Below are 55,380 nucleotides of genomic sequence, written 5' to 3' on the forward strand. Positions count from 1 at the left end.
GGACATTCCAGTAGATCAATCATCGTTTCCTCCTCGGTTGGGATGAAACGAAAGCGCTTTCGTGTTGTAGTTTTTACCATCCGATCCATTATTAAGAAAATCGTTTGATCATATAGAAACTATCGGTGAAATGAATTTCGCGACCTTTGATCTCAATCTTGTACGTGTGCTCGACGCCTTGTTGCGGGAAGGGTCGACCGTGAAGGCCGGTGAGAAACTTGGAATGTCCCAGTCAGCGGTTTCCGGCGCACTCTCAAGACTGCGTCATGCGCTCGATGATCAGCTGTTCGTCCGTCATGGCCAAGGTTTGCGCCCGACGGATTATGCAAGAGGTTTAGCCATGCCTCTTCGTGAGACGCTCGACAGGATGGAGGCGTTGTTCAGTGGCACCTCTTTTGATCCCGGTAGCGCCAGCCTCACTTTCAAGTTAGCAGGAAGCGATTTCTTTGCGGAGATGCTGATGCCGCGGCTGGCGCGCGAGATTCACCAACGTGCTCCGGGTATTCGGGTGCAATTGGTCGACCTCGTCCCAAACAGCTACATCGATTCTCTTGAGCGGTATGAAGCCGACATGGCTCTCATTCCTGATGCAGAATTTCCAGACTGGATCGACCGACGTGCGCAATTCCGGTCGTCCTTCACAACTATCGCCCGAAAAGGAAACGCAGCGATCGAAGCAGCCGGAATAAAATCTGGCGCAACCTTGCCGATCGATCTTTTTTGCGATCTCGGGCACATCCTCTTCTCGCCTGAAGGAAAAACAAAAGCCATGGGTGATGCGGCACTGGCCAAGATCGGACGAACTCGGAAGGTGGTCATGACGGTTCCTGTTTTCTTCGGCGTCTGCCGAGCTGTGAGCGAGAGTGATCACATCGCACTCGTCCCTCGACAATTGGCAGAGCGCTTGGCGGATCTTTTCGGGCTCTCCCTCTATAACGCGCCCATGCCGCTTCCGCCGGCCCTCATCGTCGGCGTGTGGCACAAGCGGGCGACAGGGAACCCCGCCCATCATTGGATTCGGAACCTGATCGCCGAGATATTGCTGCCACTTAATGTCGGCGAGCAGCCCCTGCCAAATGAACTGCGCTGACGGTGCTTTTTCGCGTCGATCGGCAAGTACAGTCGGTTTCGAGGAGGCGCAGCGGAAGTCAACAGCTTCGCCGCAGATCAGTTCTCTTCCATCGGAACTCTCAAGACCTTCAATCACGAACGAGGGCTGTCTGGTTCTGCAGCCATGGGCTAGGTTACCCTAGGACTAGGGCGATTGTTTCTTGTAGTTCTTTTATTGAAAAGGGTTTTCCGATGAGCGGCTGGTCCGCGAAGTCGTCGGATAACCCACTCTGCCCATAACCGGTGCTGAATAAGAACGGTATGCCGCGCTCGCGCAGTATTTCTGCAACGGGAAAGCTTGGATGACCAGCCAGGTTGACGTCTAATATCGCCAGATCGACCGTCGCGGTGGCGGCAAGCCCTCGTGCTTCGGCTAGCCGAGCTGCGGACGCTACGATCTCGCAGCCGAGATCTTGAAGCATGTCCTCGATCATGAGAGCCACGAGCCCCTCGTCCTCTACGACGAGGACCTTGAGTCCGAAATAGTTGCTCATGCCTTAACCGCCTCGACAGGGACGATTATACGGCAAGTAACACCAGCGGGCTCAAAGGCGAGGTCAAACTCACCTGCTAGATCTCGCTCAATACAACGCTCCATCAGGCGGCTGCCGATGCCGCGACGCGTCGGAGCGCTCACCGGCGGCCCACCGACTTCCAGCCAGTCGAGGACCAGCTTCGCCCCCTCTCCCTCGAGATGCCATTTGACTGATAGCATGCCCATTTCCGATGACAGCGCCCCATATTTGATGGCATTGGTGGCAAGTTCGTTGAGGGTCATCGTCAGGCTCAGCGCGGTGCGTGGATCGAGAACGACTGAGGGGCCGTTAATCTTGATCTGACCCGCAGCCTTACTGGCCATTGGGGTCATTACTTCCTGTGCAAGCAAATCCAGAGGCGCGTCCTTCCAATGATGCCTGGTCAACAGATCGTGGGCCCGGGACAGCGCAAGCAGCCTTGCCTCGAACCGCTCCCCGAAATCCTGCAAGCCGTCGGCATGTCGTGCCGTTTGCCCCGCCAGCGATTGTACGGTGGCGAGCGTGTTCTTCACCCGATGATTGAGCTCGTCAATGAGGATCTTCTGCTCGTTCTCGGCCTTTTTGCGCTCGCTGATGTCGACCAGCATGTTTATCGCGCCAACCAGATTACCATCGGCATCATGAAGGGGCGTGGGGTAGGGAATGAAGGGAACGCGACTGCCATCGGGCCGCTCGGCGATCGCCTCCGCGCCTCGAACTGGACGATCTTCTCTCAGTGCCACGGCCATCGGGCACTGGTCGTGCGGCAAGGGACTGCCGTCCAGATTATAGAGGCGCCAGGTGACGCACCACATATCGCCGGGTTGAGGCGTGCGGCCGGACATCTCCACGGCTGCCTTGTTGTAGAAGGTGATGCGGCCTGTCGCATCGGTTGTATAAACGGCCGCCGGCAGCGCCTCAAGCAGATCACGCATGTGCTGCTCACGTGCGCGTATCTGGTCCTCCATTTGCTTGGCCGCGGTTACATCCTGCAGAACGCGCACGCCATACCGAAAGCCGCCGGCCCCATCCCTCACCGACGAACTATGAACGTCAAGGTAGACCATAGTGCCATCGGGCCTGATCGCACGTTTCCGGATGAAATAGGTGTCCAGATCTCCCTGGAGCTGTCGCGTGTACTGAGCCGCATCTTCCTGCCGATCCTCCTCCTCGGTGTAATCGTAGAAGGTCATGCCCAGCAGCTCTTCACGGGAGCGTCCCAGCATCCCGCATAGCGCGTCGTTGACGCGAAGGAGGCGTCCTTGCGCATCCGCCTCGGCAATGCCGATTGTGGCCGCCTCATAGGTGGCCGCCAATCGTTCCTCGCTTTCGCGACGTGCGGTCTCGGATTCGAAAAGCTCGGTCACATCGGTCGTGAAGCAGCACGTGTTGACGAACTGCCCATCTTGGAAACGGCTGTTGGACGTAATCAGCACATGTTTGATGGAGCCGTCCTTGGCGCGCAGCCGTGCGGGGTACCGATCGAGCTTGTCGCCGCAGGAAAGCTTGTGAAGGATGTCGCCAATAACAGGCGCGTCGGCGTGAAACTCCGCTATGTGGCGGCCGACATATTCTTCGGACGCGTATCCCAGGAGGGCCAGTTCCGCCTTGTTCGCATGCTGAATAATACCGTCGCCAGTGACGATGTGGAGGCCGATGGCGCTGTTTTCGAAAAAGTCATCGAGATCAGAGCCTTTTCGGCGCACTTCCTCTTCTGCTGCCTTGCTCGCGGAAATGTCCTGGAAGCAGTTTATTGCTCCCTGAACCCTGCCGTCGTGATCTTTCAACACACGAATGTTCACGAGCGCGACGAAGCGCGAGCCATTCGGCCTCTCAATGATTACTTCGGCGTTGCGAGCTGGGGTGCCGTTGAAAACGGCCGTTGCCATCGGGCAGACTTCGTGTGGAAGCGGCGCGCCGTCGGGAAGAAAAAGGCGATGGGAGCCGCAGAAACGCTCAGGAGCTTCCTCGAGCGACGGTGCGCGCCCCCAAAGTTCTGCCGCCTCCGCGTTGTAGCGGACGAGCCAGCCTTCACGGTCGCAAAGATAGACTGCCCCCGGTATCGCATCAAGAACGCTCGGCGCTGCCGCGACCAACGCGTCATATTCGCTCAGTTTCCTCGTGGCAGCGGGAAATTCCTGGACATTCGACATCAGCGATCCTGCACCTGCTACTCTTTGGTGACCCACGCACCGGATCTTCCGCTCAAGGCGCAGATCAGATAACCCACTGAAACGACCGAGGCGGCTATTCGTTCCTTGCAATGCAGCACGATTCCAGAGGTGATCCGGAGCGCGTTGTCCTGGTAGCTGTTGGTGCAGGTCCAGTCCGGGAACACCGGAGCCGCTCCGATCAGGGGCCTCTCCGAGCATTTGGGCAGGCGATCCCAGCCAGGTTTCGACAGCGGGCCAGATGGACAGGTCAGCGATGCTATTTGCGCGCGTAGTACCGTTCCAAGAGGTCGATCATGCTCAACTTGCTCCGCGCTTTGGAGAACATGCAACAAGGCGTCGTGTTGCTTGATGCAGACCTACAGGTTTTGGTGTTCAACACCCAAGCGGCGGAATTGCTGCGGGCTCCAAAGGGCGCGATCGAAGCCGGTATCAGCGCGGCGAGAATGGCCGCTACACCAACAGTTTCGATAGGGCTATCTGGTGGCTTCCTTCCGGGAGTGGAGGTCGCGCGCAGGACCAGCCGCGTTTTCCCGCCGGTCACAGTGAACGCTGCATGTTCGAATACGGTCAAGAGCACAGATCGGCACGGCTGAAGTATCCCTGCTAGGCAGGAGCGATTTGCTCTTCATCCTGCATTCAGGGTCGATGTGGGAAACTGAAGCATCTTCTTGGGGGTGTTTGCCATGACCAAGGATTATTTAGCTGCGAACAACATACCATTGCAGAACGAGGATATTTTGATCTGCAAAAGAGTCTTCGATCATATCTGCGCCACGGGCACATAACGGGCGGCGAAGCCTGCGACGAACTCGCAACCCGGATCATCTATTTCTATCAGCATGGCGTCACGAACGAAGCCAGCTTAGAACCTACTCGCGAGGGTTGCCGGCAAATAGAGGCGGTCGTAACTGTTCGACATGCCCGCAGTCATTCCGTGTAGCGGAGGAACGATATCTTATCGGCAGCGTTTTGCGAGGATACTCAAGATCCTGGGAGGATAACATGAAGATACTGGTCATCTCTGCGGCATCATTGTTTCTGTCACTTGGCGGGGCGGCGGTCGCGCAGACTACGACGGTCGTCGTTCCTGGCGAGGTCAAGACCTATGTCCAAAAACAGGAAACGCCATCCGTCACCTTTGAAGGTGACGTCGCAGTCGGCACGGCGCTTCCTGACACGGTCGAGATCCACGCAATCCCCGATCAACCTGATTACGGTTATGTAGTCGTCAACAAAAAACGTGTGCTCGTCAATCCGAAGACCCGCACCGTGATTGAGGTCATCCAATAAATTGAAAGGATCGCGGGCCTGTTTTTAAGGCCCGCGATTCCTCTATTATTCCACCCACGTCCCCATCAGCTAGCGTTCGCTCGGGGGGCAAGAGTTGAGTTCAGCCTGGCATCCACCGCAGCCAGCCGCCTCAGATGGCGCCGTAACCGCGGGGTCTCCTTTGGGCCTTCGAGACACGAAGGAGCAATTCGATCGTCAAATTTCGCCCTCTTCATTCGGGGTCGATCTCACCGTTTGCTGCGGCAAGCGGAGCCATTGCGTGGGGTTCGGCAGATGCGTTCTCAAAAGATCAGCCGGGCGATCATCGGGCATGATCGAAGATGGCGAGAACCTGGTCTTTCCCATTCGGGTCCCGACTTTGCTGCCACCGAGATTTCGTATGGGCGCTGACTGGTCGCGCCTCGGCATGTGAACTGCCTTACCAGCCATAGCTGAAGGTGGCGCCACTGCCGTTATCCCCATCCTGCACCACATCCGTTTCAGTATTTCGTCCATACTGGAAAATGCCATAGGCATTGTTGTTGCCGTTCTGCCGCAAGGTCCCGGAATGACCATTGCCCCGTTGCCGGATGAAGCCGAGGTTGCCGCGGCCACCCTGAGCGATACCGGCCGCGTTACCCCGGCCCAGCTGCCGGATGTCGGCATCTTTCAGGCCGCGGTAGAGCGAATAGACACGCAGCCCGGTTGAGAAAAGACCCGCATCCTCGGTGTTGTCTGGTGCGAGGTTGAACGAGATTCGGCCGCCGGCATAGGCTGGCACAGACAAGGCTACTTGCGCCAGGCTCCCAGCAAGAAGAGTGACGGTAAGGATCTTAAACACGTTGCGGGTCATTCTGATCTCCATTTCCGGCTGCCTGAGCCGATGATCAACTTTCGCCTCTGGCAGCTGAACCCAGTCGGAACTGCCCGTTCAGTTGTCGTTCAGTCGTTTCGACCTGAAAGCAAAAGGACGCCGGAAACCGGCGCCCTTTAGGAAAATTGCAGCCTGTGGAGGCCGATTAATCACCGCCGATCTGTTTCGTGCAGCTGAGACTTCTATCCGGAATGACGACGTCCAGTGTGGCCTTGTATTTGGCTCCTTTGGCGTCGAGCGCGACCGAACTAAGGATTGCCGCATGTCCCTCGACGGCATCAAAATCGCCACTCTGGTTGATCGAGGAGCTTCCGCCGTCTCCCACTTTTTCGACATGGAAGGTGTAAGTCCCGCCGACATGCTTGTCGGCGTGGACGAGCGCGTCCAGTCTCACCATACCAGCCCCAGGGGTTGCTTTGATTTCGCAAAGCTGCGCCCCGCCAGATTGGTTGGCAGTCGTCATGGCGGAAACCGCGCCGACGGGAAGCAGGACCAGCGCGAGAATCGTCATCGCGCGGCGCGGATGTTTGATGCTATTTGGCATGGTCGTTTCCCTTGATGGTCTGCTGTTGCGATCTTGACCTGTTTCACGGCAACCTGCAGTCGCCTAGGGGCAGGCCTGGACGAAGGCCGCGACATTGCCGTTACCGCCCTGGCTGACATTGGCGCTGCAGCCGTGGCCGACCTGGACGCCGGCCGCGATGTTGCCATTACCGTCCTGGGTAAGGATGGTCGTATGGCTGGAGCCGAATTGGCCAATGCCCGCTACGTTGCGGTCGCCGCGCTGATAGGTGGCGCCATAGTTGTCGTTGCCTTCCTGACCGACAGCTGAAAGATTATGGCGGCCATACTGACGGCCGAGAACCCGGTTATAACCACCGTTCTGGTAGGTTCTGATCCGGTTTCCGTATCCTTCTTGCGCCCCACCGGCAGAGTTCGACCAGCCATATTGTTCGATACGAACATCATTGGCCATGGCGGGGGCTGCGACGGCAATGCCGATGAGAGCGACGAGTGCGGTTGCAATGATAGACGTGCGGATCATGAATATGTCTCCTCAGGCGGATAAGACCGCGGTTGAACGTCTTTCTTCTAGGCGCTTCCTTTGGAACGGAAGCTGAAGGCACCGTTCAGTCGGGGTTCATTCGCGGAGATCGGCGCAACCGGGCGGGCTGTACGTGCCTGGCCAGGAAGTTTTGACGATATGTGTTCCGGGGTCGTCCGTCACAGACAAAATAACGCAGACGACCTATACGATTTCGGCTCTCTCAGAGCGCGACGACTTGGCAGACGCACCAGCCCAAGACGTTGATGCCGGCCCATCGCGAAAGAACAGACTTGTCTTCATTTTCGCTTCAGTTACGCCTAATCCAGCGCTCATAAAGAATGGCTAAATATCGATACAAGCTCGCCAGCCGTCACTGGCGAAAGCACATACGCTTGGCCCCGACTGGGGGCTCACAGGAACTGCATCGCATGTTGATTGGAAGAAACCGCTATGCCTTCTCTTCTTGGGACAACAGGGCTGAGGTGTAAAAAAACGACTTGGACATTCGTTGCCGTTGTGCTGGTTTTGGCCGGTATCGCTTCCGTAAATCCAGCCGAAGCGCAAGCTTCCCCTGAAAAGAGAATAGGCTTCGTCGTTGGCAACGCCGCCTATAAGGCAGGCGCCTTGCCGACGCCGGCCAACGATGCCGGGCTGATATTCCTGGGGTCCCAATCGGCCTTGAGCCAGGATGCAAAATCCTCCGATAACCAGTGGATCATAACCCTTGGCGGATCCGTCGAATACGGTCCTTCCTATGAAGGATCGAAGCACCTTTCTTTCAGTGGTATGCCGTCTTTCGATTTTCGACGGTTCGGCGAAGCGCCTGAATACAGCGCGCCGGACGATAATATCGACTACGGTCTGTTCGATATCGGCGGCGTCGAAATCGGCTCTGTCGTCGGCCTGAGAGGAGGGCGGTCGGCATTCGACGAATCCGAACTGCAGGGTTTGCATTCGGTCCAGTGGAATCTGGACGCCGGCGTCTTTGCGCAATACTGGCCGATAGAGGATCGCCTGCGTGTGCGGGCGGAAACACGGCAGGCGTTGTGGGGCGGCGACGGTTTGCTTGCCGATCTCTATCTCGATTGGTTCCAGCCGGTCGGCGATCGCTGGCTACTGTCTGCGGGTCCGCGGATGTCTCTGGCAAACGGCGCCTATATGCGCAACAATTTCGCAGTTTCCGCCGAGGAAGCTGCCAATAGCGGTCGCGTCGAGGCGTTCGACGCGAATGGCGGTCTCAAATCCATCGGTTTCATGGTGGCTGCCACCTATACGCTCTCACCGGCCTGGAGCGTGCAGATCTACGACAAATATAGCCGCCTGGTTGGCGATGCCGCCGACAGCCCGGTCACCTCAAGACTTGGCTCAGCCGACCAGAACGTCATTGGCATCACACTCAACCGCTCCTTCCAGATCGGCTTCTGAGCTTTGCGCCGCCGCTTTCTCATGCTGGCCGATATAGTCCCGCGTCACGGGAATGACGTCGTTGCGCTTGCTTAGCTGGATCTGGAAAACCACCAGATCTTCGTAGCGGAATGCGGCTTCGGCGCTTGCAAGGTAGAATTCCCACATGCGGCAGAAGCGTTCGTCGTAAAGTGCGGCAGCCTCTTGCCATTGCGCCAGGAAGCGCTGCCGCCAATATGCCAGCGTCCAGGCATAGTGCAGGCGGAGGACCTCGATATCGGCAACCGCAAGACCCGCTTTTTCAATTTCGGGAAGGATTTCCGACAGTGCAGGAATGTAGCCGCCGGGAAAGATATATTTGTCGAGCCAAGGCGTGGTGAAGCCGGGTGTCGCCGAGCAGCCGATGGTGTGCAAAACCATGAGGCCATCATCTTCCAGCAGGTCCGCACATTTCTCGAAGAAGGCGCGGTAGGATGCGAGGCCGACATGCTCGAACATGCCGACCGACACGATCCGGTCGAACCGTCCGCTCAGGCTGCGATAGTCCTGAAGGGCAAACTGGATACCCGCCTCCATTCGCCCGTGTTCGGCAAGCCGCCTCAGGGCATAGCCATGCTGCTCTTCCGACAGGGTGATGCCGAGCACATGCCCGCGCGGCACATGCCTGGCCATATGCAGGGCCAGCCCACCCCAGCCGCAACCGATATCGAGCACACTCTTGCCGGGCTCAAGCTGCAATTTCGCGGCGAGATGCCGCTTCTTGGCGCGCTGCGCCGCATCGAGCGATTGGTCGGACCTCTCGAAATAGGCGCAGGAATATTGCCGGTCCGCGTCGAGGAAGAGCTCGTAGAGCCGGCCATCCAGATCGTAATGGTGGGCGACATTGGCTTTGGAACGCGCCGGCAGATTGCGATGGCGGAAGGTGCGCAACCGGGTGCGGGCGCCATCGATCAGCCGGGCGACGACGGGATGTCTGGCGTTCTGCGCCTCGCGCAACATCATTGCCAGGAAGTCGTAAAGCGAACCATGTTCGACGAGAAATCGGCGGTCCATGTAGAGTTCGCCGAGCCGCATATCGGCATCGATCAGGAAGGCCCATTGCGCAGCCAGATCGGCAAAGCGCACATGCACCCGTTCACCGGATGCGTCACCAAAGGAGAGCAGGCTGCCATTGGACGTGGTAACGTCGAGGGAACCGTGGGTGACGATGCGAGAAAGTGCCCGCGCCATGATCCAGTTGGTGAAAGCCGCGGCCACGGCGCCGATCCTCTCGAAGATGAAGCGTTGTGCTTGCGCCATCACCGATCCTTGACAGGATGCGCGTGGGGCAGCGCGTGCCCGCTGCGTGGGTCATTGACCGGGTGCGTCGCCTCCGATGCGCCGGCGATCAGCCAGACGCCGGCAAGGATCAGGCCGCTGCCGACGATCTGGAGTGCGACGACCGGCTCGCCGAACATCGACCAGCCGCTCGCAATGATCAGGACATAGCTGATACCCGAGAGCGGAAAGGCCCGGCTGAGGTCGAGTTCGGCCAGAATGGTCATCCAGACGAAGAAGCAGGCAACCTCGACGACGAGGGCCGCCAGGATCCAGTGCGAGGCGAGTGCGTCGTGCGCCAGGGTCGCTCCGTCCGCACCGGTCAACTGCACGGCGCCGAGCTTCATGAAAATCTGAAACAGCGTGTTGAGGACCGGCACGGCAAGCCATGTCAGGCGCATCGATGTCATCACTTGGCCTGCTCCGCGGAAAAAAGTGGGGAGATAAGCCGCAGCAATGTCTGCAGCACGGGATTTCGGTGGCGGAAAAACATGGTGTTGGCCGTTAGTTGGCTGCCGAGCCGTACCTTGTTTTCATAATATGCCTGGCCGCTCTGGTAACGGCTGAGACCGCTATCGAGGCAATAACGCAGATTGGTGAACCAGCTCAGGAAATAGAGATTGTACGGCCGTCCCTGTTCGCCATCCATGCAGAAGAACTTGTCGATCGCGACGCGATCATCGTGAACGATGAGATTAGCAGCCAGCGGCTCGTCCCCGACATAGTAAAGGACGCAGAACGAACGGCCGCGCATATGGGTCAGGATCCCCTCGAAATAGGCGGGCGTCAGCTCTTCGAACTGCCATTCGCTGCGATTGCGCGTATCGTGGTAGAGCGCCATGATACGTGCCAGCACGTCACCCACATCCGTTCTGATTTCGACCCTGACGGCGTCGAAGGACTTCATCTTGCGCCGCATGTCCTTGCGCGTGCCCGCAGACAGCCGGGCCATGTACTCGTCGATCGTCTGAAAATCGATATCGAGCCAGGCGGATGGCAGGCCGCCGATTGCGGCATAGCGCCGTTCTGAAAACACGGCACCGAATTCCACGGCGACCGGCGCGGGAATATCCTTGATCCCCATCAGCGAGCAGCCTTCCTGAGCCGCAAGACTTTCGAAGGCGTCGAGCAGTTCGCCGAGCAGTGCTTCACGACGTTCCTCCGGCACCTCGGCATGAAAGCCTATGACGCCGTTTTCGGTGCACGGCGAGCCGAGGCAGGCAAGCCGCAGCACCAGGAAGCCTGAAACGTGCCGTCGCACGCGGCGGATCAACCGGCGCGGCAAACCCTCTTCCAGTGTCGTGTCCAGCGGATAGGGGCACAGGAACGCCGGCACGGCGGCGCTGATCCTTCCGTTCTCGACGATCGTAATGTAGCGCCAATCGAATTCGCCGATGCCGGCGTCTTCGATCGCCAGCAGGCAATCATAATCTTCGACCTGGCCGCGGTAGCAGGCATTCCATGCTTCGCGGCCGATGGCTCGGATCGTGTCGTAGACCTGTGCGACCGGCTCGCCGTTTTCGGCGGGAAATTGTCTATAAGCGAGCTTCAGCATGGCCTGCCTCAAAGAAATTGGCCGTGAATTCGGCCACCAGTCGATGCTGGCGGTCGAGATGGATCATGTGGTAGCTGTCCTTGATCCACTTGAGTTCATGCGGCCCGCCGATGTGATCGGATATGTAAAGCGCATGCCGGGGATTGCTGAGATCGTCCTCTTCGGCGTGGAGGATCAGGGTTGGCGTCCGGATCTCAGGCAGGGTACCCCGAAGCGCCTTGCCCAATCGATACATTTCGACGATGCCGCGGCCGGGGAATTTTTCGAGCATGCCTTCGCCCGCCATGTCCTCGACCAGGCGGCGCATGCGATCATCCTTGATGCCGAGCGATTGGTTTTCCCTGAAGTTGAGACGGTCGAGAAACGGCACCCGTGACAGCCAGCCGATATGCGGCGACAGCATCGTATAATGTCGCGGAACGTCCCAGCCGTCATAGTGGAAGCAGGGCGAATAGATCGCCACCGCCTTGATCAGGTCCGGCCGGTGCTTGGCAGCCAGCAATGACAGCTTGCCGCCGACGCAGATGCCGGCGGCAAAAACCGCTTGCGTGTGTTCTGCCAGGAATTCGGATCCGCGCACGACGCTTGCCAGCCAGTCTTCCCACTGCGTGCGGCGCAGCGTCCTGATGTCTTCGCCATGACCGGCCAGCAACGGAGCGTGAACGCTGTAGCCGCGCCGGTTGAGCTGGCGCGCTAAGAGCTTCATTTCGGCCGGCGCGCCCGTCAAGCCGTGGATCAGCAGCACACCTTTGCCGTTCGTTCCCGGCAGGAAGAAGCTCAACTGCTCAGATCTCATGCCGAAGCTCCAGCTCGCGGTTTTCCGGGGCCATGAAGCCGAACGCATGGCAGGTGCTGATCACGTGCGTGCCGGCCCTTTTCTGCTCGTCCTTGATCTGTTCGTGCAGGGCCGAGAGTTTCGTCCAGTGGGTGCGCGGCCGGTAATGATGTTCGGCATGATAGCCATTGCCGAACCACAGCCAGTTGTAGAAGGACTTGTGGCTGCTCACGCCCCAGGCAATCGGTTCGTCCGGGTCACCATGAAGATGCTCGTAATAGCCGTTGAGCGACGACAGGCAGTTGCCGGCATAATAGAAGGGCACGAAGAACAGGACGGCCTTCCAGTCGTAGATCAGCGCAATTGCCGCCAGGCCGAGAAAGGCCAGCAGTTCGAAACGGCCCCATGCGGCGTCGAAAGGACGGTTCTTGGCGATGGCCTTGTGAATATCGCCGAGACTGTCGCGGAAGAAGCTCTTCAGCGTGTAGGACCAGACATTCTCCGGCTCGCCATTCTGGCCATAGCGGTAGATCGACAGCAGATCGATCGTACCGCCGTTTTCATCCGGCCGGTCGCTGTTGCCAGAGTGATGGCGCATGTGCACCCAGTGGTAATAGGTCTGAGAAAAACCGATCGCCACCGACTCCAGCAGGCTGAAGCCATAATTCATCCAGCGCGGCTTGAAATAGGGCGTGTGGATGAAATTGTGCGAGATGCTGTTGATGTTCCAGGATATCGATACGGCATAGAGGCAACCCAGGATCGCTGGGACCCAGAGCGGCCGGCTTTCGAAGCCGACGATCAGGTAGATGTCAAAGACGAGATGCGCGAAGGCCGCAAGCACGGGGGCGGCATCCCATCTGGTATGAGCAAAGATTCTCATAGTCCGGTTGCTCCTACGCAGGCCACGCCGGCGGTAATGAGAAACACGCCCGCTGCGTGGCGAAGGTTGATATTTTCCTTGAAGACGGCGGCACCCGCGACGACGGTCCCGACATAGCTGAGCGCCATCAGCGGAAAGGCGATGGTCAGCGGCACGCGGGCGAGCACGGCCGTCCAGGCAAGCAGTTCGATCGCCCAGAAGGCGATGCCGAGCCAAGTCAGCGGCTTGGCCAGGGTTGCCAGAACGGCGCTGTCGCTGGCCGCCTGCTTGAAGCAGACCTCGCGGGCGGTTTCCGCCAGCACGCAGAACAGGATCAGGCCGAACATCGGCAAGGTGAGGCCGCCGGTCATTCCATCGATTCCGCCAGGACTTCCAACAACGCGTGATTTGCGGCGCTGTTGATGTTGCGCACGGCATCCGCCGCCTGCCGCAGCCGCGGCTGATCGATGAAGATTTCCGCCTGCTTCAGCAGCCGGGTCTTCAGGCCGCCGGCGTAGCTCGGCATCGAATAATCGCCGATGACGTCGGCGCCGACGACGCGATGGCGGCTGCCGATCTCGCTGATCAGCGCCATCAGATAGGGCAGGCGCATGCGACCTTGATCCCAGTTGGTCACGGCGTCATCGGCGCCAAGCACGTCCTTGTCGATCGTGAAATAGACCGCCTCGGTGCCGATGCGGCTGAGGATCAGGTCGATGAAATTCTCTTCGCCGATCTCGGAGATGGAATTCCAGTAGAGGGCGCGCCCGTCCTGCCGGTAGCTGGCGCCGCTGCCGTATTCGGCAGAGACGCGGCTTGGTGGATGCTCGTAAGGGTAAAGCTCCAGCTTGCCTTCCCTCAACCAGCGCAGATTGGCGCCCTTACGTTCGGGATTGCGCAGATCGCTACTGCAGACGCCGACCGTGACGACCTTTTCTATCTTGGGGTTCAACAGGGCACTGTTGATCCACGAGCCACAATGCATGCCGCCCTCGAAGTTCACCCAGTCCGGGTGATTGTCGAAATGAACGAGAGTAGTCGAAACCGGCCGCCGTTCGAGGGCCGTATCGAGCAGCAGAGCGGTCACATGGTGGAAGTCGCCCGAGCCCATGAAGGCAAGCTGCGGTCCCCGGCCTCGAGAGGGCAGCGATCGGGATATATCCCGGCCAAGGTCGGACAGCATCTTCTGCCTGCCCCACAATCTGATTGCACTGCCGCCCCGCTTGTCGACATGGTGGCACGCGCCTACAAGCGTGCAGGCGCGCACGAAGTCCGGCTGCAACTCCAAAGCATCGTCGAGATGAAGGAGGAGAAGCTGCACCGTGCTACCTCCGAGCCGCGCGCGTGAAGAGTTGGTCGAGCAGCGTCAGCGCCAGATCGATCTCTTCGAGTGAGATTAGCAGGTTCGGCGCCAAGGTGATGACGTTTTTGTGGTAGCCGCCGACATCAAGAACGAGGCCATAGACCTTGGTGCCGACCTGGAGATCGCCCTTCATGCCTTCGTCGCAAAGCCAGTCCATCGTCGCCTTGTCGGGCGTGAAACCGTCTTCCTTGCAGATTTCGCACCGCAGCGCCAATCCGAGCCCGTCGACGTCGCCGACGATCGCATGGCGCTTTTGAAGCTGCTTCAGGCCATCGAGGAAATAGGCGCCCTTGGCCATGATCGCCGCGCCGAAATCCTCCTCTTCCAGCATCTTCATCGTTTCGAGCGCAACGGCCGTTCCCATCGGATTGCTGGCGAAGGTGGAATGGGTGGAGCCGGGCGGGAAGACGGTCGGATTGATCATTTCTTCCCTGGCCCAGACACCCGAGAGCGGGTTAAGCCCGTTGGTGATCGCCTTGCCGAAGACGAGAACGTCGGGCGAGACGCCGAAATGCTCGATCGACCAAAGTTTTCCGGTCCGGTAGACGCCCATCTGGATCTCGTCGACGACAAGCAGTATGCCGTGCTGATCCAGGACCTTCTTGAGTTCGGTGAAGAAGTTCATCGGCGGAATGACGTAGCCGCCGGTGCCCTGGATCGGTTCGATATAAAAGGCCGCATATTCGGCACTGCCGACCTTGGGATCCCAGACGCCGTTATATTCGCTTTCAAAAAGGCGGGCGAACTTGCGCACGCAATGCTCTCCATATTCTTCCTTCGACATGCCTTTCGGGCCGCGGAAATGGTAAGGGAACTCGACGAATTGCGCCCTTTCGCCGAAATGACCGAATCGGCGGCGATAGCGATAGCTGGAGGTGATCGCCGAGGCGCCGAGGGTGCGGCCGTGGTAGCCGCCTTCGAAGGCGAACATCAGGCTTTTGCCGCCGGTGTAGTTACGCACCAGCTTCAACGAATCCTCGATCGCCTGCGATCCGCCGACATTGAAATGAACGCGTCCCTTGCGGCCGAATTTGCGTTCGGCGTCCTGCGCGATCATGGCGGCCAGTTCGACCTTTTCGCGATGCAGATATTGCGAAGCGACTTGCGGCAGCCGGTCCAGCTGCCGATGCACTGCGGCATTCAACCTTTCGTTGCGGTAGCCGAAATTGACGGCGGAATACCACATCTGAAGATCGAGAAACGGCGTTCCCTTGGCATCATAGACGTAGGAACCTTCGCATTCCTCGAAGAATTTCGGCTCCGCCGCGTAATGGACTGTATCGCCATGCGAGCAGTAGGCTTCTTCCATCAGCCGCAGCTCGGCCTCCGACCGTTCGGATAGCAGGGACTTTTCGGTGAAGGTTTCGACATTCACAACGTTCATCAGATGCCTCTTGGTCTGGTTCATGCGATTTGGGATTGGGGGACCGCGCGGCCTTGACGCGCGATGCCTGGAAGGACTGCTTTCAGCTTGGAACGCAGATCGGTGAAGTCGGCAAAGCCGATAAAGGGGATGCCATGGTCGGTGCAGTGATCGGCGAGCCTGTCCTTGGCGAAGACGAGGTCGGCCATGCCGGCAACGCAGAAATCGCTTCGTCCGTCGCCGATATAGATGTGTGGTTCGATGCCCCAGATGACATGGCATTTGCAGACACCCGAACCCGACGAACAGCCGGCCGCCGTGAGCGCGGGCGAAAGGGCATAAGCCTCGCGGCCGTCGACGAGGCGGTAGGTGAGGCGGTTGGCAATGACGGGAAGATCGGCAATGCCATTACGCAGCAGGACGTGACGGATAAAATGGTCGACGCCGTCGGAGACGACGCTCACCGGCAGGCCGGCCACGCGGCAATAATCGAGGAAGGACTTGAAGCCGGGGTCGATCGCGACGGTATCGAGCAGTGCGCCGAGCTCGCCGCGGCTTGCGCGGATGAGGGCAATCTGTCGGCGCATGCAATCGGCCGATCCGATCAGGCCGTCCTTCCATTGCTTTTCGATCTCTTCCCATTCGGGATCGGCAAAGTTCGATAGTACGATATCCGTCACGTCCTGAATGGAAATTGTGCCGTCAAAATCGGAGAAGACCTGCATCAAATGCCCTTTCGAACTCTCTGCGGCGGTGTTTACCGGGCGTCGATGAGGCAGGACTGAAGGGAAAATGATGCGAAAATGAAATATGCGGGACACGCCGCGTCCGAAAATGCCTGCGAACCTGCCTTTGCGTTGAGAGCACGATCAGTTTCCACAGGATTCGATCGGGATCGGAAGGTATCGGTCCGGGTTCAGGTCTTCGGCAGTTGCAGCTCCACCCGCAGGCCGTGTCCCCAGACCGGTGTCGAAAGCTTCACCGATGCCGCAAGACGATCAGCCGTGTCGGCCACAATGGCAAGCCCGAGGCCGGCGCCCTCGGCGCCGAGGGTGTCGAGACGATAGAAGCGCTTGAAGACGGCCTCACGTTCATCGGGCGGAATTCCCTGTCCGCTGTCACTAATTGAAATCAGCCAGAAGTGAGGCTCCGCGGCGAGAACCACCTCGATCCGACCGCCGGGTGGGGTGTACTTTATCGCGTTGTCCAGGAGGTTGCCGACCATCATCTGCAGCAGCGATGCGTCCGTCCTCACCTCGGCCGATTCAGGACCGACCAAAGAGACGTCGAGCTTACGGCTGGTGATGATGTTGCCGACTTCCGCGAGCGTCGATGCCATCAGATGGTAGAGATGAACAGGCATCGGATTTAGGGGATGGTGGCTAACCCTCGCAAGGCGCAGCAATTGCTCGATCAGATGGGTTGCCCGGTTGTTGCTGGTAACCAGATCGCCAATGATCGCCTTGCGCTCCTGTTCGTCGTCGGTGCTACCCAGCATCTGCAAGAGCAGTTTGACGCTTGCTTGCGGCGTGCGCAGTTGATGGGCGGCAAGATCCGAAAAGCGCCTTTCCAGCGTCAGCGACCGCCCGAGCTTGCCGAGAAGCTGATTGATTGAACGGCGGAGCGGCAGGAGATCCCTGGGCAGATCGCCTACCGGTATTTCTGAAAGGTCATCCGGGGAACGGGTACGAATCTGGTGGACCAGTCCATGGATGGTGCGGAGGCCGCTATTGATGCCGAGCCAGATCAAGAAGCCGATCACCGGTACCAGGACGAGCAATGGAAAGAAGAGATTCAGCAGAATGTTGGATACCAATGTCTGGCGCAGCGAGATCTTCTCGCCGACTTCCATGACGATGCCGGAATCGGGGATCGGCAGTGAATAGACGCGCCAGTTCTCATTGCGATAGCTTAGGTTCGTGAAACCTGCCTGCTGGTGTGGCACGTCGGACTGAAAGGCTGTGCTGCTGAAGAACATGATCTTGCCGTTCACCCAGGCGCGGAACATGTGCGCGTCGGCATAATCGTCTGCATCCTCATTAAGGGCGAGTTGATTGTCCATGCTGAAATCGATATCGTCGACCTTTTGCGGCGTGCGGTCGAGCGAATGTTGCAGCCGGTTATGCAACAATCGCCACAAGACGTTCGCATCGTTGATGAGCTGCGCATCATAGATGTTGTTTATCTCGCGCGTGGCGCTGGTGAAGGCGAAAGCGCCGATCACCACAATCGTCACCACCACGACCGGCGCGATCCTGAAGAAAATCTTGCGCGTGAGGGTTGCCTGGCTCATCGCTCGATCATGTAACCGATACCACGGATTGATTTGATGAAATCGGCTCCGAGCTTCTTGCGCAGATTGTAGATCGTCACCTCGATGGCATTGCTTTCGACGGTGCTGTTGGCATCGTAGAGAGCGTATTCGATATCGTTCTTCGTCACATAGCGGCCGCTTCGTTCCATCAGGAGCTTGAGCAGATGAAATTCCTTGGCGGTGGTATGAACCTGTAGACTGCCCTTGCGCGCCACCATCGCCGACGGATCCACCTCGATATCGCCGCACCGCAGGAGGCTTTCGGCCCGGCCTTCGCGGCGACGGATGAGGGCGCGCAGGCGCGCGAGCAATTCGTCAAGGTCGAAGGGTTTGATCAGATAGTCGTCGGCACCCTCGTCAAGCCCTTCGACCTTCTGCCTGACGGCATCGAGTGCTGTCAGGAGCATGACCGGGACGGTGTTGCCCTTCCGCCTCATGCCTTTGAGGACGTCGATGCCACCCAGCACCGGGAGATTAATGTCGAGGATGACAGCTGCGAAATGCGAATGCTCCGCCGCTTCAAGACCTGACTGGCCGTCGCGCATCCAGTCGACTCCATAGGCATGTTTCTCCAGCGCCCTCTTCAGCGATGAGCCGAGAATGCTGTCGTCTTCAACAAGCAGAATACGCACGTTCACCTCCGCTCCTTGTGTCGGCAAATGCTGCCGATGTGAATGGCGATTTAAAGCATTGTTGTGGCAGATGGTGACGGAAACGTTCGCGCCGATGATGTCACCGTCGGTGAAGCGCGGAGCAGCGCAGATCGCCGGAAGGCTGCTGCTGACGGTCAGAATTCCGGCCGTCACACACTGATCGAACTTATCCTGTCAATATAAGAACACCGGCGCCGGAGCGCCGGTGTTCTATGGTGCCGGCCATGGCGGATCATTGAATGTCGAGGCTCTGCTGCGGGCGCCACTTCGCCAAGCGGTTTTCGATCTGCGTCATGATGAATTCCGCGATCAGCGTTACGATCATCACAAGGACGATCGCGGCATACATGCCTGCAGCGTCGAAGGTGCCCTTGGCGATTGAAATCAGCTGGCCGATGCCGAAGCGGGCGCCGACGAACTCTCCAACGATAGCGCCGATGATAGCAAAGCCGAAGGAGACGTGAAGGCTCGCAAAAATCCAACTCATGGCTGAAGGAACTATCACGGCCCGCGTGACCTGCCAATCAGAAGCACCGAGGATCCTCGCATTGGCGATCATGTTGCGGTCGGCTTCACGAACCCCCTGGAACGCATTGGCGAACACGACAAAGAATACCATGATGAAGGCAAGCGCCACTTTCGATGGCAGGCCAAGGCCGAGGATCATGATGAAGATCGGTGCCAGAACCACACGCGGAATGGAATTGATCGCCTTGATATAGACCGACAGAACATCCGACAGAAAGCGGTTGCGACCGAGGCTTACACCGACGATGACGCCGGTAATGGAGCCGCAGAAAAAGCCAATCAGAGCCTCTTCCATCGTCACCCAGAGGTTGTACCAAAGTGAACCTTCACTGGTCCCGTTGACCGCCCAATCGTAGAGACGAAAGATAATGTCGCTCGGGCTGGAGTAGAAAAACGGGTCGATCCACAGCAGGTTGGATGACAGCTGCCAGAGTGCCACGACCGCGACGAAGATCCCGATTTGCAGCGACAGAACCTGCTGCTTACGTCTCTTGATCGCGCGGAGCGCTGCGGTCTCGATTTCGGAATCCGATGTGCCGGGGCGAAATACGACGGCCGGTACATTGTCTGCGATGATGTTTGCCATGCTTGTCTCCTTACGCAGCTTCGCTGGAACGGCGATAGCTGGCCTCGACCTCCTGGCGGAGATCCTCCCAGATCGTCTTGCAATAGTCGATGAAGCGCGGCTCGTAGCGAATTTCCGACACGATACGCGGGCGTGGAAGATTGATCGTGTAGACGGACTTGACCGTGGCTGGGCCGGCTGTGAGCACATAGACCTTGTCGGCAAGCGCGACGGCTTCCTCCAGATCATGGGTCACGAAAACGACCGAAGCCTTCCGTTCCGCCCACAGTCTCAGCAATTCCTCGTGCATCACGGTGCGGGTCTGCACGTCGAGCGCCGAGAAGGGTTCATCCATCAGCAGGATTTCCGGCTCGTTGATGAAGGTCTGCGCCAGCGATACGCGCTTGCGCATACCGCCCGAAAGCTGATGCGGATAGTGATGCAGAAACTTTGAAAGGCCGACGCGCTGAAGCCAACCTTTGGCGCTATCTTCTGCTTCCCTCCTACTCTTGCCGCGAAACAGGGGGCCGGCCATAACGTTGTCGATGACATTCTTCCAGGGAAAGAGCGCGTCCGTCTGGAAGACGAAGCCGACGCGCGGGTCGATTCCGTCGACGGGTCCGCCCATCAGCCTGACCTCGCCGGCGCTAGGCCGCGCAAGACCCGTTACCAGGTTAAGCGTTGTGGATTTGCCGCAGCCGGTCGGGCCTACGACCGCGACGAACTCGCCTTCTTCCACGGACATGGTGAAATCGCGCAATGCTGTCAGCGACTTGCCGCTCGGAGAGACAAAACGCCTGCTGACATTGAGAAGCTCGATTGCCGGCTTCCGAATGCTGATGTCTGACATTGGTTTTTCCTGACGCGCGCTGGTTAGGCTCGCACGCGAAGCCGAGGACATGCCCGCCGCCGGCGAACGTGCCGGAGGCGGATCTGAAAGCCGCTTACATGACCTTTTTGACGAATTCCGTGGTGTAGGTCTTCGAAAGGTCGATTTGCTTGCCCTGCATATTTTTCGAGAAGGAAGAAAGAACCGAGAGGACGGTCTTCGGGCCATCTTCCGGCATCACGCCATCGGCGGTAAACATCGCCTTACCTTCGTCGAGCGCTTTGACGTAACCTTCCTTGTCGCCGACATAATATTCCTTTGGCATCTTGTCGGCGATCTCGGCGCCGGAATGCGTATTGATGAAGCGCAGCGTCTTCACGAAAGCATTGGCAAGCTTTTGGGTATCGTCCTTGTGAGCATCGACCCATGAGGTTTCCATGTAGAGCGAGGCTGCGGGATAGGTACCGCCGAGTGCCTGGCGTGCGCCTTCCATCGTGCGCATGTCGACGAGGACGGTTGCTTCCTTGGTCTTCAGCAGACGGGAGATCGTCGGTTCTGTCGTCATGCCCACCTGGATCGCATCCTGCTGCATGGCGGCTATAAAGGTCGTGCCTGCGCCGACTGGAACGGAGGTGACGTCGCCAGACTTCAGACCAGCCTTGTTGGCCATGTATTGGGTCAGAAAGTTGGTCGAGGAACCAAGACCGGTGACCCCAGCGCTATGACCCTTGAAGTCCGCGATCGACTTGATTTCCGGATGCTTGGCCGAGACGAGTTCGACTTCGCCTGGAGCTTGGCTGAACTGGACGACCGATTCGACAAACTTCCCCTTCGCCTGCAGGTCGACGCAATGGTCATAGAAGCCGACAACGCCTTGGACCGCGCCGGCCAGAAGCTGGTTCTCGGCATCGACGCCGGCCGGTTCGTTCAGAAGCTCGACATCGAGGCCTTCATCCTTGAAATAGCCGAGGCCTTCAGCGAGTTTTGCGGGCAGATAGATCTGCTTTTCGTAGCCGCCGACCATCAGCGTGATCTTGCCGGCTGCATGAGCAGAATTTGCTGCAAGCATCGACGCGAGCATGACGACGGACAGTGCAGCTGAATTGAATAACGTGCGTGTAGAACGCATTGGATCTCCTCCTGAGTTTTCGTATCGCACTTACGTTGCCACGACGGCCACGCGCTCCTCTGCGATTAGGGGAAGATAGCTGGCCCAAGCTTTCAACCAGCTTTCAGGCGGATCAAGGACGAGAAAAAAGGTTCCGACCGAGGCGCAGCGGATATCCGCTGCTGCTCAATTGGGACTCTTGCGCCATCCCAGTGTCGACGACCTCAATGAAACATGGATCCATTGCATTATCTCGTTCATTTATCGTAATCATTCCGTTCTCAATCTCCGCGTTAGGGAGAACTAACGCAACGCCTTCATTGGGGCCAGCCGTACAACGAGGCATGCGATAAGACCGGGCTCATCCTCGCGCATGGCGAGTGTGAGCCGCACTCCTTGTCTTTCGGCTGCCGCTTTCGCAATCGCCAGTCCTAAACCGCTCCCCTCGCCATCCTGAGGCATTGACCTGTAGAACCGTTCAAAGACACGAGGCATCTCTTCTTCCGCGATCCCAGGTCCTGTGTCGCGGATTTCGATCCGTGCTTCTTGCCCGGCGACCAGCACCGCGATGTCGACGGTTCCGTTCGGTGGCGTGTACAGCACGGCGTTCTCGACCAAATTGCCGAGGATGATTTCGAGATCGGCAAGGGCGCCGATCGTGACGGCCTTATCCCGGCGGGTGATGCCAAGATCGATCGACCGACTGCTAGCAAGCGGTGTCAGGCGCGCGATGGTGTCGACCGCAAGCCGGGCGAGGTCGACAGGCCGCGGGTCGGGCGCGGGTTCGCGGGCATCGTAACGGGCGAGGCGCAAGAGCTTGTTTACCAGGCTTGTAGACCTTCTGATCCCGGCCTCCAGCTCCGACAACCGCTGGGCAAATCGGCCATCGCGGTCGTCGGTTCGAAGGTTGTCGATTTGAATCTGGAGTGCCGAGAGGGGCGTGCGCAATTCATGGGCCGCATCGGAAATGAACCGCCGCTGTCGCTCAAGCGATGACCGCAGCCGCGCGAGCAGCAGATTGATTGAGCTTACGAAGGGAATGACTTCAGTCGGCACGTCGTCGATCGGTACGGGGTCGTCCGCTGCGGCGTCTCGAGAGGCGATCGCGAAGGCCAGGCGATTGAGCCGGGCCATGATGCGATCAATGATCCAGCTCAGCGTCAGCAACGACAATGGAATAAGAATTGCTATCGGGAGCGCCGCCTGAAGAGCCGCATTGGCGGCCAGTTCCTGGCGTACACTCATCTCCTGAGAAACCTGAACAGTTCGATCCGGCGTCACGAGGGTGTAGACGCGCCAATTGTTATCGGCCGCTGAAATATCGGCCAAACCGCTCGCCTGTTGCCGGGGAATAGCGATGGAGGGATCCGACTGTTGCAGCGGCTGGCCGACCGCGTTCCAGACCTGGATGACGAAGTCGTCCTCGGGATCATGCGCCACCACGCCGTCAACGCGGCCAGCCGCCGGCCCGGGAGGCGCATCTCCAACATAAAGCGCAATCTGCCGAAGCTGATTGTCGAGGAAATCGGACGCTTCATTCCTGACGAGGAGGTAGGATGTCGTCGCTGCGCAGATGCCGATAGTCGCCATCAATCCGGCGAGCCACATGAAAGCCGTACGTCGGATCGAAGTCATGCTCTTCACCTGGGGACCATCCATCCTGCCCCGCGGACGTTGTGTATGATGTCTTTGTCGAACTTGCGCCGCACGTAGTGGATGAGCACGTCGACGGCGTTGCTTTCCACCTCCTGACCCCAACCATAGAGCCGCTCTTCGAGCTGAGCGCGTGAGAGAATTGTTCCAGGACGCTCCAGCAATGCATGCATCAGCGCAAATTCGCGCGCCGGTAACACTTGGCTCAGCCCCCGATATGTCACCTCGTGGCTTGATAGATCGAGCTCGATCTCGCTCGTACCCAGGACCGAGACAGCCTGGCCGCCATGCCTGCGTAAAACCGCACGCATGCGCGCGAGCAGTTCTTTGACCTCGAACGGCTTCACCAGGTAGTCGTCGGCCCCGAGGTCGAGCCCCGTGACACGATCGTCGAGTTCGTCACGGGCGGTGATCACCAGGATTGGCCTCTTGTCGCCGGCCGTCCGCAGGGAGCGGAGGATTTCCAGGCCCGAACGGGCGGGCAAGCCAAGGTCGAGCAGCAAAAGACCATGCCCGCCAACCGCGGCGGCCTCGTCCCCGAGTTGCCCGTCACGCACCCAGTCTACCGACATGCCGGCATCTTCCAGGGCTTGTACGAGGGCCTTGCCCAGCATGGCATCATCTTCGATCACGAGAACTCGCATACGGCATAATAGACCGAACGTTCCCGAGAACAGAAGTCCTCAATGCAGCTGGGGCAGGAGAAGCCACCTAAGACCCTCCTAATTCTACGAGCGTCATATGCCCTTGCTGGTGTGCAAAGGAGACTTGGTCATGACCGTTCGTTGTTGGATCGCCGCCGCATTCGCCACACTGCTCATGTTGGCATCTGCCGCATTTCTTCCAGCCGCGGCGCAGGAGAAACTCGTTGCACCTGAAACGAACCCGCCGGGCGACATTCCCGACAACCAGGTCTTCGTTGCTTACACCTCCCCGGACGGGTTCAGCTTGAAAGTGCCAGAGGGATGGTCGCGGACAGTGACCGGCCCCAGCGTCCGGTTCTTCGATAAATACGATGACATACAGGCTACGCTTGGTTCGGCGAATGCGGCTCCAACGGTTGCCTCGGTCCGGGCCGGCGAGATCGTAAACCTCGAGAAAGCCGGGCACGCCGTCAAGGTCACTGCGGTCAGGGCCGTGAAGCTCGCGGCCGGACCGGCTGTTCGCATCAGTTACCAGTCGAATTCCGCGCCCAACCCGGTCACCAACAAGCAGATCCGCCTGGAGCACGAGCGTTTCATTGTGTTCAAAGGCGGCAAGACGGTCACCCTCGATCTGGCCGCACCGGCCGGCGCGGATAACGTCGACCAGTGGCAGCTGATTTCCAATTCGCTGCAGTGGAAATGAATGCATGACCGTGCTGGAAACAACCGAGATCTACCGCTTCTTTCATGCCGGCGACGACGAGGTCGTGGCGCTGCGGGGCGTTACAATTACGCTTAATCCCGGGGAATTCACGGTCTTGCGAGGCCCCTCCGGTAGCGGGAAATCGACGCTGCTTGCCTGTCTTGCCGGGATCGATGAGCCGAACGGCGGCGTGGTGTCGGTCATGGGCGAGCGCATGACCCGACGCCCCGAGCCGGAACGGGCTCGGCTTAGGGCTCGCCATTTCGGCATGCTCATGCAGTCCGGCAATCTGTTCGAGCATCTGACCGTGCGGGCCAACATCCGTCTCCAGATGGAGATTTCCGGCCACGGCCGACCGGGGGAAATTGGTGATCTTGTCAGCAGCCTGGGCCTCGACGGCCTCGCCGACGTATTACCTGCCCACCTTTCAGGCGGTGAGGCGGCGCGCGCTGGCCTAGCCGTCGCGCTTGCAGCAAAACCACAGATCCTACTCTGCGATGAACCCACTGCCGAAGTCGACGCAACAACGGAACAGCTCGTCATTGATCGCCTCATCGAAATTTGTCGCAGCGGCGCTGCCGTCCTCGTCGTCACACACAGCCCCGCCCTCGCCGCACGAGCCGATCGCATGATCGATATCCGGGATGGAGGCATCGTGCATGGCTAAGACCTTGGCTGTGGCCACGGACCTGTGGCGTAGTTTCCAGCGTGAGCGGAGCATCGTCGCGGCCGTTCAGGGCTGCTCCTTCAGGATTCACGCAGGCGAAACCATTGCAATCGTGGGACCGTCTGGCTGCGGAAAGACGACGCTTTTAAACCTGATCGCAGGGCTGGACGTCCCAAGCTCAGGACGAGTGGAATGGCCTGGGCTTGGTTCCTCCGACACATTGCGCCCAGAGCGGATCGGCGTCGTCTTCCAATCCGCGAACCTGATGCCCGCACTCACCGCCGTCGAGAACGTCGAGCTACCGATCCTTCTCGGTAACGGCTCCGAAGCCCAGGCGCGCGCCCTGGCAGCGCTTGCCACCTTCAGCGTCGAAGCGCTCGCGGGAAAGTTGCCAGAGCAGCTCTCCGGCGGCCAGGCTGAGCGGATCGCCGTAGCGCGTGCCATTGTGACCAATCCGGAATTGATTGTCGCTGACGAGCCGACAGGTCAACTCGATCAGGCTGGCGCTGCGATACTGGTCGACCGGCTCCTCGCCTGGGGACAGCAGACTGGAAGCGCCATCATCATAGCAACGCATGATGAGCGCGTAGCGGCAAAGATGAACCGCATCTGGCGGATGCGTCATGGCAAATTTGAAAGCATGGACGAGAGGCCCGCATGTACAGGCACTGGTTGATCGGACTTGTGCGAACTCGTTCCGGCCGCCTAGTCGGCACCATCGGCGGTGTAGCGCTGACCGTTGCCTTCATCGCGTGCCTGGGCGCCTTTTTGCAATCCAGCGCGACTGAGATGACGGTTCGGTCGGTCGCCCAAGTGCCCGTCGATTGGCAAGTCCAGTCGCTGCCGGGGGCGGATCATAGTGCAGTCGAGGCTGCGATCCGCTCCGCCGCACCGGTTACCGGCTTGCAGTTGATCAACTATGCCGAAGTACCAGGCTTTGAGGCGAACACGGGAGGTACGGTGCAGACCACGGGTGGCGGCACGGTGCTTGGCATCGGACCGGGCTATTTCTATCAATTCCCCGCACAGGTTCGACGGCTCGTAGGATCGGTCGACGGCGTCCTGATAGCGCAGCAGACTGCCGCCAACTTGCATGTCACAGTGGGGGATCAGGTCACCATCCACCGCCACCAAGCGCCTGATGTCAGCGTGACGATCGCCGGCATCGTCGATTTGCCGAACGCCGATGCGATGTTTCAGGCGATCGGTGTCCCGGCTGGCGCCGCACCACAAGCCCCGCCCGACAACGTTCTGCTGTTGCCGATGTCTCAGTGGCAGCAGGTGTTCGAGCAGCAAGGCGCCAGTCGGCCCGATACCATTCGGACCGAGTTCCACGTCAAGCTCGATCATCGTGATCTGCCCTCCGGCCCGGTCGCTGCGAGCACCTGGGCGGCCGAGCGCGGCCACAATTTCGAGGCTCGCGTGGCTGGAACCGCGCTGCTCGCAAACAACCTGGCGGCCCGTTTGGCGGCGGTCCGTGAGGATGCCCTCTATGCGCGGCTGATTTTTCTGTTCCTCGGTTCCCCTGGGGCCATCCTAGCCATCCTGCTTACGCTTGCCGCAGCCGGAGCTGGTCGGGACAGGCGCCGCCGCGAGCAGGCTTTGCTGCGCTTGCGCGGGGCAACGGTCGATACAGTTCTTCGCCTGGCTGCCGCTGAAGCGGCATTTGCGGGTGTCGGCGGTGCGATCCTCGGTATACTCCTTGCTGCTCTTGCCGCGAATTTCATCCTCGGGGTGGCGCTCTTGCGCAGCGCAGCGGTTCCTTTGCTCAGCACCGTGGCGGTGGCCGGGATCGCGCTTTCGCTCGCAGCGATCCTGATCCCCGCCTGGCGCGACGCCCGTAGCTTGAGCATTGCGGCCGCCCGGCGGCCAATCGGCAATGACCGGGCACCACTTTGGGCTGGCTTCTATCTTGATCTGGTGCTGCTGGCGCTCGCGGCGGCGCTCTACTGGCGTTCGGCAGCGAGCGGATACCAGGTCGTTCTCGCGCCGGAGGGCGTGGCAGCGACCGCGGTCGACTATACGGCCTTTCTCGCCCCGGTGTTGCTCTGGAATGGTCTGGCGCTATTTTCCATGCGGCTCGTCGGGGCCGGGTTGCGGCAAGGCCGGCCGGTGATAGCCAGGGGCTTGCGACTCGTCGCCGGACGTCTCGCGGATGTTGTGGCTGCGACATTTGCACGGCAAGGCCGGCGGCTGACCGCTGGCATTGGCCTGGCCGCACTAGCCTTTGCCTTCGCGGCATCAACCGCGATCTTCAACGCAACCTATGAGGCCCAGGCACGTGTCGATGCCGAACTCACCAACGGAGCCGACGTCACCGTTACCGGCACATCCGCCGCGCCCGCATCCGAGGCGCTCGACCGTATTTCCAGGCTGCCCGGCGTACTGGCCGTCCAGCCGATGCAACATCGATACGCTTACGTCGGAACCGACCTTCAGGATCTCTACGGCATCGATCCGATGCGCATCGGGACAGCCACGGCGATGTCCGACGCCTATTTCGCCAATGGCGACGCCAGGGCGACACTCACCGACCTTGCACAAACGCCCGACGGCGTGCTGGTCTCGCAGGAAACCGTGAACGACTATCAGCTCAGTCGCGGCGACGTCATCAATATTCGCCTGCAAAACGCGGCCGATCACCAATACCATGTCGTGTCCTTCCACATTGTGGGCGTGGTGCGCGAATTCCCGACTGCGCCCAAGGATTCGTTTCTGGTGGCTAGCGCAACTTACGTTGCGCAGCAGACAGGTTCCGCGGGAAGTGAGATTGTCCTGATTCGATCGAACGACGATCCGGCCCGAGTTGCCCGAACTGTCCGAAGCTCGATCGCGGATCTGCCAGCGCTCAACGTGAGCCAGATTGGTGATACCGTCGCTTTGATCGGATCGAGTCTCACAGCGATCGACCTCGCCGGTTTGACGCGGCTTGAGCTGATCTTCGCGCTGGTCATGCTTGCCGCCTCGGGCGGATTGGTCCTTGGGCTGGGATTGGCAGACCGTGAACGCTCCTTCGCCATCCTCGTCGCGCTTGGTGCCAAGCCGCGGCAGCTTGGCGCCTTTGTTTGGAGCGAGGCTGGATTGGTGGTCGGCGGCGGCATGCTTCTCGGCCTCTTGGCCGGAGTGCTCATAGCCTATGTGCTCGTCAAGCTGCTGACCGGGGTATTCGACCCGCCACCCGAGGCGCTTTCGTTGCCTTGGGGCTATCTCGCTGCCCTCGTCATCATCGCAACCAGCGCTGCTCTCCTGGCCGCGACGAGCGAAGCGATGCGCAGCCGGGCACACGTCACCGAGAAGTTGAGAGGCCAATAAGCATCGGCCGCGCCGGCGCTGCCTTGCGAAAAATTCTACAGATTGGGGGCTGAAACCATGAAGGAGAAAGAGATGAAACCACAAATTCTTATGGCCGCAATACTGGCGCTGGCACCGATGGGCACGGCATTCGCTGCCCAGACGTCCGGCACGATCACCGCGATCAGCAAGAAGGCCGATACAATCACGTTGTCGGACGGCAAGAACTATACCCTGCCCGAAGGGATCGAGGATACCAACCTTCGCGTCGGTGAGAAGGTTCAGCTAACCTTCGCGATCAAGGGCGGCAAGGCGGTCGTCTCTCACCTGACCCAGGAGAAGTGAGGCTTGCGGCGGCCGGCGACAACCCGGCCGCCGCTTTCGCGCGCGATTGCAACCGATGATTACGTGTCGGGCCCACACCGGCATCGGCTCTAATTCTCCGCTAATAGTCTCTGCGTAGTTATTGTCTGTCAAAGGAAGTGCCAATTGGAAGGCGGCGAGCGCGCCGGGGGCGTCAGCGAGGCGCAGTCGATCACCGCCGAAGGGCGATGCAGGCGTGGCGCGTTTCCAGAATTTAGGGATTTTTGAATGAGACAGATTTTTCTCGCCATCGCGCTCATTATTGCTCCGGTGACGGCTTTCACGGGTTTTGAACTCTATGCCAATAATGCGCCCGCCAAAACGAAGGACCTCGGTGATCTCTCATCGTTCAAGACCATCGTTGCCGACGTTCAGGCCCTCGCTTCCAAGGGGGATCTGACGGCGGCTGCAAAGCGGATCAAGGACTACGAGACAGCCTGGGACCAGGCCGAGAGCGCAATCCGTCCGCTGAATCCGAACGACTGGGACCACATTGACGCTGCCTCTGATGCTGCGCTCAAGGCTCTACGCCAATCGGCCCCATCGGCCGACAACGTCAACAAGACGCTCGCCACCCTTATGGCGGTTCTCAATCATCCGGCCCAGCCATCTCAGTAGGTCGACGGCGAACCGTTGTTCCGCGCCCTTCGCACCGCCCGCGCCGCTTAACCGCGAGACGCTTCATCGCCCATTCAAGGATACTCGCAATGCCCGCTGCGACAGAAACCGCCAAAGCATTAGTCTACAATCGCGTTCCTCGTGTCACGGCCGACTTCTGGCTCATCAAACTGATGGCCGTCACCATGGGCGAAACGGCGGCCGATTATCTCAACATGCAAATGGGCCTGGGACTGACAGCGACATCGCTGATCATGTCGGCAATTCTCGCCGGCGCACTAGTTTGGCAATTTGCCCAGAAGAAGTATGTTCCTGCCACCTACTGGCTTTCGGTGGTGCTGATCAGCATCGTTGGCACGTTGATTACTGACAATCTGGTCGACAACTTCAATGTACCGCTGCTGGATACGACCATCGCATTCTCGATCGCCTTGGCGCTGACTTTCCTGCTCTGGTTCCAGACAGAGCGTACGCTTTCAATCCACTCCATATTCACCAATCGACGCGAGGGCTTCTATTGGCTCGCCATTCTGTTCACCTTTGCGCTCGGCACGGCGGCCGGCGATCTGGTCGCCGAGAAGTTCGCGCTTGGATATTTGGCGACCGGTATTCTGTTCGCGATGATTATCATCTCGCTCAGTGTCGGTTACTTCTTCCTCGATCTCAACCCGATGCTCGGCTTCTGGCTGGTCTACATCCTGACCCGGCCTCTGGGAGCTTCGTTCGGGGATCTGATGTCTCAGCCCGCGCAATATGGCGGCCTGGGCCTCGGCACGATCATAACGAGTGCAATCTTTCTCGCCGCGATCGTCACGATCGTCGCCTTCATGAGCCTGCGGCACGGAGGCGACGAATTGGTCGCCGTCGGTCAAGATGGGGAGGTGCTGGCGGTGGGTGAAGGCAAAAAGCTGATTGCCGCCAACGACGAATTCTGAAGCGGTCGCCGGCGCATTCCGGGACATCACCCGACCGCGGCGACATTCCTTGCTGTCGCCGTTTCCGCGGCTGTCACTCTTGCTGAAATGTTTTTCATCCGAGCGCAGGTGGAGATCTAACCAATATCTAAGCGTCAGTTGACTGATTCAGAATCGATGTAGAGCCTTCGGAGCTGCAAGGGTTGAACTGGAGTGTGACAATGTATGAACTCGACGTAGCTGTAACACGCGCCATCAATGGATTAGCGGGACATAGTGCTGCGATCGACTACTTGATGGTCTGGGTCTCCGGTATCGGCGTCCCGGTCATGGTGATGGCGGTAGCCCTGCAATGGTGGCGCAGGTCTGATAGGACGCATATACGGCATGTCCTCGTGGCGGCAGGCTTCTCGTTCTCGCTGGGACTCGGCCTCAACCAACTCATTCTTCTCTTTATCCACCGGGCTCGTCCCTATGACAACGGCGTAACAGACCTATTGATCGAACGGAGCGCCGACTTTTCGTTTCCCTCCGATCATGCAACGGCGACCTTCGCGATTGCGGCCGCTTTTCTACTTCACGGCGCCCGACGCGCCGGATTTGCTTTCCTTGCGGCGGCCTGCCTTGTCACCTTCTCCCGCATCTATATCGGGACCCACTACGCCGGCGACGTCTTCGGCGGAGCACTGACGGGTGTCATCGCAGCACTCATAGTCCTTGCAATGTATCGCGAAGGCACCAAAGCCGACCGCCTGATCACTCGAATCTTTTAGGCTACCGGTAATGCTCGCGTCATTTCTCTCATCGGTGATCAATTGGCTGAGCGCGCATCCCCATATCGCCTACATCGCAGTGTTCCTGCTTGCACTCTCCGAGTCGATCCCAATCATGGGCGTCGTTGTTCCCGGCACGGTGGTCATAATTGCCTTAAGCGCGCTAGTGCCGAGTGGCGTTCTCGTCCTTTGGCCCTTGATGGCCGCGGCGACTTTTGGCGCGATCGTTGGAGACGGCTTATCATTCTGGCTCGGCCATCGATACCATCGGGAGATTCTCGGCCTCTGGCCGCTGAAGCGATACCCGGATCTGGTCGAGCGTAGCGAGGCCTTCTTCAAACGACACGGTGACAAGAGCGTGTTTATCGCTCGTTTTGCGCCTGGTGTTCGAGCATTCATCCCGCTTCTCGCGGGCATGCTCGGGATGTCCGTGAGGCGGTTCTATGCGGTCAACATTGCTTCGGCCCTGGTATGGGCACCGTCACACATTCTACCTGGCGTTCTCGTCGGTGTAACGTTCGGTGCTCTGGGCTCGGCAGCAAAGCCGTTGGCAACGCTTTTAGTCATTCTGCTCGCAACGGGTTGGGTCACTTGGCGTCTTGGGCGGTGGGTATTGAGGCGTGGTGCCCCTTCTGGAGGTTCTCGCCACACGAAGGTGGACTGAAACCCGAGACACGTGGCTCAGCCGGTGTGTCGGCGACCTGCTCGATCCGGCGCGCTCGGAAGCGCGGGTTCTCGCCATTATTCTTCGTTCGGGGCCTTGTTGACGTTGATTTCGGAAGAGCTTTTGTTCGTCGTCGAAGAGTTCTGGTCGGTCGACTGTTTCGACGCATCGCCGCTTTGCGTGGTGGCGGCGTTGCCCGAGCCTTCTGCAGGCTTGACATTTTGCGTGCTGCTCTTCGTGCCTGACGTGGCCGAGTCGCTTGTATCGGTGCTGCCGGACTTGGCGGCGGGCTTCTGTTCGGTCGTCGTGGGTCGCACATAGGGAACGGAGGCGTGGAAAGATCGAATTTTGGACAGGAGGCCGCGCAGAGCGTTACCGAAGGCGATAGTGTGAAGGAACAACTAAAAACCTTGCCTCTGCGCGGCTAACCCTGGGAGAGGGTGGATCGCAAGAGTTTAGGGGCGGCTGAGACCCGCAGCCTGGGTCTCTTTCTCCCGCGATCCGACTTCCAAACTGAGCGCGCGCGAAAGCGGTTCCTGTGCTATTCCGGACAAACCATCGGCGCGCGGTAGTGCTACAGTTATTTATTCAACTAAAAATTTCCTTCTTTCGTTTTGCTCCAAAATATAAATTGACTATGATTTCGAGCAGTATTTCGTATCATGCTATTCGGCCGTTCAGCGATCATTGCTTACCCCAAGCATTGGGTCTCCTGTACGTTGGGCGGCCCCTGACGATTTCCATCGCAATCAGTCAAACTGATCGTTCCGCTGCTTTGGGTTCCACGTCCGGGCGAATTCTCCCCCGACGCAGCGCCTTTGATGCACTTCGCAGTGGCCTTTGTTCATCCATGGTTCATTCGGTGGGTGTCACCGTTCGCGCTGTAAATTAACCAGGGAGAGTGTCATGGGTTTCGTTGGATCGACCAAGTCATATAGCACCACGCACAAACTGCTTCTCTCCGCCGCCGGCTCGGTGGTTGCTGCTTTTCTCATGTCGTCGCCGGCGCATGCGCTGACCATGAAAGAGTGCAGCACCAAGTACCAAGCCGCTAAGGCCGACGGCTCCGCCAAAGACGTGAAGTGGAATGATTTCCGCGCAAAGTTCTGTGGCGCCGACGCGGCTGCTGCCGATAAGGCTGACGAAGCGGACGTCACCGCCACGAGCGAGAAGGAACCGGCAAAGCCGACCACCGCGGCCCCGAAGAGCGTCAAGTTCCCGAAGGCGATCGACAAGAAATATTCGACTGAGACGCCCGGTAAGGCGCGCCTGCACACTTGCGTCGACTCCTATCATACCGCCAAGGATGCCGGCACGCTCGGCGACCTGAAGTGGATCCAGAAGGGTGGCGGCTATTGGAGCCTCTGCAACACGAGCATCAAGTCTGCCGGCTGAACGAAGCCCTCATAGATTGCGCAAAATACGAAAGGCCGCCCTCAGAGGCGGCTTTCTCGATTCAGAAGCGCGATGAAAGAGCCGGGCTTGAATTCGCGCACTGTCGCCTCAAGCTTCATCAAATGAAGGCAAAGGAGAAACCCATGTCTGAATTCACAGTGACGATCGAACCCTATTACGCCAATTGGCAAGGGAATGGCGAGCGTTCGATTTGGCATACCCTCTTAGAGGCGTCATCGACTGACGAAGCGGTCGAATTCGGCAAGAAGTTGCGCGATGCGAACGGACATGCTTTGCCTACGGGCGCAGAGGTGACGGCCGATCCTCGATTCATGTGAACGAGACGAAATCAATACGAAACGGCTTTGCGACGTGAACTGATCAATTACACCAGTCATTCCGCTTCTTCGGGCTCCAGGTGGAAGGATGTGCCGTTTATCCGAGCTCGTCGAACTCGCAATCACGAGATGAGGTGTTGAATGGCCCTTCCGACGAGCCGCAGCTCGTCGAACTGCGTCACGAGTTCATAGGATATGACAAAGAAACCAGAGAAGAACAAACCTGGAAAGCGCTCCTCAACCGCTAGCACAGACGGCATCAATAGCTTCTGAAAAGGGCGCGCAACGAGAAGGGCTGTGCACACGCCTACAAAAGCGCCACCCAGGATGTCGGTCGCATAATGATAGCCAGCATAGATGCGCGGCAGGCAAATCACGAACGTCGACCAGATGAAGCAGGCCGCACCAAGCGGTCGGGATGCGCGCCACATCGTTGTCGATACCGCGAAGGTCAGCGCGGCATGGTCACTGGGGAAGGAACTCCAATGCTCAAGCGTTTTCGGATCAACGCCCAAAGGCAGCACGAAGTCGGGGTTGCCTGAATGCAGCGGCCTGAGACGCTCTGGCAGAAACAGTTGTATAAATCGAGATATGCCAATTCCGAAGAACATGTCGATGATGCATTCGACAACAACTGGCTTCCATCTATTTCGAAAAAACCATAGAAACCATAATAACATAAACAAAGGCAGAAATTTTACAGTGTTCAAATCAAGAAAATAAATAATGAGCTTATTCGCTATAATCGACCTGGATGAATATTGACCCATCAGCTTCATCACGAAGGTGTCGAAACTATTCAGCATTGAGAAGCTAGCCAATTGTTTGGTTTGGATGATCTATAATGTCATACTAGCGATGTTGCTAATATGTTCCCGTCGGCAGACGAGTCAATAATCAATCTTGGTCAATTGCTTTTTAAGGTGTGGCTGCTGAACTGCAGTCATCACAAAGCCACCCCGTAAGCGTTCAAAGCCGCTACTCGGTAAAGCCGACGCGCCGCTTCGCAGCCGGCCGCGCCGGCGCCGAGATCCTGACCAGCCCAATCTCCCCTTAGATCCGATGCCCGAACGCATCGAGCCGTGCCTTGCGCTGCTGAAGGCCAGGCCGCCGAAGGGCGACAATTGGGTTTATGAGATCAAATGGGATGGCTACCGTCTGGCGGTCCGCGTCAAGCCTGCGGGCGTGCGCATTCTGACGCGCATCTACTTGAGCGCGAATGGCGGACAATCTAGCGGACGGCGCTGATTTCGCTAGTCGAGCCGGAAGACGTCGGCATTGTCCTGGCGTTCTCGCAGGCCTTTGTAGGACGGATGACGGAGTTTCCCATCCGACGTCCAGGCACGAAACTCGATCTCGGCGATCAGGGTGGGCTCGACCCAGGCAATATCGGCGCTTCCGGAACAGGGAAGGGGCGGCTGCTTTCGCTTCCATTGCAGTGTGTCCCGCAAACGCTCGGAAAAAAATACGCCGCCCGCTATTCAGCTGATTCCCATGACTATTCTGCTGATTTCTAATGTTCAGGATAATATTCCCATTCCTCCGGTTGCTTGACTCTTTTATTGGGTCGGAACAGAAAGAGAACATCCGCATTTGTTCGACATGATGTCGGCCGCCAACACGACCTTGAAGGGAGCCGTGAACGATGACTGCTGCCCGTGAACGGGTGATTTCCGATCTGCGCGAGCGCATTGCCTCGCTGGAGGGCATATCAGCCAGGAAGGCTGGTTGTCTGTCCTTCGGCGTGCCGGAAATCGATGCGGTCCTGCCGGGAGGTGGTCTGGCCTATGGCGCCTTGCACGAATTTGCCGGCGGCGGGTCGGGCACCGTCGATGGTGCGGCGGCGGCGCTCTGTGCCGCAGGCATCGCGGCCCGCACCAAAGGCCCGATCGTCTGGTGCCTGACGCGCCTCGATCTGTTTTTTCCGGCGCTCGCTGAGGTCGGTCTCCATCCCGACCGGGTGATCTTTGTCGAATCCGACAAGGAGGAAGACGTTCTCGCCAATATGGAGGAGGGGCTGTCCTTCGGCGGCCTCGGCGCCGTCGTCGGTGAACTCGTCCGATTGCCGATGGTCAGCTCGCGCCGCTTGCTGCTGGCGGCCGAGCGAACGGGCACGATGGCGCTTGCCGTCCGACGCTGGCGACGGCAGACGGAGGCCAATGATTTCGGGCAACCGACGGCGTCGACCACGCGGTGGCGGGTGAGCGTCATGCCGTCGGAGGAATTGCCAGTGCCGGGCGTTGGGAAGGCCCAATGGTTGCTGGAGTTGATGCGCGTAAAAGCGGGTGAATGTGCTGAGTTTCTCGTGAGGGCGTGCGATGACAAGGGTTGTCTCGATCTATCTTCCGGATCTGCCGACGGATCGTATTCGTCGCGCCGATCCCGACATACCGCCTGAACAGGCGATCGCCGTCATCGCCAGGAGCGGCTCGAAGCGGTGGGTATCGGCTGCCGACGCGGCCGCCAGAAAAGCCGGCGTGCATGTCGGCATGCCGGCGGCGAAAGCGCAGGCACTGTTCCGCGGCTTGATGCTGGTCGATGCGGATCCCGCGATGGATGCAGCAGCGCTCGAACGCATTACCCTTTGGGCGCTGACGCTCTACTCACCGATCGTCGCCGTCGATGGGATCGATGGGATCGTCATGGATACCGAGGGTGCCGACCACCTGCAGGGCGGCGAGCTTCCCATGGTGACGAAGATCGCCAATCAGTTCCTGGCCAAGAAGCTTACGCCCCGTGTCGCGATCGCCGACACCTGGGGCGCTGCGCACGCCTGCGCCCGTGCCATTAGCCGCGAGACGGTTATCGTGCCTTCAGGTGAGACCGTCCGCGCCGTCGAAAAGCTGCCGATATCCTTGCTGCGCCTTCCCGGGAAAGTCGTCAGCGATCTGCGCACGCTTGGCTTCCAGACCATCGGCGAATTGGCCAATACACCGCGCGCGCCGCTGACGCTTCGTTTCGGTCCGGAGATCGGCCGGCGGCTCTACCAGATGTTCGGCCGCGTCTGCGAACCGATCGATCCGATCCGCACCGCCGAGCTGATTGAGGTCAGCCGTGCCTTCGCCGAGCCCATTGGCGCTGCCGAAACCATCGACAAATATGTTAGCCGGCTGGTCGTGCAACTGATCGAAGAGCTGCAAAGGCGCGGCCTTGGTGTTCGCCGCGCCGACCTGATTGTCGAAAAGGTCGACGGGACGCGTCAGGCAATCCGAGCCGGCACGGTGAAGCCGGTGCGCGATGCGGCCTGGCTGACGAAGCTGTTTCGCGACCGGACGGAAAAGATCGAGCCCGGCTTCGGGATCGAGAAGCTCACCCTGGTTGCGGTGATGGCGGAGCCGCTGGAGGAGCGCCAGAAATCCTCCCCGCTGGTCGAGGAGGAAGTGAAGGACGTGACGCCGCTGATCGATATTTACGGCAACCGCGGCCAGCGTGTGTATCGGGTGGCACCCGTTGCCTCCGACGTGCCCGAGCGCTCCGTCCAGCGCATCAGTCCTGCTGCCGATCCGGTCGAGGTCACCTGGTTCAGTCATTGGCGCCGGCCGGTCCGGCTGCTGGCGCGTCCGGAGTTGATCGAGGCCATCGCCTTGCTGCCGGACCGCCCGCCGGTCTCGATCACCTGGCGTGGCAAACGCCGCAAGGTGAAGCGCGCCGATGGGCCTGAGCGGATTTTCGGCGAGTGGTGGCAGCGCGACGCCGAGATGGAGGCGGTGCGGGACTACTTCGTCATCGAAGACGAGACAGGCGAGCGTCTTTGGGTGTTTCGCTCCGGTGATGGCATCGATCCCGAAACCGGAAGCCACCGCTGGTACTGCCATGGGATCTTCGCATGAGTTATGCCGAGCTGCAGGTCACGACCCATTTTTCCTTCCTGCGCGGTGCAAGCTCGGCGCAGGAACTGTTCGAGACCGCCAAGGCTCTTGGTATCGAAGCCCTCGGCATCGTCGATCGCAATTCGCTGGCAGGGATTGTCCGGGCACTTGAAGCATCCCGCGCCACCGGTCTGCGCCTCGTTGTCGGTTGCCGGCTCGATCTGGCCGATGGCATGTCCGTGCTGGTCTACCCGACCGACCGGGCTGCCTATTCCCGGCTGACCCGCCTTATCACACTTGGCAAGTCGCGCGGCGGCAAGAACAACTGCATCCTGCATTGGGACGACGTCGTCGCATACGCCGACGGCATGATCGGCATTCTTGTGCCGGACCTGCCGGATGACGCCTGTGCGATACAGCTGCGCAAGATGGCCGAGCTGTTTGGCGATCGGGCCTACGTGTCGCTTTGTCTGCGGCGCCGGCCGAACGACCAGCTGCGGCTGCATGAGATTTCCAATCTTGCATCACGCTTCAAGGTGAAGACGGTCGTCACCAATGACGTCCTTTTCCACGAGCCAGGCCGCCGGCAGTTGCAGGACATCGTCACCTGCATCCGGACCCGCACGGTAATCGACGAGGTTGGTTTCGAGCGCGAGCGCCACGCCGATCGCTATCTGAAGCCGCCGGAAGAAATGGAGCGCCTATTTCCGCGATATCCTGAGGCCCTGGCACGAACCATGGAGGTCGTCCGTCGCTGCACTTTCTCGCTCGAGGAGCTTACCTACCAATATCCGGAGGAGGCGATCGTACCGGGCAAGGATGCCCAGGCTTCGCTGGAGCATTATGTCTGGCAATGCGTGCCCGACCGCTATCCCGAAGGACTGCCGCCCGATGTCTTGAAGGTCGTGCGGCACGAGCTCGATCTCATCCGCACCATGAAATACGCACCCTATTTCCTGACCGTCTTTTCGATCGTTCGCTATGCACGGTCACAGGGCATTCTCTGCCAGGGCCGTGGATCGGCCGCCAACAGCGCCGTCTGCTACATTCTCGGCATTACCAGTATCGACCCCTCGACCAACGATCTTCTGTTCGAGCGTTTCGTCAGCCAGGAGCGCGACGAGCCGCCGGATATCGATGTGGATTTCGAGCACGAGCGGCGCGAAGAGGTGATCCAGTGGATCTACCAGACCTACACCAGAGAAAAGGCGGCACTCTGCGCCACCGTGACCCGTTACCGGGCGCGTGGCGCGATCCGCGATGTCGGCAAGGCGCTCGGCCTGCCGGAGGACGTGATCAAGGCCTTGTCATCAGGCATGTGGTCCTGGTCTGAAGAGGTCTGCGACCGCAATGTCCGCGAGCTCAATCTCAATCCGGACGACCGGCGTCTTGTGCTGACTTTGAAGCTCGCGCAGCAATTGATGGGCGCCCCGCGACATCTCGGCCAGCATCCGGGCGGTTTCGTCCTCACCCATGATCGGCTCGACGATCTCGTGCCGATCGAGCCGGCGACGATGAAAGACCGTCAGATCATCGAATGGGACAAGGACGACGTCGAAGCCCTGAAATTCATGAAAGTGGACATCCTGGCCCTTGGGATGCTGACCTGCATGGCCAAAGCCTTCGACCTGATCCGCGAGCACAAGGACCGCGATCTCGACCTGTCTGACATCGAGCAGGAGGATCCTGCGACCTATGCGATGATCCGCAAGGCCGATACGCTCGGCACGTTCCAGATCGAAAGCCGCGCGCAGATGGCAATGCTGCCGCGCCTGAAACCCCGAACCTTCTATGACCTCGTGGTGCAGGTCGCAATTGTCCGGCCAGGTCCGATCCAGGGAGACATGGTGCATCCCTATCTGCGCCGGCGCGAAGGCAAGGAGGCGGTCGAGTATCCGACGCCGGAGCTTGAGGCGGTGCTCGGCAAGACGCTCGGCGTGCCGCTGTTTCAAGAGTCGGCGATGAGGGTGGCGATGGTCTGTGCCGGCTTTACCGGCGGCGAGGCCGACCAGCTTCGCAAGTCGATGGCGACCTTCAAGTTCACAGGCGGCGTCTCGCGGTTCAAGGACAAGCTGGTATCGGGAATGGTGAGGAATGGCTACACGCCGGAATTCGCCGAGAAGACCTTTTCGCAGCTCGAAGGCTTTGGCTCCTATGGTTTCCCGGAGAGCCATGCGGCGTCGTTCGCACTGATCGCCTACGCGTCGAGCTACATCAAATGCCACTATCCGGAAGCCTTCTGTGCGGCGCTCATCAATTCGCAGCCGATGGGTTTTTACGCGCCGGCGCAGATTGTCGGCGACGCGAGAGCCCACGGCGTCGAGGTGCGGCCGGTCTGCATCAATCGGTCCCGATGGGACTGTACGCTGGAGCGCATCGGCAATTCTGGTCGCCATGCCGTACGGCTCGGTTTCCGGCAGGTGAAAGGATTGGCGGTCGCTGACGCCGCGCGCATCGTCGCGGCACGCATGGACAATGGCTTTGTCTCGGTTAACGATATGTGGCGGCGATCCGCCGTGCCATCGGAGGCGCTCGTCCAGCTTGCCAAGGCCGATGCCTTTCTGCCGTCGCTGAAGCTTGAACGCCGCGATGCGCTCTGGGCGATCAAGGCACTGCGCGACGAACCACTGCCGTTGTTTGCGGCGGCGGCAGAGCGGGAGATGGCTGCAATCGCCGAGCAGCAAGAGCCGGAGGTGGCACTTCGGCAGATGACGGACGGGCATAACGTCATTGAGGACTACAGCCATACCGGGCTGACATTGCGGCAGCATCCGATGGCCTTCCTGCGCAAGGATCTTTCGGCGCGCAACATCATCACATGTGCGGAGGCGATGAATTCGCGGGACGGGCGGTGGGTCTACACATCAGGTCTAGTCCTGGTGCGGCAGAAGCCGGGATCGGCAAAGGGTGTCATGTTCATCACCATCGAGGACGAGACCGGGCCGGCCAACCTTGTTGTCTGGCCAACACTATTCGAAAAACGCCGGCGGGTCGTTTTAGGTTCTTCGATGATGGCGATCAATGGCCGGATCCAGCGGGAGGGCGAGGTGGTCCATCTTGTCGCCCAGCAGCTGTTCGATCTGTCAGGCGATCTGACCGGCCTTGCCGATCGTGATGAAGAGTTCAAGCTTCCGGCCGGCCGCGGTGATGAGTTTGCCAGAGGCGCAGCGCCTGATCCGCGGGACAAACCGACGCCGGTTATAGCCGCGCGCGACATGTTCGTGCCTGACCTTTATATCGATACGCTGAAGGTGAAGAGCAGGAATTTTCACTAGAGGAGCCAGCGTAAAATCTTTCCTTCAATGGAGAACGCGGCTGTTCGATTCCAGACAGGTCTAAAGCATGTTTGGCTTCACCAGCGGAAGTGTCTGGCACATCCGCGCACTTTGATGAGCACATTGTGACCGCCCGCAATATTTGACCGAGATGCGAGCTCCTCCGGCTTGATTCACATCCCCTGCGGCGGTCATGGAAGCCTGCCTAGCCATTCTCGTCGGACGTTCACTCTGCCCAACGTCGATTAAGCGCCTGGCACGTGTAGCCGGCCAGTCCGCCAATTGAGGTCGCACCAGTGAGATGGAGGAAAGACACGGCTGTCATGTCGAACTCGGCCGCAAACCACGTTACCATACCCAAGAACCAGGCGAGCATATTGCCGGCAATGTGCTGGGCCCGCAATCCGACGATCACGAGGGCGACGAGGAAGACGACCAACGGCAGCGCGAGATGTCCCAGCGAAGGGATAAGCGCGCCGGTCAAAAGTCCGGATGCCGCACCGATGGCAAGGCCGAGCCACAGGCACAGCATGGCGGCAAGGCTGTTGGTCAGCGAGGTCGGTCGGGTGAACCACGCGATAAACCCGGCAAACATGACCCACACCTCCAGGGCCAACGCCGCACTCAGCCATGCGGCGAAGGCCGCGACGACAGAAGCGATGACCGTCCAGAGAATGAATTGTCCACGCGTCTGGCGGCAAATAGCAGTCGGCTGATTTTGAACGTTGCTCATGTTGATCTTCCTTCTCTTCTGCTGTTGAAAAAGTGGAATGAAGTTGGATTGATCTCGCCACGCATCCGAGCAACCGACCCCAGCCCCACGACCCCCGCTTTTTTCGCTACTGTGGTGGCTGGTTTTGAACAGCGCTTTGCTTCAAGTCCCGTTGAAGAGAGCGAACCGCCGCGCGTAATCGCCGTCCCTTTCTGCCCAGCGTTCTCCTTTGACGCGCTCGACGAGGATTTCCCCATCAGGTGTGTTGCAGTCGGTGAGCAGTCGCATCACCTCGTCGATGTAGGCGGCAAGCGGCATGGCGTGGGGATCGCTCAGCTGATGCGAGCCGCTTAGTTCCGTCTGAACATAAGGCGGGACCAATTCGAGTACCTCGATCGATGATCCGCGAAGCTGGACGCGCAGCGATTTCAGCCAGGAATGCAGGAACGCCTTGCTGGCGCAATAGGTCGGGAAGTTGTTGCGTGGCACGAAGGCAAGACCGGATGTCGTGGTGATAATCGCGGAATGGGGTTTCGTCTTGAGTGCCGGCAGTAATGCAACCGTCATGTGCAGCACACCCATGACGTTGGTCTCGATGATGTCGCGCGCGACAGAGAGATCGGGCTCGGCCGTCAGGCTCTCGGGCAGCGAGATGCCTGCATTGTTCACGAGCACATTCAGTTTCGGGATTTTCTCTCGAACACGTGCCGCGAAGGCGTCGATCGCGGCCGGGTCCTGAACGTCGAGTTGAAAGCCAATCATGCCGGGATTGGCTGCCGTAATTTCATCGAGGCGCCCTTGGCGGCGGCCAGCGATGATGACCTGGTTGTCGAGCCTGTGAAAGACTTCGGCGAGGCCCTGACCGATGCCGCTGGTGCCGCCGGTGATGAGGATGGTATTACCTGTCATCTGCATGATGTCGTTTCCTTGAAGGTTAGCCGAGAAGTGCCGGTCGCAGGACGTCCTCGCACCATTGGCGGAAGCTGGTCGGAGTGGTGTTCTCAGGCGTTCTTTCGATGCCGAGGTCGAGGCCCTGGTTCTTGGCATCGGCCATGTCGGTCATCCCCTGCGCCATCGCCTCGGAGAAGCCGAACTGCAGGAAGCGAGCCTTGTAGGCGTCGAAGGAGATTTGCTGGAACCGTACGGGATTGCCCAGAACGCCCGACATGATCTCTGCCATTTCGTTGAAGGATATGTTCTCTGGCCCAAGAACCGCGACCTCTTCTTGACCGCTCCAACTGGTGTCCAACAGCGTGCGGGCCGCCACGGCGGCGATGTCGCGGGTGGCACAGCTTGGAAGTTTTAAGTCACCGGAAATCGGCGAGAAGAAAATGCCCCGGTTCTTGATAGACGCGGCCTGCATGAGGAGATTGTCCATGAAGGACGGCATGGTCAGCGCCCGGAAGTCGACGCCGGTGCTGGCGATCAGGTCGTCCATCGCCAGCGAGCCGGTGACGTAGCCGGCACTGCCGGCGAGGCGCGTGGTCCGGCCAAGTGCGGTGACACCGACGACGCGTTTTACACCCTTGCCCTTTAAGGCGGCCGCTGCGGGACGTGAGAAATCCACATAGGCGGCCATGACGCTTTCCGCCTTCGCATCCGCTGGCGCCAGCCAAAACACAGCCTCCGCACCTTCGAATGCGCGGTTCACGGTGCCGGCGTCTGCATGAGAGCCCTGAACAACCTCGACCGTCTCACGGATGCTGTCCGGCAACTTGACAGGATCGCGCACGATAACGCGGATCGAAACGTCGTGCCCGAGCAGGTTTTCGACAACCTTGCGGCCGATATCGCCCGTGGGGGCAGTGACGACAATCATGATATACTCCTTGGTGGCTGCGCGAGGGAGCTTGTGGCTTTATTGCCAAGCCTCATCTCGTCGAAACCCGTGCCGAGATACGTAAGGCATTGTTGGCGGACGCTCCATGATCTACAGTCGCTACTATCGTCGCGATCGTCCGGAAATATCATGGATCCCCTCTCCGAGTTCCTCAGCCTGCTGAAGCCCACAAGTACAATCTCGTCTGGCTTCGAAGCTACGGGAGACTGGTCGATCCAGTTCGGCGACCAGCAGCGCCAGATCAAATGCTACGTCATCCTGTCCGGTGGCTGCTGGTTGGCCGTTGACGGTGTTGGGGACGTGGTGCGTCTCGAAGAAGGCGACTGCTTCGTCCTGCCGCGCGGACTTCCTTTTCGGCTCGCTAGCGATCTGGATCTGCCTTCGGTCATGGCCTCGACGATCTTTCCGCCCGCCCGTGCCGGCGGTATAGTGACCGTTAATGGAGGCGGCAGTTTTTCCCTTGTGGGTGCGCGTTTTGCGGTCGGCGGCAATCATGCCGACATGCTGGTGGAAATGCTGCCGCCCATCGTGCACCTTCACCAGCAAGCGGAGCGGGAGGCCTTGCGCTGGTCGATCGAGCGCATAATGCAAGAGGTGCGTTCGCATCAGCCGGGTAGTTACCTCATGGCGCAATATCTTGCCCATATGATGCTGCTTCAGGCGCTTCGCATTCATCTGGCCAAAGATCATCAAGGCACAGGATGGTTCTACGCTTTGGCTGACAAGCATTTGAGTAGCGCAATTCGAGCCATACACGCCGAGCCTGCAAGAAACTGGACATTGGCGGAGCTCGGTGAGACCGCCGGTATGTCGAGATCGGTGTTTGCGGAGCGCTTCAAGGCCGCGGTCGGCGAAGCACCAATCGAATATTTGTCCCGATGGCGTATGCTGCTTGCCTGCGACCGTCTCGAAAGAGGCGACGATCCGATTTCGATTGTCGCGCCGGCGCTGGGCTACCAGTCCGAGAGCGCCTTCAGCAAGGCATTCAAGCGCGTCGTTGGATGCTCGCCGCGTCAGTATCGCGGACAGGGAAACCATTCTTCTAAAACGCGACCGGCAGACTGAGCGACTGGGCGCCGTTCATGAACGCCCTTAAAGACCTTTGTCGAACTTGTTGTGGGACCGCGGCTCTAGGCTCCAGGTCCTTTTGTCAGCGCGGAACAACGCACTTCCCCTGGCGTTACCGGCATGTGGCGTGTGGAGCGCCGATTTGGTTGATTTTGCGGAAACCAAGATGGACCTCGGGCTGACCAATAAACGTGTTCTCGTAACGGGAGGCAACTCTGGTCTGGGAGCCGCGATCGCAAAGGCCTTCGCCGCCGAGGATGCATGAGTTGCGAACAACTACCTGGTCAACCCAAGACAAGCCGATATCTGTGCTATCGAGATGATACAAATGTCGATGCCGCGCTACGACGTTGAAAGGTTTGGTGTCGCTCCGCGTGGCAGCCTAGGCAGTCGGATTTGATGATCGTTGCGGGCACGCTTTGCAACAAGATGGCACCAGCGCTTCGCAAGGTTTACGATCAGATGCCCGAGCCGCGATACGTGATCTCGATGGGCTCTTGCGCCAATGGCGGCGGATATTATCACTACTCCTATTCGGTAGTGCACGGCTGCGACCGCGTCGTTCCCGTTGATATCTACGTTCCAGGCTGCCCACCAACGGCTGAAGCATTGCTCTATGGCATCTTGCTTCTGCGGAGAAAAATCAGGCGCAACGGCACGATCGAGAAGTAGGATCGCGTGTTGTTGCCGTAGCGTTCGGAGTTGCCAATGCCTTTGCAGCAGTCCTGTTTCCGATCGCGCAGGTCAGATCGCAAACGGCGGGATCTGGCACTCTCCGGCGCCTGTTCCATCTCTGCGCCGATGCTAGAGTGCTGGGGAATCTCGCAAGAAAGTCGAGGCGGAAATCGGCCGACTCGGACCCGTGAAGATCGCCACGTACAAAGCCAACGAGGTCAACGGCCGCCTCGAAATCCTGCTGAGATAGTTTGAAGAGACCGCCGGGCGATCGGTTGCCAGGGCCCCGCGGGAAAGTCTCCGACCAAAGCGATCCATGCTGCCGTCCACGCAGTTTTGCAGGGTCAGAAGTTCTCAGACGGCCTCGCGTCCTGCATAGGCGGGAGCCGCATCTCACTAGAAAGGGGTTGCCTGGCTAGCCGGAGGACGAGCACAGCCGTTATGTTGAAACTTGGCCATAATCAAAGCTCCCGCATTAGCTTCGCAATATTATCACGGTCGAATGGGATGTCGCGATTGTGAGCGCGGATATGGAGAACGATCCCGCGCGGGGTAGGGTCGAATGCTTTCAGGTAGTTGATTGCATCTTGCATCGTCGGGAACGTCTTTTCCTCGGTGAAAGATTCATTCCGGACGAATGTGATCGTGGTTGCGCACTCGCCATATATGGCCAAGGTCTCTCTGGCGCTGAAGTTCTCACTCATCTCGCCTGCTCCAGTTGGAGGCAAAGCCATACCGGCCGCGGTGCCGGGACCGATCTACTGCAGTTGTTGGCCGCACTCGTACGATCGGCGCACTTGGACCGGGTCAGCCTAAACCTGTCCCGGCGTGAACAAAGCCAAATACGCCACCGCAATGATTACCGCGACGACGAGGGTGGTCAGCACGAAATCATGCCTTCCGTGGCTTTTTTCTCTGTGTTGCTCATGGGACTACAACATCGATGAGGTGTGGAAGTTCCGGCCGCTCGGCATGCTAGCCGGTTAGCTGCTTGACGACTTCTTCGATCGTCTCTCTAACGGGATAATAGCTCGGCGAGGCGTCTTTCCCCAGCACGCTAACATAGACGTGGGTGCTGTTGGTGAACGCCCTGACAGCGACCACGTGCTCCGGATTTATGAAGATTATAGGATCGTCATTGCCCGCGTAGTGGAATGGCACCAGCCTCATCGTGTCCTCCTTCCATTGTTCGTCGGCTCTAACCAGAAAGCCTGCGGTTGGTTGCCGGCCGTTACCTCAACAAGGAGAACGTGAATGTACCCTCGATTGCTCCGGCCCCATGTGCCGCGGCTCTGACGCCGAACGAAACCGCCATCGTCGGGGCCGCGCCCCCTGTGTCATCACGGCGTATGACCTCGCCTGCGCGCCACGCGACATGGATCCCGTCATCGAGGAGCGCGTCGTGCTTGAGAAATGCCACGTTCGACGATGAATTGGTGTGCTCACATCATAGGAGGTGTTGAGGAAGTCGCTCGTCTTGTCAAAGGGCGGGTACCGCGCTGCAAGCCGGCGGACCGAAGGAGAATTGCGCTCCTATTGCGGAGGCGGCGATTCAGGCCGGCCAAAGATCAGTAACGACTAGAGCCACCTATCATTTGACGTCGCAGCGCTTTCGCCGTCAGCGTGTAGTTCTAAACATGATCGTCATCCCACAGAGTCGAAATAGCGAATTGAGCGTTCCAATCCCTTCAAGGCGAGCGATGTAGGAACCACGCGAAGAGCTTAGTAGATGGGCTTTCCGCCTATTGATCCTCGCTGGCTTTGGTTGGCGCGCGGGAATTCTCTGGGTATGCGCGATCGAGGCCCGCCCGCTGCGGTTCCCTATGGAATTTTCCCCGCGGCTCAATAACTGGCCAACCGTTCTTGTAACAAGGCAATCGCTTCACCAATCGGCATCGACCGCCCGTCGCCTCAAAAATGGTTCTGTTGATGTCTCGCTTCTAAATCAATGTGACCAGCGTAGTGGCCACGTCTTCGAGGGTGATCTCATTGAACTTTAGCGAGACCGAGATCAACGGAAAGCGGTGTCCTGGTCGCACCTGGAAAGATGCTTTAAGCAGATTCGAAAACTGCCGCCATGACGGGGCGACTGGTTCGTGTCGCAAGGGGACAGCACACTGTGAATTGCCCTTTCCAGGGTTCTCCCTGAAACAGGCCGGTGGGAATGATCTTACCCCCTCGCTCGCCTAAAGTGATTACGAATGGAACGTTGCGCATGAGGGCGAAAGCGCGCATAAAACCCTATCGAAGCCAACCTTTCACGGGCGGGCTCCGACTGGGAGTGACCCAGCTTCCGCCCCAACCTGAAAGGACGAACCATGTTTGGCTACGTCCGACCCGTCATCGAAAACCGTTGGGACTGTCAATCGTCGAGGAAAATTTCGACGGCTCCGCCGCCAAGCGCGGTCACGGTCACCAAACTCTATCCAGTCTTCGCTTCATAATGTACGGCGAGGGATTCGGAAGCGACAGCGATCTCCTTAAAATAGCAACAGCCAATTGACCACCCAGCGGCAGGCTTGTTTTTAACTACCGAGTTTCGACCACCGTCGAAAGCAGCGTGGGCTCTGAGTATGGTTCACGCTGTAGTACCCCTGTTAAATGCGGAGGTCCTTCTCTCGCCCAATTTCACGTGCGGTTTCGACTTGCCGTCCGGACATCACGTCGATGGACAGGTTTGAAAGATCGGGCCGATAGAGCACCGTGGCTGCATAGACCGAGGCGTCGTCAATAAGCTGCTAATCAGGGAATAAGGTCGATGTGCCCCACAGCCGAAGAACAGCGAATACTAAGACTGATCTACGCGACATCGGAAATACAAGCTGCCGACGGTGAGTCCCATTTGGTGGAAGTCACTATAATCCGTCGAATTGAAGCGGCAACGATCCCCACCATGAATTATCCAGCCTCCAAACGTCAAAAGGTCGAGTTTTGATCTCGCTGCACTTTCTGCTTGGGAGAGCGAGGGAGGCTCAGTGCGTTCACGGGTGGGAAGAAAACTCGGGAGAAGCCTGCCGCAAGGTTGAGGATCGCTACGGGAAATTTTCGAATTGCACGGTCGGCTAAAACATGGTCGCTAGCTAGCTGCGGCATCGACGCAGGAGGTTGATGAGCGATACCGACAAGCCGCCGCTGACGAAAGCGCCGGAGATGTATGTCCATTACTGCGAAGAAGAGGGTTGCACGGAGTGGGGCGGCTGGGGAACAGCCCGTCCCCGGCTGTGAAGCCCCGTTGGTGGTGCTTCGCGCATGTCCCGCACAGATCGTACGATAGTTGGACTGATCATCTGCGCTTCGCTAACCGTCGTCGACGGCGACTTGGGGCTCCATGTCCGTGCGAAACCTTCCTTGAGCAGCTACGGGCGAACTGCTTCGTGATTTCCGTTTTGGTGGAAGGGAAGAACCGACGACGGCCGCGCCGAGTTCCCGATCAGCCGCTCATATTCCTGCTCTGGCACGCCATAGCAACCGCCGGCGATGCCGATCAGCATTTCGCGATCCAGGATGCGGACGTTGCCGCGCGTTGATTTGATGGCGTGCATGCCTTCAAGAATGTGCAGCTGATCAGTGACGCCCGCCCGCCTGACGCCCAGCATCACCGCCAGGAATTCGTGCGTCAGTGGCAGATCATTGCCGTCGATGCGGTCGTGGCACATGAGCAGCCAGCGGGCCAGCCGCTGATGCACGTTGAATTTTGCCGCTGCCAGCGCGCTGTGGGCAAGCTGCAACTCGCAGGTGTGGACATAACGCAGCAGCAGTTGCCGCACCTCCGCGTGATCAAGGAATGGAACAAAATCCTCCGTGGCCACCTGAAGCCCGTGGCCCGCCACCTGCATGAGGGTCTTGTTCGGCGTTCGCTCGACGCCGAGGGCGACGGGGTAGCCAGCGATGCCCTCGCGCCCGATGTGGCGGATCTCAGCGCTCTTGCCCTCGGCGCTTTCGGCAACCATCGAGGCGAGGCCGCTTTCAATAAAACAGACATGCTCGATCGGTTTGCGCGGCATCACGAGTGAGTGTTTGACCGGAAGATCGACAGGCACCAGGAGCGGCGCGAGAATCTTGAAGGCATCCTCCGGAAATCGCCGCAACAATCTGTTATTCACCTGCCTCTGCAGCACTTCTCTCATAACTTCGCACCACCCGTTGAATGGGCAACGAGATGCTATCCCTTTCGTTCGAGGGCTTCACACTCTGTGCGGTTTTGACAATTGCAACGACCGTTCATCATTTGCGCGAAGGCGCTAGTCCAGCCGGATAGCGGATCGGAAAGGAACCGTTGCCACCAGCGAGCCGTCTTCGGTCACAATCTCGAAAGTGTCTCCGTCTGCCGCATCGCCCCTGCGGATTCTTTCCGCCACGATTTCGCGTGCGGCGGCGGCCGCTTCCTTCAATGCCACCTCAGGTGAATTGAGGTCGATGCCTTCCAGATCTTCCGCAAAGTCATCTTGCCGGCGGATGTGAAAAAAATACTTCGGCAATCTCTCTTCCTTCATCAGTAAAAGAGCTACCTAACTTCGCGAGCGACAAATTGTTCCTCGCGGCCCAGCACAACCCGCAGATTGCAAACGGCCTTTCCGGTCTCGGTGCTGCGCTCGAAGCCATGGCCGCTGATGGCGTAACCATGAAATACGACACTATCCATCAGGTGCTGGGCGAGGGCAATTTCGTGCTGACGGTCAGCGAAGGCACCTTCGGCGGTGCACCGACCGCCTTCTACGACCTGGTCCGTGTTGACAATGGTAAGATCGCCGAACATTGGGACGTGATCGAGACCATCCCGGCACAGGCCGACTGGAAGAACCAGAACGGCAAGTTTGGGTTCTGATATCAAGAGGGGCGCGAAAGCGTCCCTTTCTACATGGAGGACTGCATGACCGACTTAGAGCGCAACAAAGCCAACGTGATCGCCTTCTATGAGCTGATGTTCAACGACTGCAAGCCGCGTGAGGCCATCGAGCTTTATGTCGGGGCTGACTACATCCAACACAATCCTCATGTCGCAACTGGCAAGGCCGGGTTCATCGACTATTTCGAGCGCATGGCGCGGGAATGGTCGGGCAAGCGGGTTGATGTAAAACAGTCCATTGCCGAAGGTGACCGGGTTGTGCTGCACTGCTTCCAGCACTGGCCCAATGACCATGACTATGCCGGTATCGATATTTTCCGGCTCGATGATGACGGCAAGATCGTAGAGCATTGGGACGTGCTGCAGGTCATTCCCGAACACTCAGCCAATCCGAACGGCATGTTCTAGGCTGCTCTGATCCTTGTGCCGCAAGGCGTTCCATAAATCACCGTTACCCCGCACTAATGACATCACGGGCTGCGGTTCTAAACGGGGCGGGAGTCGTACCGATTCACAAGATTGCTTCGAGTCCTTCTCGCAACACCTAAGCGGGAACTGTAATCTTGGACGGATTTGGCTGGATTAGAGCGTTTCAGTTACGGTATCGTTGGACTGCAAAGCGATTTGCGCAAGCGGGACAGCTAAAGACAGCACGTCCGCATCTCATAAAGCAGGACCTTGATGAACGCGGATATGATAGCCGCCTGGGCGGTGGAAAATGGATTCCAAGCAATCGATTCGGGGAATTATCGTCGCCATGACAATGCAGGCGTGATCACGATCGAGATAAAGAGGATGTCATTCCTCCTCATCGATGAGAGGCAAGGATTGCGACCGCGCCTCATATCGCGGTTGTTCAAAGACATTCTCCTCACAAGCGGGAGCGGCCGCTTGCAGGGTCTTCTTCTTGACCGCAATCCCAAACATTGAGCGCTGACGCTGTCACCACAGGCCAGCCAATTCAGGTGGCGGATCGTGGCTGACGTCGATGAGCAGCGTCGCAAATGTTCAACACTTTCAATATTTCTTCTTGCGAACGATCTTGTTGCCGCGGGGTCCGCTCACGACCGGTGTTCGGTCGCGGTTTTCCGCAAGCAGGTTCCGCCAGCGTTCCAGGCGATCGGCGACCAGGGCACCGCTTGCGACAGCTGCCTGAACCGCGCACCCAGGTTCATGGGCGTGGGTGCAATCCCGAAAGCGGCAAAGCGGCGCCAGTTCGGTTATTTCAGCAAAGAGGGTGTCTATACCGTCGGCAACATCACTCACGTAAAGCGTTCTTATTCCCGGTGTATCGATGACCCAGCCGCCGCCTGAAACTGCATGCAGGGATCGTGCCGTGGTTGTGTGTCGGCCCTGCGCGTCGTATTCGCGGATGGTGCCTGTCTTTTGCTTTGTGTCAGATTCAGGCCCAGTTATGGTGTTCACCAGCGTTGATTTTCCGACACCAGAGGATCCCACCAGCGCAACCGTCTGGCCAACGCCGCACCAGGGCCTCAACAGGGAAACGGCGTCCGCGGAGCGCCCATTCAAGGCAATGACAGGCAGATCGCGCTGCAAAGCCTCGGCTTGCGCCTGGAACATGCCGGCATCTTCCGCGGTGTCAGCCTTCGTCAGCACAATCACCGGATTGCTCCCGGCCTGGTTGGCCATGATCAGGTAACGTTCCAGCCGAGCAAGATTAAAATCGGCATTGCACGAGGTCACGATCAATAGGGTGTCGATGTTGGCGGCAACGAGTTGCTGGCCACGTCCGCCTTCCGGGCGTCGTTGAAAGACGCTTTTTCGGTCGAGACGTCTGATAAGCATGTCAGTCAGTGGATCGGCAAGAACCCAGTCGCCCACCGCGTAGTCACCAGTATTCGTATTGGATGGAAATTCCAGTCCGACCGGTCCGGTGACATCGATCGCCTCGATGCGTGCCCGGTGAACTGAAGCGATGCGTCTGGGGATCAAGTCCGCTTCGCTGGGCTGGACCTGGTCCGCGAAGAATTCAGACCACCCAAGCAGTTCCAGCGGTGAAGAAAGTTGGGAGCTGGTCAAATCTTGTTCCGCATTCGGTAAGGCTGCCTTAAAGGGTTTTTCAATGATCTTACGCGGCCTCTCGCCTAGCTGCGTGGATGATCCCGTTTTGGCAAAGAGGTTGCGTAAGCAGCAGCTTCGCCGGGATAGGGGAAATCGTCCCCGAGCTGACGGTCGCCATCGTAGACTTTGAAGCTAGGCCCTTCAACTTCAACGATCTTATAGCCATTCACGTATTCGATCTTCGGTGTTTTCCAGCCCATCAAAAGCTCCAGTCCGGTCCGAGGGTTCTCTCTGAAGATCGCGCCAAGACCTCATACTCGGCAGTCTATGATCTATCAGGTGCTTTACGATTAGCCAACGCTGGTTCGATCCTTTTCAAGGCGGTAATTGACTGTTCGGTTGCTCGATTATTCAGCGGCTCATGCGGCCGCCGCTTGTGCCCTCGCGGCTGAATGCGATCTAGCCAGTGCTAGATCGCACACGCGACCCTTTGGCTCAACCGAGAGCAATCCGGAATCGTGTTCGGGCCGGGTTCCGCCAGGGGTATGGACCGCCGGGACGATAGTGGTTATCTGCAGGGCTTGCTGCGATGCTGAAAACGTCGCCGAAACATCACCGCAGACACCCCCCAAGGGATCGCGTCCCGGGACGTGGTGTAGCTGACGGGAGGTAGCAAAGCCGAACGCCCGCCCGCTTTTCATAGCGCTGTAGCGGGTGGTTGGGTTTGCGGGCGGCCATCGGTGTTTTCCGCTAGGGTCGGGTTGTTCAAAGACCAACCTGACGGAAAGATCACCGATGACCCCACTGATCATCGTACTTCCTCATGGGTTCGAAGAAAACGGCTTCTCGGTGTGCCGGAGCGGACGACCAATCGCCGCTCGCCTCAAGCTTGCCAGTTCCAGCGTGACGTTCAATTCCACTGAAAGCCGGGTTCCTGCCAAAGAGCGCCGCAAACCTGCCACGCAACCGAAACAGCTCCCAAACATCTACGGCAGTGGCAAGCTCTGCTGTCTGATAGGGGCACCCGGGAACGGCTCGACGCGGTGCCACCGCTTTCAGTTTCGGCTGCGACGTCGCCCGATGGTGAAGCCACTGGACGGACCAGCTGGTACATCATTATTCGAATTTTTGGTCCTTTCCTGGTCCAGCGCGGAATTACATCGGTCTGCGACAAGGAGAAATACAATGAACTTCCAGTGGGCTCGCTCTGAAAGATGCGTTGGATGGGTGCAAGGTGTCCGCAGCGACTGTGGCCGCTGCTCTCAGCTCGCCCATTTCGACGTCAGAATGACGCTGCACATATCGACCCGCTGAAACGCCGGATCCTTATAGGCAAGTACGTCATCGTTGAAGGTGCCGAACGTACTGTGAGGCCGGTGCTTCATGCCTTCGTAGAAGGCATCGATGATCCCGCGCTTGAAATCCTCTTCGCGAGGAAAGGCGGAGATGACGGCCTCGCGTTCGACGTCGTTGAACTGATCGTACCCGCGGCCGGCGACGTCCATGCCTGCCCCCGCCTGCACCAGCGCGATCTCCGGTCGCATGAACTCCGGTATGCCCGGCGTCGTATGAAGAGCTACCGCGTTCCACACCGTCTCGACGTCGCTCTCCGAGATACCATGGCCGCGCAGGAAATCCCGCGCTGCATTCGCGCCGTCGACTTCGAAGCGAAGCTGGCTCTCGTGATACCGTGCCGTGAGGCCGACGTCGTGGAACATCGAAGCCGCGTATAGCAGTTCCGGGTCGAAAGTCAGCCCCGTCCGGTTTCCTGTCATGGCTCCCCAGAAATAGACCCGCAGCGAGTGATGGAAGAGTAGATCGCTTTCCGTGTCCCGAATAAACTCGGTCACGTCGAGTGCCAGCTTGCTGTCGGGGATTTTGAGCCCGGAAATATCGTAGGTAATCATAGTCGTACTCCAGTATTTGCGATCGGGAACGCCAGCGTTTTCAGCTCTCCGCGGCCGCCTGGGGCGGGTTCCGGAAGCTGATGGCCATGCGATTGTAGCTGTTCATCAAGCTGATCGCGATCGTCAGATCGACAAGCTGCTTTTCATCGAAAACCTCACGCGCCGCCTTGTAAGCGCTGTCTGGTACGCCGGTCTCGGCGACACGCGTCACGCTCTCGGCCCAGGCAAGCGCGGCGCGCTCAGCCTCGCTGAAGAGACTTCCGCCTTCCGCCCACGCCTGCACAAGAGCGAGTTTCGCTGTCTTGACGCCACGCTTGAGAAGTTCACGGGTATGCATGTCGAGGCAGTAGGCGCAGTTGTTGATTTGCGATACGCGCAGATACACGAGGTCTACGAGTTCTCCGGGCAAGCCGCTCTGCGTCACATAGCCATAGACGCCGCCCAGCGCCTTCGCGCCGTTGGGGGCGACCTGGTTGTAATCGAGCCTTCTGGTCATCGTTCGAATTCCTTCTCTCATTTGACGGGAGTGGTAAGCTTCTTGTCGTCGGTATCGACGATGAAGACGGCAAGCAGCTTCGCGGGAACGGTGTTGCTGGCGTTGCGGCTGATGGAGTGGACCGCACCTGGCGCCTCGAACCAACTTTCTCCTGTCTTGTAGCGACGGGTCTCACCGTCATTCACCTTAGACTCCACTTCACCGGAGAGTACGTAGGCGTAGATGAAGGCGGACTTGGCGTGGGTGTGCGGTAGGGATGCGGCGCCGGGCGCATAATCGACTTCGACAACGCGGATTGACTTGTCAGGGATATTGGTAATCGCCTGCTCAAACTTGGCGGTCACAGTTTCGGCTGTAGCGTCATGCGCCGAGGCCGGAGCGGCGAAGATCGAGGCAACTACGGCCATGACAGCAGGGGCAATAATGCGACGTTTCATTGTTCTTCTCCTTCTGAAACGCCCTAAAGATGCGGCTGTTCTGAGCTAGAAAAAAGAACCAAGAACGAGAAGAAATGATGTACCATGGCGACATGAACAAGTCGCTCAAGCTGAACGTCGATCGATCAGACAAGCTTTCTTTGTCCGAGCAGATCCGAAAGGGAATAGCAAAAGCCATCGAGGATGGCGTGATGGAGGCCGGCGCACGGCTTCCATCGTGGCAAGATCTTGCCATCCAACTCGGCGTGGCCCGCGGAACGGTGCGGACGGCATATGAGAAGCTTGCTGCCGCTCAGTTGATCGAGGCCTCGAGGGCGACGGGCACACGCGTCGCACAACGTCCCCGCGCCATCACGAAGAACGAGCCGCCGCCTGACGCGGGCTCGTTCCTCGAGACTTATCTTGAGATGACGCAGGGGCCGGCGTTCTTCCAGATGGGCGTGCCGGCAAGTGAGACCTTTCCGGGCAAACTGTTAGCGCGCATCCGGGCGCAAGCCGTCCGTGCTGAGGCGAGCGCTTCTCCTTTCTACCCCGACCCCCGCGGGGAGCTTGAGCTGAGACGGGAGATCGCGGCCTATCTGGCCGTGGCCCGCGGCATCAATTGCTCACCATCGCAGGTGATCATCACCGCCGGGTTCGGCGCT

Annotated in this window: 58 protein-coding genes and 4 pseudogenes (1 of these 62 only partly in view); 26 read left to right on the top strand and 36 right to left on the bottom strand. The window is 58.9% G+C overall.

The features are described from left to right. Window positions 1-130 precede the first annotated feature (130 nt). Window positions 131-1,090, top strand: coding sequence for a LysR family transcriptional regulator (locus ACIPSK_RS25980; RefSeq protein WP_446532981.1), 960 nt, complete (start codon window positions 131-133; stop codon window positions 1,088-1,090). A gap of 154 nt (window positions 1,091-1,244) precedes the next feature. Here ACIPSK_RS25980 and ACIPSK_RS25985 read toward each other — a convergent pair whose 3' ends face one another. Beyond that, window positions 1,245-1,604 (bottom strand): response regulator, encoded by a 360-nt coding sequence (locus ACIPSK_RS25985; protein ID WP_446532982.1) that lies wholly within the window; start codon window positions 1,602-1,604, stop codon window positions 1,245-1,247. After that, complete coding sequence (locus ACIPSK_RS25990) at window positions 1,601-3,778, bottom strand: PAS domain-containing sensor histidine kinase (RefSeq protein WP_446532983.1); 2,178 nt, start codon at window positions 3,776-3,778, stop codon at window positions 1,601-1,603. The genes ACIPSK_RS25985 and ACIPSK_RS25990 overlap by 4 nt, the downstream gene beginning before the upstream one ends. Window positions 3,779-4,092: 314 nt before the next feature. Between ACIPSK_RS25990 and ACIPSK_RS25995 the strand changes: the two genes are divergently transcribed. Together ACIPSK_RS25995 and ACIPSK_RS26000 are read left to right on the top strand one after the other, a co-directional pair. Then, complete coding sequence (locus tag ACIPSK_RS25995) at window positions 4,093-4,392, top strand: PAS-domain containing protein (RefSeq protein ID WP_446532984.1); 300 nt, start codon at window positions 4,093-4,095, stop codon at window positions 4,390-4,392. Window positions 4,393-4,801: 409 nt separating this feature from the next. Continuing rightward, a complete protein-coding gene (locus ACIPSK_RS26000; protein WP_446532985.1) occupies window positions 4,802-5,089 on the top strand; it encodes a DUF1236 domain-containing protein in 288 nt (95 codons plus the stop codon). A 418-nt stretch (window positions 5,090-5,507) separates the two neighbouring features. On the opposite strand, the gene ACIPSK_RS26005 is transcribed toward ACIPSK_RS26000, so the two are convergent. The 3 genes from ACIPSK_RS26005 to ACIPSK_RS26015 all read right to left on the bottom strand — a co-directional run bounded on the left by ACIPSK_RS26005 (window position 5,508) and on the right by ACIPSK_RS26015 (window position 6,987). Continuing rightward, window positions 5,508-5,921 carry a curlin gene (locus tag ACIPSK_RS26005; protein ID WP_446532986.1) on the bottom strand — a complete coding sequence of 138 codons (414 nt, stop codon included), beginning with the start codon at window positions 5,919-5,921 and terminating at the stop codon, window positions 5,508-5,510. Between the two features lie 166 nt (window positions 5,922-6,087). After that, complete coding sequence (gene csgH / locus ACIPSK_RS26010) at window positions 6,088-6,486, bottom strand: curli-like amyloid fiber formation chaperone CsgH (RefSeq protein ID WP_446532987.1); 399 nt, start codon at window positions 6,484-6,486, stop codon at window positions 6,088-6,090. 63 nt (window positions 6,487-6,549) lie between these two features. Further along, the gene (locus tag ACIPSK_RS26015) at window positions 6,550-6,987 is read right to left on the bottom strand and encodes a curlin (RefSeq protein WP_446532988.1); all 438 of its coding nucleotides are present in this window, start codon (window positions 6,985-6,987) and stop codon (window positions 6,550-6,552) included. 627 nt (window positions 6,988-7,614) lie between these two features. Here ACIPSK_RS26015 and ACIPSK_RS26020 point away from each other — a divergent pair. Further along, window positions 7,615-8,415, top strand: coding sequence for a MipA/OmpV family protein (locus ACIPSK_RS26020; RefSeq protein WP_446532989.1), 801 nt, complete (start codon window positions 7,615-7,617; stop codon window positions 8,413-8,415). On the opposite strand, the gene ACIPSK_RS26025 is transcribed toward ACIPSK_RS26020, so the two are convergent. The 16 genes from ACIPSK_RS26025 to ACIPSK_RS26100 form a co-directional block, all read right to left on the bottom strand. Then, complete coding sequence (locus tag ACIPSK_RS26025) at window positions 8,356-9,693, bottom strand: class I SAM-dependent methyltransferase (protein WP_446532990.1); 1,338 nt, start codon at window positions 9,691-9,693, stop codon at window positions 8,356-8,358. The genes ACIPSK_RS26020 and ACIPSK_RS26025 overlap by 60 nt on opposite strands. Continuing rightward, window positions 9,693-10,121, bottom strand: coding sequence for an EamA family transporter (locus ACIPSK_RS26030; protein WP_446532991.1), 429 nt, complete (start codon window positions 10,119-10,121; stop codon window positions 9,693-9,695). The genes ACIPSK_RS26025 and ACIPSK_RS26030 overlap by 1 nt, the downstream gene beginning before the upstream one ends. Next, a complete protein-coding gene (locus ACIPSK_RS26035; RefSeq protein WP_446532992.1) occupies window positions 10,121-11,266 on the bottom strand; it encodes a GNAT family N-acetyltransferase in 1,146 nt (381 codons plus the stop codon). The genes ACIPSK_RS26030 and ACIPSK_RS26035 overlap by 1 nt, the downstream gene beginning before the upstream one ends. Further along, window positions 11,247-12,062, bottom strand: coding sequence for an alpha/beta hydrolase (locus ACIPSK_RS26040; protein WP_446532993.1), 816 nt, complete (start codon window positions 12,060-12,062; stop codon window positions 11,247-11,249). Before ACIPSK_RS26040 ends, ACIPSK_RS26035 begins: the two co-directional genes overlap by 20 nt. Continuing rightward, on the bottom strand, window positions 12,052-12,924 hold the full coding sequence (locus tag ACIPSK_RS26045; protein ID WP_446532994.1) for a fatty acid desaturase family protein: 873 nt from the start codon (window positions 12,922-12,924) through the stop codon (window positions 12,052-12,054). The genes ACIPSK_RS26040 and ACIPSK_RS26045 overlap by 11 nt, the downstream gene beginning before the upstream one ends. Further along, window positions 12,921-13,274, bottom strand: a complete 354-nt coding sequence (locus tag ACIPSK_RS26050; RefSeq protein ID WP_446532995.1) for a permease — start codon at window positions 13,272-13,274, stop codon at window positions 12,921-12,923. Before ACIPSK_RS26050 ends, ACIPSK_RS26045 begins: the two co-directional genes overlap by 4 nt. Further along, on the bottom strand, window positions 13,271-14,224 hold the full coding sequence (locus tag ACIPSK_RS26055) for an arginase (RefSeq protein WP_446532996.1): 954 nt from the start codon (window positions 14,222-14,224) through the stop codon (window positions 13,271-13,273). The genes ACIPSK_RS26050 and ACIPSK_RS26055 overlap by 4 nt, the downstream gene beginning before the upstream one ends. A gap of 4 nt (window positions 14,225-14,228) precedes the next feature. Next, a complete protein-coding gene (locus tag ACIPSK_RS26060) occupies window positions 14,229-15,650 on the bottom strand; it encodes an aspartate aminotransferase family protein (protein WP_446532997.1) in 1,422 nt (473 codons plus the stop codon). A 20-nt stretch (window positions 15,651-15,670) separates the two neighbouring features. Further along, entirely contained in the window at window positions 15,671-16,354 is a 684-nt protein-coding gene (locus ACIPSK_RS26065; protein ID WP_446532998.1) for an MtnX-like HAD-IB family phosphatase, read from the bottom strand. A 191-nt stretch (window positions 16,355-16,545) separates the two neighbouring features. Beyond that, a complete protein-coding gene (locus tag ACIPSK_RS26070; protein ID WP_446532999.1) occupies window positions 16,546-17,922 on the bottom strand; it encodes a sensor histidine kinase in 1,377 nt (458 codons plus the stop codon). After that, window positions 17,919-18,575: a response regulator transcription factor gene (locus ACIPSK_RS26075; protein WP_128408537.1), complete on the bottom strand. Its 657-nt coding sequence runs from the start codon at window positions 18,573-18,575 to the stop codon at window positions 17,919-17,921. The genes ACIPSK_RS26070 and ACIPSK_RS26075 overlap by 4 nt, the downstream gene beginning before the upstream one ends. Before the next feature lie 253 nt (window positions 18,576-18,828). Continuing rightward, window positions 18,829-19,710, bottom strand: coding sequence for an ABC transporter permease (locus tag ACIPSK_RS26080; protein WP_446533000.1), 882 nt, complete (start codon window positions 19,708-19,710; stop codon window positions 18,829-18,831). 10 nt (window positions 19,711-19,720) lie between these two features. Continuing rightward, a complete protein-coding gene (locus tag ACIPSK_RS26085; RefSeq protein WP_446533001.1) occupies window positions 19,721-20,539 on the bottom strand; it encodes an ABC transporter ATP-binding protein in 819 nt (272 codons plus the stop codon). Window positions 20,540-20,633: 94 nt separating this feature from the next. Next, window positions 20,634-21,647, bottom strand: coding sequence for an ABC transporter substrate-binding protein (locus ACIPSK_RS26090; protein WP_130658175.1), 1,014 nt, complete (start codon window positions 21,645-21,647; stop codon window positions 20,634-20,636). Window positions 21,648-21,929: 282 nt separating this feature from the next. Continuing rightward, on the bottom strand, window positions 21,930-23,216 hold the full coding sequence (locus ACIPSK_RS26095) for an ATP-binding protein (RefSeq protein ID WP_446533002.1): 1,287 nt from the start codon (window positions 23,214-23,216) through the stop codon (window positions 21,930-21,932). A 50-nt stretch (window positions 23,217-23,266) separates the two neighbouring features. Next, window positions 23,267-23,923, bottom strand: a complete 657-nt coding sequence (locus ACIPSK_RS26100; protein ID WP_446533003.1) for a response regulator transcription factor — start codon at window positions 23,921-23,923, stop codon at window positions 23,267-23,269. Window positions 23,924-24,053: 130 nt separating this feature from the next. Here ACIPSK_RS26100 and ACIPSK_RS26105 point away from each other — a divergent pair, with 130 nt between their 5' ends. From ACIPSK_RS26105 to ACIPSK_RS26145, 9 genes are all read left to right on the top strand, one after another. Then, the gene (locus tag ACIPSK_RS26105) at window positions 24,054-24,626 is read left to right on the top strand and encodes a hypothetical protein (protein ID WP_446533004.1); all 573 of its coding nucleotides are present in this window, start codon (window positions 24,054-24,056) and stop codon (window positions 24,624-24,626) included. A 4-nt stretch (window positions 24,627-24,630) separates the two neighbouring features. After that, a complete protein-coding gene (locus ACIPSK_RS26110; protein ID WP_446533005.1) occupies window positions 24,631-25,293 on the top strand; it encodes an ABC transporter ATP-binding protein in 663 nt (220 codons plus the stop codon). Next, the gene (locus tag ACIPSK_RS26115) at window positions 25,286-25,969 is read left to right on the top strand and encodes an ABC transporter ATP-binding protein (protein WP_446533006.1); all 684 of its coding nucleotides are present in this window, start codon (window positions 25,286-25,288) and stop codon (window positions 25,967-25,969) included. The genes ACIPSK_RS26110 and ACIPSK_RS26115 overlap by 8 nt, the downstream gene beginning before the upstream one ends. After that, a complete protein-coding gene (locus tag ACIPSK_RS26120; RefSeq protein WP_446533007.1) occupies window positions 25,951-28,605 on the top strand; it encodes an FtsX-like permease family protein in 2,655 nt (884 codons plus the stop codon). The genes ACIPSK_RS26115 and ACIPSK_RS26120 overlap by 19 nt, the downstream gene beginning before the upstream one ends. A gap of 72 nt (window positions 28,606-28,677) precedes the next feature. Further along, window positions 28,678-28,929, top strand: a complete 252-nt coding sequence (locus tag ACIPSK_RS26125; RefSeq protein WP_446533008.1) for a DUF1344 domain-containing protein — start codon at window positions 28,678-28,680, stop codon at window positions 28,927-28,929. A gap of 246 nt (window positions 28,930-29,175) precedes the next feature. Then, complete coding sequence (locus tag ACIPSK_RS26130; RefSeq protein ID WP_446533009.1) at window positions 29,176-29,565, top strand: hypothetical protein; 390 nt, start codon at window positions 29,176-29,178, stop codon at window positions 29,563-29,565. Window positions 29,566-29,654: 89 nt separating this feature from the next. After that, entirely contained in the window at window positions 29,655-30,500 is an 846-nt protein-coding gene (locus ACIPSK_RS26135; RefSeq protein WP_446533010.1) for a COG4705 family protein, read from the top strand. A 200-nt stretch (window positions 30,501-30,700) separates the two neighbouring features. Then, window positions 30,701-31,252, top strand: coding sequence for a phosphatase PAP2 family protein (locus tag ACIPSK_RS26140; RefSeq protein WP_446533011.1), 552 nt, complete (start codon window positions 30,701-30,703; stop codon window positions 31,250-31,252). Window positions 31,253-31,262: 10 nt separating this feature from the next. Continuing rightward, window positions 31,263-31,916 (top strand): DedA family protein, encoded by a 654-nt coding sequence (locus ACIPSK_RS26145; protein ID WP_446533012.1) that lies wholly within the window; start codon window positions 31,263-31,265, stop codon window positions 31,914-31,916. A gap of 98 nt (window positions 31,917-32,014) precedes the next feature. Here ACIPSK_RS26145 and ACIPSK_RS26150 read toward each other — a convergent pair. Beyond that, window positions 32,015-32,224: pseudogene (locus tag ACIPSK_RS26150) on the bottom strand (DUF1236 domain-containing protein); the annotation flags it as partial. A 685-nt stretch (window positions 32,225-32,909) separates the two neighbouring features. On the opposite strand from ACIPSK_RS26150, the gene ACIPSK_RS26155 reads away from it, so the two are divergent. Both ACIPSK_RS26155 and ACIPSK_RS26160 read left to right on the top strand, forming a co-directional pair. After that, the gene (locus ACIPSK_RS26155) at window positions 32,910-33,311 is read left to right on the top strand and encodes a hypothetical protein (protein WP_446533051.1); all 402 of its coding nucleotides are present in this window, start codon (window positions 32,910-32,912) and stop codon (window positions 33,309-33,311) included. A gap of 143 nt (window positions 33,312-33,454) precedes the next feature. Continuing rightward, a complete protein-coding gene (locus ACIPSK_RS26160; RefSeq protein ID WP_446533013.1) occupies window positions 33,455-33,649 on the top strand; it encodes a hypothetical protein in 195 nt (64 codons plus the stop codon). A gap of 122 nt (window positions 33,650-33,771) precedes the next feature. On the opposite strand, the gene ACIPSK_RS26165 is transcribed toward ACIPSK_RS26160, so the two are convergent. Beyond that, complete coding sequence (locus ACIPSK_RS26165; protein WP_446533014.1) at window positions 33,772-34,455, bottom strand: phosphatase PAP2 family protein; 684 nt, start codon at window positions 34,453-34,455, stop codon at window positions 33,772-33,774. Window positions 34,456-34,594: 139 nt separating this feature from the next. Here ACIPSK_RS26165 and ACIPSK_RS26170 point away from each other — a divergent pair. Next, window positions 34,595-34,852, top strand: a pseudogene (locus tag ACIPSK_RS26170) (non-homologous end-joining DNA ligase); the annotation flags it as partial. 50 nt (window positions 34,853-34,902) lie between these two features. Here the strand turns inward: ACIPSK_RS26170 and ACIPSK_RS26175 are convergent. After that, window positions 34,903-35,103 (bottom strand): annotated as a pseudogene (locus tag ACIPSK_RS26175) (ATP dependent DNA ligase); the annotation flags it as partial. Between the two features lie 191 nt (window positions 35,104-35,294). On the opposite strand from ACIPSK_RS26175, the gene ACIPSK_RS26180 reads away from it, so the two are divergent. Genes ACIPSK_RS26180 through ACIPSK_RS26190 form a run of 3 tightly spaced genes read left to right on the top strand, consistent with a single transcriptional unit; the run spans window position 35,295 to window position 40,733 of the window. After that, on the top strand, window positions 35,295-36,047 hold the full coding sequence (locus tag ACIPSK_RS26180) for an ImuA family protein (protein WP_446533015.1): 753 nt from the start codon (window positions 35,295-35,297) through the stop codon (window positions 36,045-36,047). Beyond that, window positions 35,968-37,479 carry a Y-family DNA polymerase gene (locus ACIPSK_RS26185; RefSeq protein ID WP_446533016.1) on the top strand — a complete coding sequence of 504 codons (1,512 nt, stop codon included), beginning with the start codon at window positions 35,968-35,970 and terminating at the stop codon, window positions 37,477-37,479. Before ACIPSK_RS26180 ends, ACIPSK_RS26185 begins: the two co-directional genes overlap by 80 nt. Then, on the top strand, window positions 37,476-40,733 hold the full coding sequence (locus ACIPSK_RS26190; RefSeq protein ID WP_446533017.1) for an error-prone DNA polymerase: 3,258 nt from the start codon (window positions 37,476-37,478) through the stop codon (window positions 40,731-40,733). Before ACIPSK_RS26185 ends, ACIPSK_RS26190 begins: the two co-directional genes overlap by 4 nt. 226 nt (window positions 40,734-40,959) lie before the next feature. Here the strand turns inward: ACIPSK_RS26190 and ACIPSK_RS26195 are convergent, their stop codons facing one another. The 3 genes from ACIPSK_RS26195 to ACIPSK_RS26205 form a co-directional block, all read right to left on the bottom strand. Next, on the bottom strand, window positions 40,960-41,466 hold the full coding sequence (locus tag ACIPSK_RS26195; protein ID WP_446533018.1) for a DUF1097 domain-containing protein: 507 nt from the start codon (window positions 41,464-41,466) through the stop codon (window positions 40,960-40,962). A 141-nt stretch (window positions 41,467-41,607) separates the two neighbouring features. Next, entirely contained in the window at window positions 41,608-42,360 is a 753-nt protein-coding gene (locus ACIPSK_RS26200) for an SDR family oxidoreductase (protein WP_446533019.1), read from the bottom strand. Window positions 42,361-42,379: 19 nt separating this feature from the next. Continuing rightward, entirely contained in the window at window positions 42,380-43,264 is an 885-nt protein-coding gene (locus tag ACIPSK_RS26205; RefSeq protein WP_446533020.1) for an NmrA family NAD(P)-binding protein, read from the bottom strand. Between the two features lie 150 nt (window positions 43,265-43,414). Between ACIPSK_RS26205 and ACIPSK_RS26210 the strand changes: the two genes are divergently transcribed. From ACIPSK_RS26210 to nuoB, 3 genes and pseudogenes are all read left to right on the top strand, one after another. Continuing rightward, window positions 43,415-44,350: an AraC family transcriptional regulator gene (locus tag ACIPSK_RS26210; RefSeq protein WP_446533021.1), complete on the top strand. Its 936-nt coding sequence runs from the start codon at window positions 43,415-43,417 to the stop codon at window positions 44,348-44,350. A 145-nt stretch (window positions 44,351-44,495) separates the two neighbouring features. Then, entirely contained in the window at window positions 44,496-44,618 is a 123-nt protein-coding gene (locus ACIPSK_RS26215; protein WP_446533022.1) for a hypothetical protein, read from the top strand. Window positions 44,619-44,660: 42 nt separating this feature from the next. Continuing rightward, a pseudogene (gene nuoB / locus ACIPSK_RS26220) lies at window positions 44,661-45,025 on the top strand (NADH-quinone oxidoreductase subunit NuoB); the annotation flags it as partial. Between the two features lie 464 nt (window positions 45,026-45,489). On the opposite strand, the gene ACIPSK_RS26225 reads toward nuoB, so the two are convergent. The 4 genes from ACIPSK_RS26225 to ACIPSK_RS26240 all read right to left on the bottom strand — a co-directional run bounded on the left by ACIPSK_RS26225 (window position 45,490) and on the right by ACIPSK_RS26240 (window position 49,506). Next, entirely contained in the window at window positions 45,490-45,732 is a 243-nt protein-coding gene (locus ACIPSK_RS26225; protein WP_446533023.1) for a hypothetical protein, read from the bottom strand. Between the two features lie 271 nt (window positions 45,733-46,003). Beyond that, a complete protein-coding gene (locus ACIPSK_RS26230; RefSeq protein WP_222351337.1) occupies window positions 46,004-46,198 on the bottom strand; it encodes a hypothetical protein in 195 nt (64 codons plus the stop codon). Between the two features lie 2,186 nt (window positions 46,199-48,384). Continuing rightward, window positions 48,385-49,155 (bottom strand): Crp/Fnr family transcriptional regulator, encoded by a 771-nt coding sequence (locus tag ACIPSK_RS26235; RefSeq protein ID WP_446533024.1) that lies wholly within the window; start codon window positions 49,153-49,155, stop codon window positions 48,385-48,387. A gap of 114 nt (window positions 49,156-49,269) precedes the next feature. Next, on the bottom strand, window positions 49,270-49,506 hold the full coding sequence (locus ACIPSK_RS26240) for a DUF6894 family protein (protein ID WP_446533025.1): 237 nt from the start codon (window positions 49,504-49,506) through the stop codon (window positions 49,270-49,272). Between the two features lie 50 nt (window positions 49,507-49,556). On the opposite strand from ACIPSK_RS26240, the gene ACIPSK_RS26245 reads away from it, so the two are divergent. The 3 genes from ACIPSK_RS26245 to ACIPSK_RS26255 all read left to right on the top strand — a co-directional run bounded on the left by ACIPSK_RS26245 (window position 49,557) and on the right by ACIPSK_RS26255 (window position 50,804). Next, the gene (locus tag ACIPSK_RS26245) at window positions 49,557-49,853 is read left to right on the top strand and encodes a nuclear transport factor 2 family protein (RefSeq protein WP_446533026.1); all 297 of its coding nucleotides are present in this window, start codon (window positions 49,557-49,559) and stop codon (window positions 49,851-49,853) included. Window positions 49,854-49,898: 45 nt separating this feature from the next. Continuing rightward, window positions 49,899-50,282: a nuclear transport factor 2 family protein gene (locus ACIPSK_RS26250; RefSeq protein ID WP_446533027.1), complete on the top strand. Its 384-nt coding sequence runs from the start codon at window positions 49,899-49,901 to the stop codon at window positions 50,280-50,282. Between the two features lie 273 nt (window positions 50,283-50,555). Continuing rightward, on the top strand, window positions 50,556-50,804 hold the full coding sequence (locus tag ACIPSK_RS26255) for a hypothetical protein (protein ID WP_446533028.1): 249 nt from the start codon (window positions 50,556-50,558) through the stop codon (window positions 50,802-50,804). Between the two features lie 87 nt (window positions 50,805-50,891). On the opposite strand, the gene rsgA is transcribed toward ACIPSK_RS26255, so the two are convergent. From rsgA to ACIPSK_RS26280, 5 genes are all read right to left on the bottom strand, one after another. Then, complete coding sequence (gene rsgA, locus ACIPSK_RS26260) at window positions 50,892-51,959, bottom strand: ribosome small subunit-dependent GTPase A (protein WP_446533052.1); 1,068 nt, start codon at window positions 51,957-51,959, stop codon at window positions 50,892-50,894. 20 nt (window positions 51,960-51,979) lie between these two features. Next, entirely contained in the window at window positions 51,980-52,156 is a 177-nt protein-coding gene (locus ACIPSK_RS26265; protein WP_018071841.1) for a hypothetical protein, read from the bottom strand. A 1,002-nt stretch (window positions 52,157-53,158) separates the two neighbouring features. Next, complete coding sequence (locus ACIPSK_RS26270; protein ID WP_446533029.1) at window positions 53,159-53,803, bottom strand: HD domain-containing protein; 645 nt, start codon at window positions 53,801-53,803, stop codon at window positions 53,159-53,161. Window positions 53,804-53,843: 40 nt separating this feature from the next. Further along, window positions 53,844-54,299: a carboxymuconolactone decarboxylase family protein gene (locus tag ACIPSK_RS26275; protein WP_446533030.1), complete on the bottom strand. Its 456-nt coding sequence runs from the start codon at window positions 54,297-54,299 to the stop codon at window positions 53,844-53,846. A 17-nt stretch (window positions 54,300-54,316) separates the two neighbouring features. Further along, window positions 54,317-54,736, bottom strand: a complete 420-nt coding sequence (locus tag ACIPSK_RS26280) for a cupin domain-containing protein (RefSeq protein ID WP_446533031.1) — start codon at window positions 54,734-54,736, stop codon at window positions 54,317-54,319. A gap of 92 nt (window positions 54,737-54,828) precedes the next feature. On the opposite strand from ACIPSK_RS26280, the gene pdxR reads away from it, so the two are divergent. Further along, window positions 54,829-55,380: the start of a MocR-like pyridoxine biosynthesis transcription factor PdxR gene (gene pdxR / locus ACIPSK_RS26285; protein ID WP_446533053.1), read on the top strand. Its footprint extends 861 nt past the window's final position; only the first 552 of its 1,413 coding nucleotides appear in the window; it begins with the start codon at window positions 54,829-54,831; its stop codon lies off the right edge, out of view.

Source organism: Rhizobium sp. LARHSG275 (genome assembly GCF_052871115.1).

Coding starts and splice junctions, on each gene's coding strand:
- ACIPSK_RS26180 (WP_446533015.1), top strand. CDS start 35,295: ATGACTGCTGCCCGTGAACGGGTGATTTCCGATCTGCGCGAGCGCATT.
- csgH (WP_446532987.1), bottom strand. CDS start 6,486: ATGCCAAATAGCATCAAACATCCGCGCCGCGCGATGACGATTCTCGCG.
- ACIPSK_RS26080 (WP_446533000.1), bottom strand. CDS start 19,710: ATGGCAAACATCATCGCAGACAATGTACCGGCCGTCGTATTTCGCCCC.
- ACIPSK_RS26040 (WP_446532993.1), bottom strand. CDS start 12,062: ATGAGATCTGAGCAGTTGAGCTTCTTCCTGCCGGGAACGAACGGCAAA.
- ACIPSK_RS26095 (WP_446533002.1), bottom strand. CDS start 23,216: ATGGCGACTATCGGCATCTGCGCAGCGACGACATCCTACCTCCTCGTC.
- ACIPSK_RS26035 (WP_446532992.1), bottom strand. CDS start 11,266: ATGCTGAAGCTCGCTTATAGACAATTTCCCGCCGAAAACGGCGAGCCG.
- ACIPSK_RS26030 (WP_446532991.1), bottom strand. CDS start 10,121: ATGACATCGATGCGCCTGACATGGCTTGCCGTGCCGGTCCTCAACACG.
- ACIPSK_RS26190 (WP_446533017.1), top strand. CDS start 37,476: ATGAGTTATGCCGAGCTGCAGGTCACGACCCATTTTTCCTTCCTGCGC.
- ACIPSK_RS26070 (WP_446532999.1), bottom strand. CDS start 17,922: ATGAGCCAGGCAACCCTCACGCGCAAGATTTTCTTCAGGATCGCGCCG.
- ACIPSK_RS26255 (WP_446533028.1), top strand. CDS start 50,556: ATGAACGCGGATATGATAGCCGCCTGGGCGGTGGAAAATGGATTCCAA.
- ACIPSK_RS26210 (WP_446533021.1), top strand. CDS start 43,415: ATGGATCCCCTCTCCGAGTTCCTCAGCCTGCTGAAGCCCACAAGTACA.
- ACIPSK_RS26195 (WP_446533018.1), bottom strand. CDS start 41,466: ATGAGCAACGTTCAAAATCAGCCGACTGCTATTTGCCGCCAGACGCGT.
- ACIPSK_RS26145 (WP_446533012.1), top strand. CDS start 31,263: ATGCTCGCGTCATTTCTCTCATCGGTGATCAATTGGCTGAGCGCGCAT.
- ACIPSK_RS26225 (WP_446533023.1), bottom strand. CDS start 45,732: ATGAGTGAGAACTTCAGCGCCAGAGAGACCTTGGCCATATATGGCGAG.
- ACIPSK_RS26250 (WP_446533027.1), top strand. CDS start 49,899: ATGACCGACTTAGAGCGCAACAAAGCCAACGTGATCGCCTTCTATGAG.
- ACIPSK_RS26185 (WP_446533016.1), top strand. CDS start 35,968: ATGACAAGGGTTGTCTCGATCTATCTTCCGGATCTGCCGACGGATCGT.
- ACIPSK_RS26280 (WP_446533031.1), bottom strand. CDS start 54,736: ATGAAACGTCGCATTATTGCCCCTGCTGTCATGGCCGTAGTTGCCTCG.
- ACIPSK_RS26005 (WP_446532986.1), bottom strand. CDS start 5,921: ATGACCCGCAACGTGTTTAAGATCCTTACCGTCACTCTTCTTGCTGGG.
- ACIPSK_RS25990 (WP_446532983.1), bottom strand. CDS start 3,778: ATGTCGAATGTCCAGGAATTTCCCGCTGCCACGAGGAAACTGAGCGAA.
- ACIPSK_RS26115 (WP_446533006.1), top strand. CDS start 25,286: ATGGCTAAGACCTTGGCTGTGGCCACGGACCTGTGGCGTAGTTTCCAG.
- ACIPSK_RS25995 (WP_446532984.1), top strand. CDS start 4,093: ATGCTCAACTTGCTCCGCGCTTTGGAGAACATGCAACAAGGCGTCGTG.
- ACIPSK_RS26205 (WP_446533020.1), bottom strand. CDS start 43,264: ATGATTGTCGTCACTGCCCCCACGGGCGATATCGGCCGCAAGGTTGTC.
- ACIPSK_RS26015 (WP_446532988.1), bottom strand. CDS start 6,987: ATGATCCGCACGTCTATCATTGCAACCGCACTCGTCGCTCTCATCGGC.
- ACIPSK_RS26200 (WP_446533019.1), bottom strand. CDS start 42,360: ATGCAGATGACAGGTAATACCATCCTCATCACCGGCGGCACCAGCGGC.
- ACIPSK_RS26135 (WP_446533010.1), top strand. CDS start 29,655: ATGCCCGCTGCGACAGAAACCGCCAAAGCATTAGTCTACAATCGCGTT.
- ACIPSK_RS25985 (WP_446532982.1), bottom strand. CDS start 1,604: ATGAGCAACTATTTCGGACTCAAGGTCCTCGTCGTAGAGGACGAGGGG.
- ACIPSK_RS26160 (WP_446533013.1), top strand. CDS start 33,455: ATGTCTGAATTCACAGTGACGATCGAACCCTATTACGCCAATTGGCAA.
- ACIPSK_RS26275 (WP_446533030.1), bottom strand. CDS start 54,299: ATGACCAGAAGGCTCGATTACAACCAGGTCGCCCCCAACGGCGCGAAG.
- ACIPSK_RS26140 (WP_446533011.1), top strand. CDS start 30,701: ATGTATGAACTCGACGTAGCTGTAACACGCGCCATCAATGGATTAGCG.
- ACIPSK_RS26110 (WP_446533005.1), top strand. CDS start 24,631: ATGACCGTGCTGGAAACAACCGAGATCTACCGCTTCTTTCATGCCGGC.
- ACIPSK_RS26120 (WP_446533007.1), top strand. CDS start 25,951: ATGTACAGGCACTGGTTGATCGGACTTGTGCGAACTCGTTCCGGCCGC.
- ACIPSK_RS26155 (WP_446533051.1), top strand. CDS start 32,910: ATGTCGTCGCCGGCGCATGCGCTGACCATGAAAGAGTGCAGCACCAAG.
- ACIPSK_RS26085 (WP_446533001.1), bottom strand. CDS start 20,539: ATGTCAGACATCAGCATTCGGAAGCCGGCAATCGAGCTTCTCAATGTC.
- ACIPSK_RS26000 (WP_446532985.1), top strand. CDS start 4,802: ATGAAGATACTGGTCATCTCTGCGGCATCATTGTTTCTGTCACTTGGC.
- ACIPSK_RS26090 (WP_130658175.1), bottom strand. CDS start 21,647: ATGCGTTCTACACGCACGTTATTCAATTCAGCTGCACTGTCCGTCGTC.
- ACIPSK_RS26065 (WP_446532998.1), bottom strand. CDS start 16,354: ATGCAGGTCTTCTCCGATTTTGACGGCACAATTTCCATTCAGGACGTG.
- ACIPSK_RS26165 (WP_446533014.1), bottom strand. CDS start 34,455: ATGCTGAATAGTTTCGACACCTTCGTGATGAAGCTGATGGGTCAATAT.
- ACIPSK_RS26230 (WP_222351337.1), bottom strand. CDS start 46,198: ATGAGGCTGGTGCCATTCCACTACGCGGGCAATGACGATCCTATAATC.
- ACIPSK_RS26125 (WP_446533008.1), top strand. CDS start 28,678: ATGAAACCACAAATTCTTATGGCCGCAATACTGGCGCTGGCACCGATG.
- ACIPSK_RS26050 (WP_446532995.1), bottom strand. CDS start 13,274: ATGACCGGCGGCCTCACCTTGCCGATGTTCGGCCTGATCCTGTTCTGC.
- ACIPSK_RS26100 (WP_446533003.1), bottom strand. CDS start 23,923: ATGCGAGTTCTCGTGATCGAAGATGATGCCATGCTGGGCAAGGCCCTC.
- ACIPSK_RS26270 (WP_446533029.1), bottom strand. CDS start 53,803: ATGATTACCTACGATATTTCCGGGCTCAAAATCCCCGACAGCAAGCTG.
- ACIPSK_RS26060 (WP_446532997.1), bottom strand. CDS start 15,650: ATGAACGTTGTGAATGTCGAAACCTTCACCGAAAAGTCCCTGCTATCC.
- ACIPSK_RS26025 (WP_446532990.1), bottom strand. CDS start 9,693: ATGGCGCAAGCACAACGCTTCATCTTCGAGAGGATCGGCGCCGTGGCC.
- ACIPSK_RS26045 (WP_446532994.1), bottom strand. CDS start 12,924: ATGAGAATCTTTGCTCATACCAGATGGGATGCCGCCCCCGTGCTTGCG.
- ACIPSK_RS26235 (WP_446533024.1), bottom strand. CDS start 49,155: ATGAGAGAAGTGCTGCAGAGGCAGGTGAATAACAGATTGTTGCGGCGA.
- ACIPSK_RS25980 (WP_446532981.1), top strand. CDS start 131: ATGAATTTCGCGACCTTTGATCTCAATCTTGTACGTGTGCTCGACGCC.
- ACIPSK_RS26130 (WP_446533009.1), top strand. CDS start 29,176: ATGAGACAGATTTTTCTCGCCATCGCGCTCATTATTGCTCCGGTGACG.
- ACIPSK_RS26105 (WP_446533004.1), top strand. CDS start 24,054: ATGACCGTTCGTTGTTGGATCGCCGCCGCATTCGCCACACTGCTCATG.
- ACIPSK_RS26265 (WP_018071841.1), bottom strand. CDS start 52,156: ATGGGCTGGAAAACACCGAAGATCGAATACGTGAATGGCTATAAGATC.